Raw genomic sequence first — 54,901 nt, forward strand, 5'->3', positions numbered from 1 at the left:
GGGCACCTCGAAGGCGGGTGACGGTGCCCGGCCGGTCTTGTAGTCCACCACGCGCAGCCGCCCGTCCGGCGCCCGGTCGAGGCGGTCCACGTAGCCGCGGACGGTCAGCCCGGGCAGCGAGGCCTCGACGTAGAGCTCGCGCTCGGCCGGCTCCAGACGGCTCGGGTCCTCGAGGGTGAACCACCGCTCCACCAGGCGGGCGGCCGACCGGTGCCACCCGTCGAGGTCCGGGGCCGGCAGCGGTCCACCGCCCCCGGGCGGGGCCTGGGCCAGGACCTGCGCCAGCTCCGGGTCCTCGCCCACCAGCTCCTCCCACGTGCCGGGCACCAGGCTGACCACCTCCTCCACGGTGCGGCGGGAGGCGGGCAGGTCGAAGACGCGCTCGAGGACGGCGTGCACGAGCGTCCCCCGCGCCGCCGGGGCCGACGGCGGCTCGGGCAGGCGGTCCACCGTGCGGAACCGGTAGAGCAGCGGACAGGTCAGGAAGTCGGCCGCCCGGGAGGGGGACAGCGTGGGTTCCATGGCCCCGACCCTAGAGGGCCGCACCGACAGCCCAGCGCGCTGTCAGTCCGCACCCCTACTGCGGGATGGCAGCGACGGTCGGCGGGTGGCGCATCGGCTCGGTGTCCGGCGTGCCGGTCTACCTGGGCCGCAGCTGGGTGCTCATCGCCCTCGTCATGGTGGCCCTGTTCGGCCCCTCGGTGCAGCGCAGCCTCCCGGGGCTGGGAGCGCTGGCCTACCTGGTGGCCGCCTCCTACGCCCTGCTCCTGCTGGTCTCCGTGCTCGCCCACGAGGCGGCGCACGCGCTCGTGGCGCAGCGGGTCGGCTACCGCGTGCACCGGATCGTCGCGGACTTCTGGGGCGGGCACACCGCGCACGACGGCGCCGGCGGCACCCCGGGAGGAAGTGCCGCCGTGGCGGTCGTGGGCCCGTTGGCCAACGCGGTGCTGGCCGTCCTCGGGTGGGGGCTGCTGCAGGTGCTCGACGGCGGCGTGCCGCTGCTCCTGACCCTGGCCTTCACCTGGGCCAACGCGGTCGTCGCCGTCTTCAACCTCGTGCCCGCCCTGCCCCTGGACGGCGGGTTCCTGCTCGAGTCCCTGGTGTGGCGGGTCACCGGCGACCGGCACCTCGGGACGCTCGTGGCCGGCTGGGCGGGGCGTGGGGTGGTCGTCGTGGGCCTGCTCTGGGCGCTGTCGCCCCTCCTGCTGGAGGGCGAGCGGCCCAGCCTGTTCCGGCTCCTGTGGGTGCTGCTGCTGGCCGGCTTCATCTGGCAGGGCGCCAGCGTCGCCGTGGGCGCGGGCCGGCGCGGCATGACGGCCGCCCGGGTGCGCGTCGGGCAGGTGGCCCGACGCGTCGGGGTCGTGCGGCCGGACGTGCTGCTCGCCGAGCTCGACTGGCAGCGGGGCGGCCTGTGGCTGACCGAGGACCCTCGAGGGGGCGTCGACGGCATCGTCCACCCCGCCTCGGTCCGCCAGGTCCCCCAGGAGGCGTGGGCCTCCACCCCGGTCTCGGCGGTGGCCGTCCGGCTCCCCGACGGGTGGGCCGTGCGGATGGACCCGGACGCCCCGTTCGCGGACGTGCTCGCCGTGATGGGCAGCACGGGCTCGGGGGTGGTCGGGCTCCTGGCGGAGGACGGACGGCCCTGGGGGGCCGTGCTGGCCGGCGACCTGGACCGCACCGGGGCCCCGCGGCCGCGCTCGTAGACTGACCCGGTGAGCACCCCTGCGACCGGCGCCGACCTGCGCCGCGGCCCCTTCCGCCCCGGCGACCGCGTGCAGCTGACCGACCCCAAGGGGCGGCTGCACACCATCACCCTGGAACCGGGCAGGCAGTTCCACACCCACCGCGGGCACCTGCGGCACGACGACCTCATCGGCGCCCCCGACGGCAGCGTCGTGAGGCACAGCTCGGGCGCCGACTACCTCGCGCTGCGGCCCCTGCTGTCCGACTACGTGCTGTCCATGCCGCGCGGCGCCCAGGTCGTCTACCCCAAGGACGCGGGGATGATCGTCACCTACGCCGACATCTTCCCCGGGGCCACCGTCGTGGAGGCGGGGGTGGGTTCCGGCGCCCTGTCGCTGTCCCTGCTCCGCGCGGTGGGCGACTCCGGGCGCCTGCTGTCCATCGAGCGGCGGCAGGACTTCGCCGACATCGCCCGGGCCAACGCCCGTGCGTTCTTCGGCCAGGACCACCCGGCCTGGACCGTCACGGTCGGCGACCTCGTCGAGACGCTGCCGGACGCGGTCGAGCCGGGCACCGTGGACCGCGTCGTGCTGGACATGCTCGCCCCCTGGGAGTGCCTCGACGTCGTCGGCGACGCGCTGGCCCCCGGCGGCGTGCTCATCTGCTACGTCGCCACCGCCACCCAGCTCTCCCGCGTCGCCGAGGCCGCCCGCACGCACGGCGGCTGGACCGAGCCGCAGGCCTGGGAGTCGCTCGTGCGGGACTGGCACCTCGAGGGCCTGGCAGTCCGCCCGCAGCACCGGATGCACGGCCACACCGGCTTCCTGCTCACCGTCCGGCGGCTGGCCCCCGACACCGCGCCCCCGCTGCGCAAGCGCCGCCCGGCCAAGGGGGCCTACGGGGAGGACTACGAGGCCGCCGACCCGGGGGAGTGGACCCCCGAGGACCTCGGCGAGCGGCCCGTGTCCGACAAGCGCCTGCGACGGACCCGCCGGGACGCCGAGGCGACCGCGGACCGCCGCGACCCCGCACCCCCCACCGCAGAGGAGCCCGAGTGAGCGAGCAGCCCTTCCGCGAGCGGCACCTGCAGCAGCAGGTGCAGTCCCTGACCTCGCGCCTGACCGACCTCAAGGCGCACAACGACCAGCTGGTCTCGACCCTGCGCACCGCCCGGGAGCAGATCGGCGGACTGCGTGAGGACCTGGACGCGCTGGCCCGTCCGCCCCTGACCGTGGGGCAGGTGCTCCGGCTCGTCGGGGACGGCACCGTCGACGTGGCGGTCGCCGGCCGGAAGGTGCGCACGCACGTGACCGCGGACGTCTCCACCGAGGAGCTGCGCCCCGGCCGCGAGGTCCTGCTCAACGAGTCGCAGGCGGTGGTCGGCGTGGCCGGATACGAATGCGCGGGCGAGGTCGTCGTGTGCAAGGAGCTGCTCGGGGAGGACCGTGTCGTCGTGCTCGTGCGGGGCGAGGACGAGCGGGTATGCCGTCGCGCCGGTTCCCTGCGCGACGAGCCGGTCCGCGTCGGGGACGGGCTGCTGCTCGACCCGCGCAGCGGCTTCGTCACCGAACGGATCCCCCGGCCCGAGGTGGCCGAGCTGGTCCTGGAGGAGGTGCCGGACATCTCCTACGACGACATCGGCGGCCTGGCCGGCCAGATCGAGCAGATCCGGGACGCCGTCGAGCTGCCCTTCCTGCACGCCGACCTCTACGCCGCGCACCAGCTGCGTCCCCCCAAGGGGGTGCTGCTCTACGGCCCCCCGGGCTGCGGCAAGACCCTCATCGCCAAGGCGGTCGCCGCCTCCCTGGCCCGGCAGTCGGCGCAGCGCCGCGGACGGGCCGACGACTCCTCCCGTGCCTACTTCCTCAACATCAAAGGTCCGGAGCTGCTCAACAAGTACGTCGGCGAGACCGAGCGGCACATCCGGTCCATCTTCCAGCGGGCCCGGGAGAAGTCCGCCGACGGCGACCCCGTGGTGGTCTTCTTCGACGAGATGGAGTCGCTCTTCCGCACCCGCGGCTCCGGGGTGTCCTCGGACGTGGAGACCACGATCGTGCCCCAGCTCCTCGCCGAGATCGACGGGGTGGAACGGCTCGACAACGTCATCGTCATCGGGGCCTCCAACCGGGAGGACATGATCGACCCGGCCATCCTGCGTCCGGGACGGCTCGACGTGAAGATCAAGATCGAGCGGCCCGACGCCGACGGTGCCCGGGACATCTTCACCAAGTACCTCACCCCCGACGTGCCCCTCCACGCCGACGAGCTGGGCGCCCACGACGGGGACCGGCGGGCCACCGTGGACGCGCTCATCGAGGAGGTGGTGGGGCGGATGTACGCCGTGCGCCCGGAGAACGCCTTCCTGGAGGTCACCTACGCCGGTGGTGACAAGGAGGTCCTCTACTTCAAGGACTTCGCCTCGGGCGCGATGATCCACAACATCGTCGACCGGGCCAAGAAGCTGGCGATCAAGGACCTCCTGACCGACGGCCAGGAGGGACTGCGGGCGGACCACCTGGACCGGGCCTACCTCGACGAGTTCAAGGAGAACGAGGACCTGCCCAACACGACCAACCCCGACGACTGGGCCCGCATCTCGGGCAAGAAGGGGGAGCGGATCAGCTACATCCGCACGCTCGTGGGCAGCAGCACCGGCACCTCGCCCGGCCGGGCGGTCGACCCCGAGCCCCCGGCCCACTACCACTGAGGGGCCGGTGATGAGACGGTTCGCGTTCTGGCTCGACCTGGGCGTCGTCCTGGTCCTGGCCGCGGGCGGCCGGCGCAGCCACGACCTGGACGGTTCGGTCCTGGGCGTCCTGGAGACGGCCTGGCCCTTCCTCGTCGGGCTGGCCGTGGGCTGGGTCGCGGTGGCCCGGCAGCCGCGGACCCGCCGGGTGTGGTGGCTCGACGGCACGGTCGTGACCCTCTCCACCGTCGTGGTCGGCATGCTGCTGCGGCTGGCGAGCGGTCAGGGGGCGGCGGCGGCCTTCGTGCTCGTGGCGACCGCGGTGCTCGCCGCGGGGATGCTGGGCTGGCGGGCGGTCGACGCCGCGCTGGAGGTGCGACGGGGCCGGTAGCATGGTGAACATGCGTTCACCCGGTGGCACCGAGCAGACGCGGTCGGCCCCGTCCACCGGACTGGTCATCACCGTGCTGGCCCTCTGCGGGACGCTCGTCTCGCTGCAGCAGACGCTCGTCCTGCCGCTGCTGCCGGACTTCCCCGAGATCCTCGGCACCACCAGCGACAACGCGTCCTGGCTGGTGACGGTCACCCTGCTCACGGCCGCGGTGGGCACCCCGATCGTCTCCCGCCTGGCGGACATGTTCGGCAAGAAGCTCATGCTGGTCGTCTGCATGGGGGCGGTGATCCTGGGCTCGGTCGTGGCCGCGCTCAGCACCAGCCTGGCGGTGGTGGTCCTGGGCCGCGGGCTGGCCGGCCTGGGGGCCTGCCTGGTGCCGGTGGGGATCAGCATCATGCGCGACCACCTCCCGGCCGAGAGCGTCGGGTCGGGCGTGGCGCTGATGTCGGCGACCCTGGGCATCGGCGGAGCCGTGGGGATGCCGCTGGCCGGGGTGATCTACGACAACTTCGACTGGCACACGCTGTTCTACGTCTCCGGCGGCTTCGCCGTGGTCATGCTCGTGGCGGTCCTGCGCGTCGTGCCCGAGTCGACCGTGCGCACACGCGGCCGCTTCGACTACGTCGGGGCCCTGCTGCTGTCGGTGGCGCTGACCTGCTTCCTGCTCGCCGTCAGCAAGGCCGGCAGCTGGGGCTGGGGCTCGCCGCTGACGCTCAGCCTGCTGGCCGCGGCCGGTCTGGTGCTGGCCGCCTGGGTGCCCTGGGAGCTGCGGGTGGGCCAGCCGCTGGTGGACATCCGCACCTCGACCCGGCGGACGGTGCTGCTGACCAACTCGGCCTCGGTGCTCGTCGCTTCGCGATGTTCGCCAACTTCCTCACCTCCGTGCAGCAGGTGCAGATGCCCGCCAGCACCGGCTACGGCTTCGGCCTGTCGGTGGTGGAGACAGGTCTGTGGATGCTGCCCAGCGGCGTCCTCATGGTCGCGATGTCCCCCGTCTCGGCCCGGTTGATCCGCCTGTTCGGCCCGCGCCTGATCCTCATCGTCGGCGCGGTCGTCATGGCCGTCGGCTTCATCGGCCGGTCCCTGCTGCACGGCTCGGTGCTGGAGGTGATGGCCAGCGCGGCGGTGGCCTCGGTGGGCACGGCGATGGCCTTCGCCGCGATGCCGACCCTCATCATGCGGGCGGTCCCGCTCACCGAGACCGCCTCGGCCAACGGGCTGAACACCCTGCTGCGCTCCATCGGCACCTCCTCCGCCTCGGCCATGGTCGCGGCGGTCTTCGCCGCCGGGATGGTCGTCACCCCGTCGGGGGAGGCAGCGCCCACCTTCGGCGCATACCAGCTCGTCTTCTGGTCGGGCACCGCCGCGGCGCTCGGCGGGGCCCTCATCGCCGCCTTCATCCGGCGGCCGGCCCCGGTGGGCGAGCGGGCACCCAGCCGCACCGGCGTCCCGGCCCCGGCGGGGGAGCGCACCCACGTCAAGGTGGAGGGGGAGCTGCCCGAGGTGCTCGTGCGCGGCCGGGTGCTGTCCCCGCAGGGGCGGCCCCTGCGGCAGGCCGTGGCCACCGTCCTGCACACGGACGGGCGGCACGTCGACTGGGGCCGCACCGACAACGAGGGCCGGTTCGCGCTGGCCCTGCCCGAGGAGGGCCGCTACCTGCTCGTCGTGTCGGCCGACGGCTGGGCGCCGCAGTCGGGACTGGTGCACCTCGAGCCCGGGGAGACCGAGCCGGTCACGATGACGCGTCGGCTCCTGCTCTCGGGCCGGGTCACCGACGACGGGGTGCCCGTGGCCGGGGCGATGATCTCGCTCATCAAGCACTCGGGGGAGTACGTCGGGACGGCCTACGCCGAGGCCGACGGCGCCTACGAGATCGGGCTGCCGCCGCCGGGCCGCTACGTGCTGACGGCCGTCGACCACGCCAGCGGGCGGGCCCGCTCGCGCGCCCTGTCGGTGCTGTCGACGAGCACCACGCTCGACGTGGACCTGCGCACCGGCATCCCCAGGCCCTCCCAGCGGGTCCCCGCCGGTGCCCGCGGGGTCGGGACCGTGCTGCGGGGCAGCTCCGACGCCGGCCCCGCGTCGGCCCGTACGACGGACGCACCGACCATGCCCTCGGGGACCCCGTCGTGAGCCGCCCCGGGGACGCGGCCGGCACCCGGGAGGTCGTCCTGCAGGTCGCCCGGCGGCTCTTCGGCGAGCGGGGGTACGCCGCCGTGACCATCCGGGAGGTGGCGGCGCAGGCGGGGGTGTCGGCCTCGATGGTCATGAAGGTCGCCGGGAGCAAGCAGCGGCTCTACGCCCTGGCCACCCCCGCCGAGCCGACCCCGCTGCCGCCCGACGTGCCGCTGGAGGGGATGGGCGAGCTGCTCGTCTCGCGCCTGCTGCAGCGCCGGGACGACGAGGCCGCCGAGCCGTGGCTGCGGGCCATCTACCTGCTCATCGAGGCGCCCGACCCCGAGGCCGCCCGGGCGGAGTTCCGCGACCGTTTCCTGCGCCGGTTCCCGACCGAGGGGGACGGGCGCAGGCACGCCGACGAGGTGGCCTGCCTCATGCTGGGCCTGGCCGCCGGTGTCCGCGCCTTCCGGCTCCTCGACCCCGGGAGCACCGACAGGGAGGCGGTCGTGCGGGAGTATGGCGCACTCGTGCAGCAGGTGCTCGACCGGATCGACCTGGGTCGCACGGCGGGCGGGCAGGACGCCTAGGGTGGCGACGTGAGCGTGCTGCGGGTCGTCGGGATCGAGACCGAGCTGGGGATCACCAGCACCCAGGTCGACGGGCAGGGGCGCTCGCTGAGCCCCATGGTGCTCTCCGGCCAGGTCGTGCGTGCCTACGCGGCCGGTGCCGACCCCGGGGCGGCGCTGCCGCCGACGGCCGGGTGGGACTACGCCGACGAGACGCCGCTGCGGGACGCCCGTGGCTACGAGATGGCCCGTACGCTGGCCGACGTCTCCCAGCTGACCGACGTGGACGACCCGACGATCGCCACGACGGTCCTGTCCAACGGGGCCCGGCTCTACGTCGACCACGCCCATCCGGAGTACTCCTCGCCGGAGGTCACGTCCCCCCTGGAGGCGGTGCGCTACGACCGGGCGGGGGAGCTGGTCGCCCGGGGCGCCGTGCGCACCCTCGCCGAGCAGGGCGCCCAGGTGCGGCTCTACAAGAACAACGTCGACGGCAAGGGCGCCAGCTACGGCACCCACGAGAACTACCTCGTGCCGCGCAGCGTCCCCTTCGACCGGCTCGCCCGCCAGCTGCTCCCCTTCCTCGTCGCCCGGCCGGTGATCGCCGGGGCCGGACGGGTCGGTCTGGGCCAGGCCAGCGAGCGCCCCGGGTTCCAGCTGAGCCAGCGGGCGGACTACCTCGAGGCCCAGGTGGGCCTGGAGACCACGCTGCGCCGGCCTCTCGTCAACACCCGCGACGAGCCGCACGCCACCCCCGACCGTCACCGCCGGCTGCACGTCATCGTCGGCGACGCCACCATGGCCGACGTGACGACCTACCTGGCGGTGGGCTCCCTGTCGGCGGTGCTGCGTCTCGTCGAGACCTCTCCCGAGCTCGTGCCCGCGCTGGACCTGGGCGATCCGGTGCAGGCGGTCAAGGACATCTCGCACGACCCCACGTTGCGGACCACGGTCGAGACCGTCGACGGACGCCGGGTCACCGGCCCCGACCTGCTCGAGGCCTACCTGGAGGCGGTGCGTCAGGCGGCCGGCTCCGGCCACGAGGCGTGGGCCGGGCCGGACGGGGCGGCCGGACCCGACCCCGCCACCGCCGACGTCCTCGACCGGTGGCAGGAGGTCCTCGACGACCTGCGGGCCGACCCCGCCCGCTGTGCCGACCGCGTGGAGTGGGTCGCCAAGCTGACCCTCCTGGAGCGCTACCGCGAACGGGCCGGGGCCGGCTGGGACGACCCCCGGCTGGCGGCGATGGACATCCAGTGGCACGACCTGGACCCCGAGCGTGGCCTGGCCCAGCGGCTGCGTGCCGCGGGCCGGCTGGAGCGGCTGGTGCCGCAGGAGCTGGTCGAGGCCGCGGTCACCGAGCCGCCGGCCGACACGAGGGCCTGGTTCCGGGGCGAGTGCGTGCGCCGCTACGGCCCGTACGGTGACGTCCCGGCGGCCTCCTGGGACTCCGTCGTCATGCTGGACGAGGCAGGACGCCGCCACCGGGTCCGCACGCCCGAGCCGACCACCGCCACCCGGGAGCGGATCGGGCCGCTGCTGGAGCGGCATACCCGCACCGCCGGCCTGCTCACCGAGCTGGCCTCGGAGACCGTCTGAGAGGATCGGGACATGTCCGAGCAGCAGAAGTTCTCCCGTCGTCGCGACGACGACGCGCCCGAGCCGGAGACCCCGGCCCCCTCCGCCCCGCAGGTGCAGGACGCCCGGCGCGACGAGGAGCTGGACTCCCTCCTCGACGAGATCGACGGGGTCCTGGAGACCACGCCCAGGACTTCGTGCACGGGTTCATCCAGAAGGGCGGCCAGTAGCCCCCGTGGACGCCCGGGTGATGGGGATCGAGACCGAGTTCGGGGTCAATGCGACCTTCCGGGACGGTCCCCGCCTCGCGCCCGACGAGGTCGCCCGCTACCTCTTCCGCAAGGTCGTCGCCTGGGGGCGCTCCAGCAACGTCTTCCTCGTCAACGGCTCCCGGCTCTACCTCGACGTCGGGTCCCACCCTGAGTACGCCACCGCCGAGTGCACCGACCTGCTCGACCTGGTCGCCCACGACAAGGCCGGCGAGCTCATCGTCCAGGACCTCGCCGACGACGCCGAGCAGCGGCTGGCCGAGGAGGGGATGGACGCCACCGTCTACGTGCTGAAGAACAACGTGGACTCCCGCGGCAACTCCTACGGCTCGCACGAGAACTACCTCGTGCGCCGCACGCCCCGGCTGGAGCGGATCACCGACCCGCTCGTGCCCTTCCTCGTCACCCGGCAGCTGGTCAGCGGCACCGGCCGGCTGCACGTCGTGGGGGAGCGGGCCACCTTCCTGGTCTCCCAGCGCGCCGACCACGTGTGGGAGGGCCTGTCCTCGGCGACGACCCGGTCCAGACCGATCATCAACACCCGCGACGAGCCGCACGCCGACGCCGAGCGGTACCGCAGGCTCCACGTCATCGTCGGCGACTCCACGATGAGCCAGACCACGACGATGGTGCGCGTCGGCATGGTCGACCTGGTGCTGCGGATGGTCGAGGCCGGCACGATCGTGCCCGACATGGCCCTGGCCAACCCGGTGCAGGCCATCCGTGAGGTCAGCCGGGACCGGACCGGCCGGCGCCCGCTCGAGCTGGCCCGGGGCGGCACCATCAGCGCCCTCGACATGCAGACCGCCTTCCTGGCGCTCGTCCGCCGCTACGCCGAGGGCGCGGGCCTGGCGGACGTCAGCCCGCACCGGGAGGTCCTCGAGCTGTGGGAGCGCACCCTCCGGGCGGTGGAGACCGACGACCTGTCGCTGGTCGACACCGAGATCGAGTGGGTCATGAAGAAGACGCTCCTGGAGAGGTATGCCGCCCGGCACGGGCTCGAGCTGCACGACGACCGGCTCCAGCAGCTGGACCTCGCCTGGCACGACGTCCACCCCCGGCGGGGCGTTCTGTCGGTGCTCGAGCGGCAGGGCCGGGCGCGGACCGTCGTCACGCCGGACCGTGTCGCCCGCGCCATGCACGAGCCGCCGCGGACCAGGGCCTGGCTGCGGGGGGAGTTCGTGCGGGCGGCCCAGGAGCACCGGCGGGACTTCACCGTCGACTGGGTGCACCTGAAGCTCAACGACACCGCGCAGCGCACCGTGGTCTGCAAGGACCCGTTCTCCGCGGTCGACGCCCGGGTGGACGAGCTGATCGAGTCGATCCGCCGGGCCGGCCCGCCCCGGAACGCGCCCACCGTCCGCGGGGTGTAGCCGGGCCGCCCCAGGGTGCTCCCACCGGGCACCCAGGTTGGGATGGTTACGCTTGCCCGGTTGCACCGGTCGCGCGGCCCTCCCGCCGCGGGCCCCCCGACGAACCCGAGACTGTGAAGGAACGCGCGTGCGCTCTCCCCGACTGCGGATGGTGGCCCTGGCCGCCGCCCCGCTGCTGCTCCTGTCCGCCTGCTCCACGGACGGGGGGACCGACGACGCCGGGCAGAGCGACGACGCCGCTGCCACCTCGGCCGCCCCGACGGGCGACGTGTCCGAGCTGGCGGTCGACACCTCCGGCGACGCGCCCCAGATCACCCGGGACGGTGAGCCGATGGCCGAGGGCGAGCTGCCCTTCGGCGTCGCCGAGACCCAGGTCGAGGAGGTCGAGGCCGGCGACGGGGACGAGGTCTCCGAGGGCGACGAGGTGCGCGTGCGCTACCTCACGGTCAACGGGACCAGCGGCGAGGAGGTGCTGTCCACCTTCGAGCAGGAGGACCCGGTCACCCTCGACCTGTCCAACGAGATGCTCTTCCCGGCCTTCCTCGAGGAGCTGCCGGGCCGCCAGGCCGGTGACACCCTCCTCATGGCGCTGCCCCCGGCGGCCGCGTTCGGCAACCAGGGCAACAGCCAGCTGGGGATCGGTGCCGAGGACACCCTGGTGTTCTACATGGAGATCGTCGACAGCGCCGCCCCGCTGACCAAGGCCACGGGCGAGGAGGTCGAGCCCGAGGACGGGCTGCCCGAGGTCGAGGCCGACGGCGAGAGCGCCGCCACCATCACGATCCCCGACGACGCCGAGGCCCCCGACGAGCTGGTGGTGCAGCCGCTCATCGAGGGGGAGGGCGCGGAGGTCAAGGCCGGTCAGTCCATCAAGGTGCACTACACCGGCGTGAAGTTCTCCGACGGCGAGGGCTTCGACAACTCCTACGACCGCGGCGAGCCGGCCGAGTTCCCCATCGGTGTCGGCCAGGTCATCTCGGGCTGGGACGAGGGGCTGGTCGGTCAACCGGTCGCTCACGCGTCCTGCTCGTCATCCCGGCCGAGCAGCCTACGGCGAGGCGCCCGAGCAGGACGACGAGAGCCAGACCACCGCGCCCGCGCACGAGCTGTCCGGCGAGACGCTCGTCTTCGTCGTGGACATCCTCGGCGCCTACTGAGGGCCATCCCCGCAGACCAGCAGCACCCCTACCAACGTCAGGAGAGCACCGCATGTCCGAGTCCCCCTTCGGCCAGGTCCGCAAGGCCAAGCCCGAGATCGACTTCCCCGGCGACACCCCGCCGGCCGAGCTGGTCGTCGAGGACATCGAGGTCGGCAAGGGCGCCGAGGCGACCGCCGGCTCGCAGATCTCGGCGCACTACGTCGGCGTGGCCTGGTCCACGGGCGAGGAGTTCGACGCCTCCTGGAACCGTGGCCAGCCGCTCGACTTCACCGTCGGTGTCGGCCAGGTCATCCAGGGCTGGGACCAGGGCCTGCTGGGGATGAAGGTCGGCGGCCGCCGCAAGATCGTCATCCCCCCGCACCTGGCTACGGCGACCGCGGCGCCGGCGGCGCGATCAAGGGCGGCGAGACCCTCATCTTCGTCGTCGACCTCGTCGACGTGCGCTGAGACCCGTCCGCGCACGCGGCGCCCCGTCGGTCCGACCGGCGGGGCGCCGCTGCGTCCGCCCGGCCGGCGTGTCGCGCACCGGCTGACCTTCCCGCCCGGCGTGTCGCGCACTGTGCTGATGCCGTTGCGGCGTGTCGCGTGCCAGGGCGCGGATCGTGCACAGAGCCGCCGCGGGAGAACGCCCCGGCAGCGCCCACCACCAGCCCTTCAGATCTTGGCCAGCCCCGGCCGCAGCAGGTGCAGGTTGAGCTCGCCCGAGAGCTGCTCGAGGGCCAGGATGCCCCGGACCGAGCTGCCGTGCCGGTCGAGGCGGGGGGAGTAGGCCGCGATGCCGCAGCGGCCCGGGACCGCCGCGATGATGCCGCCGGCGATGCCGCTCTTGCCCGGGAGCCCGACGTCGGTGACCCACTCGCCGGCGTCGTCGTACATGCCGCAGGTCATCATCACCGACAGCACCTGCCGGGCCGCGAGGGGGCTGAGCACCCGCTCGTCGGTGCCGGGGACGAGCCCGTCGTGCGCCAGGGTGGCCGCCATCCGGGCGAACTCCACGGTCGTCGCCTCGATCGCGCACTGCCGGGTGTAGCCCTCCACGACGTCGTGCGGGTCGCCGGGCAGCACGCCGAGGGCCTTGAGCAGGTGGGCGATCCCGAGGTTGCGGTGCGCGGCGGCCAGCTCCTGCTCGACGAGGTGCTCGTTGACGGCCAGGTCCCGGCCGGCCATCCGGGACAGCAGGTCGTGCAGCGCGCGGAAGCGTTCCTCCCCCGAGTCCCCGGGCAGCAGGGCGTGCACGGCGAGGCGCCGGCGTTGATCATCGGGTTGTCCGGGCGGTCGCCGGCCTCCAGCGAGATCCGGTTGAAGGCGTCGCCGGAGGGCTCGACGTCGACGTGCTCGAAGACCTCCTCCAGACCGACGGTGTCGATGGCCAGCCCGTAGGCGAACGCCTTCGACATCGACTGGATCGGGAAGGGCACGTCCGCGTCGCCCGCCCCGACGCGCTGGTCGTCGCTGTCCACGAGGGCCAGGGCCGTCAAGGACAGGTCGGCCTCGCGGTGCACCGGCAGCTCGTTCGGCTCACCGTCGTCCACCTCCCGGACGCGCTCGACGATCCGGTCCAGCAGGGCCTGCAGCTCGGGGGTGTCCACCGCGCCAGACTAGGGCTCGGAGGCCGTCCCCTCCGACGGGGGCCTGGGCCCGGGCACCCCGGCCGTGAGGCGGAGGTCCTCGACGAGCTCGCGCCACACCTGCTCGCAGGAGTCCCGGTCGTCGGCGGCGATCCACGCCGGGTCCACGGCGGCCCGCCCCAGGGCGGCGCCGAACCGGGCCCGGTAGCCGAGCAGCCGCGTGATCCCGACCTCCCGGCACCAGTGCTCGAACGCCTCCAGGAGGGCCCCCGGCCCGCTCAGCTCCTGGAGCACCTCGGCGGGAGCAACGGGTGGGGCCGCACCCAGCCGGCCGAGCCGCCACCGCGCCAGGGCCGAGCTCACGGTCGCGTCGCAGGGGCGCAGGGCGTCCTCCATGTCCAGGACCTGTGCCCTGAGGTCGGGATCCTGCTCGGGGAGGGCGTCGAGCTCGGCGGCCAACGCCCCCTGCAGGACCGACCGGCCCGCCGGCGTGAGGCACCATCCGCGCTCGTCCCCCAGGACGAGCTGCTCGGCCCAGCCCTCCTCGGCCGCCAGCCCGAGGTGGGCGAGAACGTCCTGCCGGGGCTCCTCGGCCCGTCGCACGACCCGTCCGACCTCGGCGAAACGGAGGACCGCGAGGGCGTGCAGCACGCCCAGCACGCCGGTCACGCGGACCCCAGGACGGCCGCCCTCCGCCCGGCCACGGCGGCGGCCACGAACGAGGCGGTGTCCTCCTCCAGGCCACGGCCCATCGTGGCCAGCGGGACCGGCGAGCCGTGCAACGCCTCGACCACGCCCTCGACGGCGACGTCCACCGGCCGGAGGTGGGGCGCGGCGTGCACGAGCTCTCCCACGGCCGCCCGCACGTCCGCCAGGCAGCCGTCGGTGGCGGCGTGCCCGGTGGTGCCGTGGGGGAGGGGCACCTCGCCGGGTGCGCCAGGACCCGTCCGTATGCCGTCGCGCTGTGGTGGGACAGGCCGCGGTGGCGGGGCCGCGGGTCGGCCTGGGAGACGCGGAGGGAGGCGACCGGACGGCCGCCCAGCACGGCGGCGGCGTTGAGGGCCTCCCCGGCCGAGACCCCGGAGAAGCCCCATCGGGTGCCCGTCCCCAGGTTGCCCGGTCCCTGGGTCACGACCACGAGGTCGGCCCCGACGACGTGGTGGGCGGCCAGGAGGGCGCTGTGCACGGTGACCGCCTCGAGGTCGCCGCCGTAGGCCTGCCCGGCGGTGACGACCGCCTCGAGCCAGCCCCGCTCGCGCAGCACGGCCACGGCCCGGGAGTAGGCGGCGGGCAGGGCGCCGCCGTCGGTCATGACGTAGACCACCCGAAGACCCTCGTCCTCCAGCCGGACCCCGGCCAGCACCGCCGGCAGCGCCGAGTGCAGGTCCGCGGCGAGCACCGGCATACCCCCGAGGTCGTCGCGTCCGCGAGACCCCCGTGGTGCGCGCCCTCGGGGTCGTCGACCCCCAGCACCATCGTCTGCAGCGGCGTGTAGCGCGCCTTGACCAGGTGGCCCGGCTCCTCCGCCTCCCGGGCGGGCCAGGCGTCGGGGCGGTCGGGCACGGCGACCACGAGCGCGAGCCCGCCGGTGCCCAGGGACCGGTCCAGGGCCGTGGTGTTGAGCAGCACCCGGTCGCCGGTCCGGGGGGTGCCCACCACGTCGGGGTAGGCCAGCGCCCGCAGGCTCTCCCCGTCGGAGGTGTCCACGTCCAGGAGCAGCACGCCCGGCCACCCCGGGCCGGTCGCCCGCACCACGCCCTGCCGCCACCGGATCACGCAGGCAGCCTAGTGGGCGACACCCACGGACCCGGACGCGCCGACGGGGACGCAGAACGCCGCCCCGCGGTCCCGGTGGGTGTTCGTACAGGTGTCGAGTAGCGTGTCCGCCATGGCGTCCCGCAGCACCCCGGCGAAGAAGGGGCCCAGCCCCGCCGCGGCCAAGACCGAACGGCTCCTCAACCTCGTCATCGCCCTGCTGTCCACCCGCCAGCCGTTGTCGCGGGCCCGGATCCGCCAGGCCGTGCCGGACTACGCCGCCGGCAGCGACGAGGCCTTCGAGCGGATGTTCGAGCGGGACAAGGACGAGCTGCGCGCCCTGGGCATCCCGCTGCGGACCGAGCCGATCGACCCGTTCTTCGACGACGAGCCCGGCTACCGGATCGACCAGCGGGAGTACGCCCTGCCGCAGATCGAGCTGGAGCCGGACGAGGTGGCCGTCCTGGGGCTGGCCAGCCGGATGTGGTCGCAGGCGTCGCTGGCGGGCCCGGCGGCCCAGGCGCTGCGCAAGCTGGACGCCGCCGGTCTCATGCGCGACGAGGCGTCGGTGGCCGGGCTCGAGCCCCTGCTGCACACCACCGAGCCGGCCTTCGACCCCGTCCGGGACGCCGTGCTCACCCGCACCGCCCTGGCCTTCGACTACCGCCGGGCGGGGGAGGCCGAACCGGTGACCCGGCACGTGCAGCCGTGGGGCCTGACGAGCTGGCACGGCCGCTGGTACCTCACCGGCCACGACGTCGACCGGGGCGCCTCCCGCGTCTTCCGCCTCGACCGGATCGTCGGGGCCCCCCGGCGCACCGGCCGGGCGGGGGCCTTCGAGGTGCCCGACGGGCACGACCCCCGGGCGATGATCCGGACGGCGTACGGCGACGACGCCGGCGAGCGGACCGAGGTGGTGCTGCGGGTGCGCGGGGGCAGCGCCTCCTCGCTGCGCCGGCGCGGCGAGGTCGAGCCGGGCGACGACGGCTGGGACGAGCTGCGCGTCCGCGTCTCCGGCACCGCCTCCCTGGTCCAGGAGGTCGCGGCCGCGGGACCCGACGTACGGGTCCTCTCGCCCGCGGAGGTCCGCGACCAGGTCGTCGAGGCGCTGCAGGCGGTGGCCGCGGCCCACGAGGGGGAGGAGTCCTGATGGTCACCTACGAGAGCGCCACCAGCCGGCTGGGCCGGCTGCTGACGATGGTGCCGTGGCTGCTCAACCGGCAGGGCATCGACCTGGCCGAGGCCGCCGACCAGCTGGGCACGAGCGTGGACCAGGTGGTCGATGACCTGCAGCTGCTCTTCGTGTGCGGGCTGCCCGGCCACTACCCGGACGACCTCATCGAGGCCTCGTGGGAGGACGGCCGGGTCCACGTGGCCAACGCCGACACCATCGCCCGTCCGCTCCGGCTGGGGCGCGACGAGGCCCTGGCGCTCATCGTGGCCCTGCGGGCCCTGGCCGACACGCCGGGCCTGACCGACCGCGACGCCATCGACCGCGCCCTGGCCAAGCTGGAGTCGGCGGCGGGCGACGCGGCCGCCTCCGCCGACCAGGTCCAGGTCAGCCTCGAGCAGCCGCTGCCGCCGGAGCTGGCCGACCGGCTGCGCCGGGCGATCGGCGGACGGCGACGCGTCCATCTGCGCTACACGGTGGCCAGCCGGGACGAGACGACCGAGCGCGACGTGGACCCGGTCCGGGTCGCCGCCGTCGACGGCCGGTGGTACCTCGAGGGCTGGTGCCACCGCGCCGGCGGCGTCCGGCTGTTCCGGCTCGACCGGGTGGAGGACCTGCAGGTCCTCGACGTCGACGGCACCCCGCCGCCGGACCTGCCCCTGCGCGACCTGGGGTCCGGCGTCTACCGGGCCGCGCCGGACGACCTGCGCGTGCACCTGGAGGTGGACCCCCGGGCCGCGTGGATCACCGAGACCCTCCCGGTCGAGGAGGTGCGCCGGCGCGACGACGGCGTGCTGGAGGTGGTCCTGCCGGTCGCCGACCCGGTCTGGCTGCACCGGCTGGTCCGGCGCGAGGCGGGGGCCGTCCGGGTGACGGCGCCGGCCGACGTCGTCGCGGACGTCGCGCGGGAGGCCCGCGAGGCCGTGGCCGGGCACCGGGGGACCACCCGGATAGACTGAGCACGACCGCGCCCGGCGCCGTGACCGCTCCCGGAAGGGGAACCCACCATGCGCATCCAGATCTGGCACATCGTCGTCCTCGTCATCGCCTTCGTCCTGCTCTTCGGCTGGAAGAACCTGCCCAACGTCTCCCGGAGCCTGGGGGAGTCGATGCGGGTCTTCAAGTCCGAGGTCGACCAGATGAAGGACGAGAACGAGGCCCGCAAGGGCCGCGGCCAGGACACGGCGCTGCCGGGGGGCGACGACGCCGACCGCCCCGCCGCGGGCACGTCCCGCGACGAGCCCGTCGACGACCGCTACCGCGACACGGCGCGCGAGGAGTACCGCCAGGCCCGTGAGGCCGAGCCGGACGTCGACGGTCGCGACGGCCGCGACCCGCGCGTCTGACCTCCCGGACCGAGGCGTCCCACCCGAGCGTGGCCCGCGGACGGCGGTCGACCAACCCCGAGGGACGGATGTCCCTCGGGGAGCACTTCCGTGAGCTGCGCAACCGGCTGCTGATCTCGACCCTCGCTGTCGTGGCCCTCAGCGTGGTCGGCTGGTACTGGTACCAGGACATCATCGACGTGGTGGCCGCCCCCGTGCAGCGGGTCGCCGAGGAGCGCGGCGACGAGCTGGTCACCCTCCGCTTCCAGAACATCACCGAGCCGTTCGCCACCCAGCTCAAGGTCGCGATCTTCAGCGGCATCCTGCTGGGCAGCCCGGTCTGGCTGTGGCAGGCCTGGGCCTTCCTCCTGCCCGGGCTGACCCGCCCGGAGAAGCGGATCGCGCTGGTCTACTTCTTCGTCAGCATCCCGCTGTTCCTCGCCGGCGCGGGCCTGGCGGCCTTCACCTTCCCCCGGCTCGTGGCCATCCTGCTCAGCTTCACGCCCGAGGGCGTGGCCAACATCCAGGGGATGTCGGAGTTCCTCTCCCTCGTGCTCTACTTCATGCTCGCCTTCGGGCTGGCGTTCCTGCTGCCCGTCGTGCTGGTGGCGCTCAACCAGATGCGCATCCTGTCGGCCCGGGCGATGCTGCGCAGCTGGCGGGTCACCCTCTTCGCCATCCTGGTCTTCTCGGCCTTCATGACCCCCGACCCCTCCGCGTGGACGATGCTGGCGATGGCCGCCCCGGTGTTCTTCCTCTTCTGGTGCGCCGTCGCCGTGGCCTTCCTCCTGGAGCGGCGCCGCCGTCGCCGCGGGGACGACCCGGCCGACAGGTACGCCCGGCTCTCGCCCGGCGAGGCCACCCCGCTCTCATGAGGTATGCCGTCGCGCACGGGCGGCGCTCGGGGCGCGGCGGGGCGGCGGCACTGGGGGCCGAGGCGGTCCGGCGGCTGCGGTCCGGCGGGCACGACGTGGTCGAGATCGCGGCGGGCACGCGCGAGGAGGCCGCCGACCGGTGCCGTGCCCAGGTGGAGGCGGGGGTCGACGTGCTCGTCGTCGCCGGCGGGGACGGCATCGTCAGCCTGGCTGCAGACCTGTGCGCCGGCACCTCCACCGCGGTCGGGATCCTGCCGGCCGGCACCGGCAACGACAATGCCCGCTCGCTCGGCCTCCCGCTCGGGACGGGGAAGGCCCTCGACGTTCTCACGTCCGGCCACCGGCGCACCGTCGACGTGCTCCACGTGGCCGAGCTGGACCGGCACGTGCTGGGTTCGGTCAACGCCGGGCTGGACGCCCGGATCGCCCACCGGGCCACGCTGCTGCCGCGCCAGCTGGGGGCGCTCACCTACACCGTGGCCGCCCTCGTAGAGATCGCCCGCCTGCCGCGCACCCCGCCGCTGCGCTACCGGCTGACCCTCGGTCCGGAAGGAGCCGGGCAGCAGGTCGAGCAGCTGGACGCCCTCGTGGTCGTCCCGGCCAACATGCCGTTCGTCGGCGGGGGGCTGCAGGTGGCTCCGGACGCCGACCCGGCCGACGGCCTGCTCGACCTGGTCGTCATCCGTCCTGTGGCCCCGGCCCGGGCCCTGGCCCTGCTGCGCGCGGTCCGCGCGGGACGGCATACCCGGCTGCCGGAGGTGGAGGTGCACCGCACCGCGCAGGTGCGGATCGAGGGGCCGGCCGACGTGCTCGCCCACGGGGACGGGGAGGCCCTCGGTCCGCTGCCGCTGACCGTGCGGGTGGTGCCGTCGGCCCTGCAGGTCGTCGTCCCCGGCCTGACATAGCCTGGGGCCATGTCCAGCCCCGCAGAGCGATACGCCCAGGCCCGCGTCCGCGCCGCCCGGCAGGCGACCGCGGCCGGCCGGTTCGCCGACGGCCTGGGCTTCCAGCTCGACGACTTCCAGGTCCGGGCCCTCGACGCCGTCCAGGAGGGGGACGGGGTCCTGGTGGCCGCACCGACCGGGGCCGGCAAGACGGTCGTGGGGGAGTTCGCGGTCTTCCTGGCGCTGGAGACCGGGCGCAAGGCGTTCTACACCACACCGATCAAGGCGCTGTCCAACCAGAAGTACCACGACCTCGTCGCCCGCCACGGCGTGGAGAACGTCGGCCTGCTCACAGGCGACTCCTCGATCAACGGGGAGGCCCCGGTCGTCGTCATGACCACCGAGGTGCTGCGCAACATGATGTACAGCTCCTCGCCCACCCTCACCGGCCTCGGCTACGTCGTCATGGACGAGGTGCACTACCTGGCCGACCGGTTCCGGGGAGCGGTCTGGGAGGAGGTCATCATCCACCTGCCCGAGTCCGTGCAGGTGGTCTCCTTGTCGGCGACCGTGAGCAATGCCGAGGAGTTCGGCGACTGGCTGCGCACCGTGCGCGGCAACACCGAGGTCATCGTGGCCGAGCACCGGCCCGTCCCGCTCTGGCAGCACATGATGGTCGGCACCCAGATGTTCGACCTGTTCGTCACCGACGGTGGGGCGGAGGGCAGCACCCGGGTCAACCCTGCCCTGCTGCAGCGGATCGAGCAGGCCGAGCGGGCCACGGGGTGGACACGGGAGGACGCGGGCGGACCCCGCGGGCGGCGGGGGGCGGTCCGGGGCCGGTATGCCGACCACCGCGGGCGCGACGACCGGCGCGGGGGCAGGGGCGGGCGCGGGCGCGCCGACCGGTCCGACCGGGGCCGCCGCCCCGACGACGTCGTGCCGCTGGCCGACCGGGGGGCCCTGCCCGGCGGCGTGGCCAGCCGTGCCCAGGTGGTCGACCGGCTGGACCGGGAGGGCCTGCTGCCGGCGATCACTTTCATCTTCAGCCGGGCCGGGTGCGACGCCGCCGTCGGCCAGCTGCTGGGCCGCGGGATGCGCCTGGTCCCCGAGGAGGAGGGCCGGCGGATCCGCGAGCTGGTCGCCGAGCGGATCGCCGAGGTGGACCCCGCGGACCTGGGGGTGCTGGGCTACCACGACTTCGTCGAGGGCCTCGCCCGCGGGTTCGCCGCGCACCACGCGGGGATGCTGCCGCTGTTCCGGGAGATCGTCGAGGAGCTGTTCACCGCCGGACGGGTCCGGGCCGTCTTCGCCACCGAGACCCTGGCGCTGGGGATCAACATGCCGGCCCGCAGCGTCGTGCTGGAGAAGCTGGTCAAGTTCAACGGCGAGACGCACGCGCCGGTCACCCCGGCCGAGTACACCCAGCTCACCGGGCGCGCCGGCCGACGGGGCATCGACGTCGAGGGCCACGCCGTCGTGCTCTGGCGGCGGGGGGTGGACCCGGTCGAGGTGGCCGGCCTCGCCTCGACGCGCACCTACCCCCTGCGCAGCTCCTTCCGGCCCAGCTCCAACATGGCGGTCAACCTCGTGGCCCAGTACGGCCGCCCGGCCGCCCACGAGCTGCTCCAGAGCAGCTTCGCGCAGTTCCAGGCCGACCGGTCGGTCGTGGGGCTGACCCGGCGGCTGAAGGAGAACCAGGAGGCGCTCGACGGCTACGAGGAGGCGATGGCCTGCGAGCGCGGCGACTTCCGGGAGTACGGCCGGCTGCGGCACGAGCTCAGCGAGCTGGAGAAGAAGCAGGCCCGCCGCCGCCAGGCGTCCCGGCGGGCCGACATCGCCGTCGCGCTCGACGAGCTGGGCGTGGGGGACGTCGTCCGGCTGGAGGGTTCCCGCAAGGGCACCATGGCGGTCGTGCTGCCCACCTCGCGGGCCAAGGCACGGGCGAGCCGACCGCGCTGACCTCCAACGGCAGCCTGCACACCCTCACCGTGGCCGGCTTCCGCGACGTGCCCGACGTCATCGGCACGCTCAAGGTGCCGTCCTCTTTCACGCCCGCAGCCCGAAGGCACGCAAGGACCTGGCGTCCGCCCTGCGCGAGAAGGTCAGCGAGCCGCTGCCCGGGCGGAGCGGGCGGGGCGGCGGCTCCCGGGGCGACGGGGGCGACGACGGCGACGCACCGGCATACCGCTCCTCGCTGGAGACGCGCGTGGACGAGCTGCGGGCGCAGCTGCGGGCCCACCCCTCCCACACCTGCCCCGACCGGGAGGAGCACGCCCGGTGGGCCGCGCGGTGGTGGCAGCTGCGCCGCGAGACCGACGACCTGCAGCGCAGGGTGTCGGAGCGGACCAACACCGTCGCCAAGACCTTCGAGCGGATCTGCGACCTGCTCTCGACCCTGGGCTACCTGACGCCGGACGGGCTGGCGGTCACCGAGGAGGGCCAGCGCCTGCGGCGGATCTACACCGAGCTCGACCTGGTCGTCGCCGAGGCCCTGCGCCGCGGCAGCTGGCAGCGGCTGTCCGGGGCGGACCTGGCGGCGGTGGTCTCCGCGCTCGTGCACGAGGCGCGGGGCGACGACGTGGGCGAGGCCCGGATGCCGGGGGTCGAGGTCGAGGAGGCCCTGGGGGAGATCGGCGCTATCTGGCGCGAGGTGAGCACCCTCAAGGTGGAGCACCGGCTCGAGCCGGACCGCGAGCCCGACCCGGGCATCGCCTGGATGGTCCACCGGTGGGCCTCCGGCCGCGGTCTGGAGGAGGTGCTGCGCGACGGCACCCTGTCGGCCGGCGACTTCGTCCGCCGGTGCAAGCAGGTCGTCGACCTGCTCGGCCAGATCGCCCAGGCCGCCGACCCGCCCGTCGCCCGCACGGCCCGGCGCGCCTCCAGCGCGGTCCTGCGCGGCGTGGTCGCCGCCGACCGGCTCGACTGACCCCGACCACCCGACCCGAGGAGAACCCCGTGACCGAGATCGTCGTCTGCTCCCCGCTGCGCACCCCCGTCGGCGGCTTCCTGGGCTCGCTGGCCGATCTCTCCGCCGCCGACCTGGGCACCCAGCTGCTCACCGCCCTGCTCGAGCGCACCGGCCTGCAGGACGGCGACGTCGACGACGTGGTCGTCGGCAACGCCAACCCCTCCGGCGAGATCCCCGCCCTGGGCCGGATCCTGGCGCTGAACGCCGGGCTCGACTCCGCGCCCGGCATGCAGCTGGACCGCCGCTGCGGCTCCGGCCTGCAGGCGGTGCTCACCGCGGCCGCGCACGTCGCCTCGGGAGGGGCCCGGCTCATCGTCGCCGGGGGAGCGGAGTCGATGAGCCAGGTCGAGCACTACGCGCTGCTGCGCCAGGGGGTCAAGGGCGCCGGGGTCGAGCTGGCCGACCGGCTCGCCCGGGCACGCTCCACCGCCGGCGGCGAGCGGCACCCGATCCCCGGCGGCATGATCGAGACGGCGGAGAACCTGCGGCGCGAGTACGCCATCTCCCGGGAGGCCCAGGACGAGTACGCCGTGCGTTCCCAGCGGCTCGCCGCGGCGGCGCAGGCGGAGGGACGCTTCGCCGAGGAGATGGTCCCCGTCGAGGTGACCACCCGCAAGGGCACGACCGTGGTGGACGCGGACGAGCACATCCGCCCCGGCACCACCCTCGAGGTGCTCTCCGGGCTCCGGCCGATCATGGGCCGGCAGGACGACCAGGCCACCGTGACCGCCGGGAACGCCAGCGGCCAGAACGACGCCGCCGCCCTGTGCGTGGTCACCACCCGGGAGCACGCCGAGGCCACGGGCCTGACCCCGGTGCTGGCGCTGCGCTCCTGGGCCGTGGCCGGGGTCGCCCCCGAGACGATGGGCATCGGTCCGGTCCCCGCCTCGGCGGCCGCCCTGGAACGGGCCGGGCTGACCCTCGACGACATGGACCTCATCGAGCTCAACGAGGCCTTCGCCGCGCAGGTGCTCGCCGTGCTCACGGAGTGGGGGATGAGCGACCCCTCGGCCTGGGACCGGCTCAACCCCAACGGGTCGGGCATCTCCCTGGGCCACCCGGTGGGGGCCACCGGTGCCCGCATCCTGGCGACCCTGGCCCAGGAGCTGCACCGGCGCGACGGCCGCTACGCCCTGGAGACCATGTGCATCGGCGGTGGTCAGGGGCTGGCCGCGGTGTTCGAACGGGTGGTGTGAACGGCCGGCCGGCTCAGGAGGGCCGCAGCTCCAGCGCCTTGAGCAGCCGACCCACGGGGCTGCCGAGGTCGTAGGCCTCGACCAGCTGCTGCAGGGTCTCCGGGTCGGCCAGCTCGCGGGGCACGGTGAGCGGGACGTCCGGCAGCGGCGCGTCGGGCGCGACGGTGACGACGAGGGGTGCGGCGTCGAGGTAGTCCGAGGCGGCCTCCAGGTTGGCCCGGCGGGCGCCCTTCAGCGCCGGGTCGCCGTCGGCCACCGCCTGCCGCAGGGCGGCCAACGAGCCGTAGGTGCGGATGAGCTGGGCGGCCGTCTTGTCGCCGATCCCCTTCACGCCCGGGAGCCCGTCGCTGGTGTCCCCGCGCAGCATCGCCATCTCGGCGTAGGCCGTGCCGGTGGGCACCCCGTAGCGCTCCTGCAGGTCGGCCTGGCGCACCACCTCCGCGTCGCGGACCCCGCCGCGGGCGGTGTAGACGACGCTGACGTCGGCCTCGTCGTCGACCAGCTGGAACAGGTCCCGGTCGCCGGTGACGACCGAGACCGGCATCCGGCCCCGGTGTCGCGCGGTGAGGGTGCCGATGACGTCGTCGGCCTCGTAGCCGGGGGAGCCCAGCACCGGGATGCCGAACGACTCCAGGGCGCGCCGCAGGACCGGCACCTGGACCTCCAGCTCAGGTGGAGCCTCCTCCTTCTCCTGCGAACCCTCGACCAGCCGGTGAGCCTTGTAGGTGGGGATGGCCTCGACCCGGAACGCCGGCCGCCAGTCGTCGTCCCAGCAGGCCACCAGGTGGGTCGGTCGGAACCGGGTGACGAGCGTGGCGACCATGTCGAGCAGCCCACGGGTGGCGTTGGTCGGCGTCCCGTCCGGGGCGGACCGCAGGTCCTTGACCCCGAAGAAGGCGCGGAAGTAGAGGCTCGCGGTGTCGAGAAGCAGAAGCCGGCCCGGGGCGCTGTCGTCCATGAGGCCCAACCCTAGGGCTGCTAGCGTGCCGACGTGCCGCGCCCCGTCCCCCTCCTGCTGCCCTGGGCCGCCGTGGTGGTCACCCTGGCCACGGCCGGGCTGCTGCTGCTCGGTCCGCTGTGGGACACCGCCGAAGGGGAGAACCCGCTGACCCGGCCCGACCCCGCCCTGGCCGACGTGCTCCGGCTGGCGCTGCCGACGGTGCTGGTCGCCCTTGCCGTCGCCGTCGCGCTGCTCCTGCCTCGTCGCCGGGCGGGGGCGGGCGTCGTGCTCCTGGTGCTGGCCGTCGCGGTGCTGCTCGCCCCGTCGCCGCTGCCGGTGTGGTTCGCTCCCGCGCTGCTGCTGACCGCCGTGGGGTATGCGGTGTCCCTCCGGGCGGGTGCGCCTGCCCACTAGGGTGGCGCCATGGAAGCCCTCGACCGGAACATCGTCCAGGTCCTCGCCCTGGACGGCCGGATCTCCTTCGCCGACCTGGGCCGGCAGGTGGGGCTGTCGACCTCCGCGGTGCACCAGCGGGTCAAGCGGCTCGAGGAGCGGGGGATCATCAAGGGCTACCGGGCCGTGGTCGACTACACCGCGGTGGGCCTGCCCCTGACGGCCCTGATGTCGGTCACCCCGTTCGACCCGGCGGCCGACGACGACATCCCCGAGCGGCTCGCGGACATCGACGAGATCGTGGCCTGCTGGTCGGTGGCCGGGGACGAGAACTACATCCTGCTGATCCGGGTGCAGCGGCCGCAGGAGCTGGAGGAGCTGCTCGCGCGGATCCGTCAGCAGGGGTCGTGCTCGACGAACACCACGATCGTGCTCTCCACCCCGTGGGAGGACCGGCTGGGGCGGCTTCCTGAGAACCCGGTCGGCTGAGCCCCTCGTCGCGGATGGACCACGTCCCGGCCGGTGCCCGGCCCCGCTCCCTGGCCGCCGCCTGGACCCTCGCCCTGACGCTCGGCCTGCTGGCCCTGGCCGCCACCCTCCTGGGCAACCAGCTGATCGTCACGCGGTTCGCCGACGCGGTGCGCCCCGACGACCTGCTCTTCGAGCTGCTGCCCTACGTCCGACCGGCCCGGTGGCTCACGCTGGCCACCCTCGTGGTGGGGTTCGGTGCCTTCCTGGGGGACCTGGTGCGCTCCGGCCGCACCGCCCTGCTGCCCGCGGTCGGGGCGGTGTTCGCCGTGATGTACCTGCTGCGGGCCGGGATCATGGTGCTCACGCCGTTGGCCCCGGCGCAGGGGGAGGGCCCGTTCCTGTTCTCCCCCCAGCAGTACGGCATGTTCCCCTCCGGGCACGTGGCCGCCCTGACGCTGCTGGCCATGCTCACCCCGGCCGACCGGCCGCGCCTGCGCACCCTGCAGCGCGTGCTGGTGGCCGTCATGGCGGCCGCGCTCGTGCTGGCCCACGGCCACTACTCCATCGACGTCGTCGGCGGCCTGCTGCTGGCCTTCTTCGTCGTCCGCGCGTGGGGGTCGGGCCCCGTCCTGGGGCCGGTCGCGCGCGTCACCGGCCCCGGGACCGTCGCGCACCGTAGGCTCGGGACGGGCCGGGCACCGGACGGGTGCGACGGCCCCTAGGAGGCACGATGTTCCTGCGCGGACGCCGACTCGTCCCGGGCCGACGGGACGCCCGTCCGGTGCCCGCGCTGCCGGCCCTGCGGCGGGTGGTGCCCCACTTGATGCCGACCCGCCTGGAGTCGACCGTCTACTACCGCCAGCACCTGGACGTCGACCGCCTGACGGCCTGGCTGGAGGAGGTCAACGCCGGGCGGGCACCGGAGGACCGGATCCGCTTCTTCCACGTCTTCCTCACCGCGTGGGCCCGGCTGTTCCGGCTCCGGCCCGAGCTCAACCGGTTCGTCTCCGCCCGCCGGACCTACGAGCACCGGGACATCACCTTCGCCTTCACGGTCAAGCAGGAGATGAACGACGAGGCCGAGGAGGTGCAGGCCCTCATCCCGTTCACCGGCACCGAGACGGTCGAGGAGGTGCGCGCCCGCGTCGACGAGGTCCTGCACCGCGCCCGCACCGGCGGGCGCACCGGCAACGACCGCCTCGTGGAGACCCTCGTCCGCCTGCCCCGACCGGTGGTCGCCGGGGTGGCCAGGACCATCTGGGCCCTGGACGCGGTCAACCTGCTGCCACGCGCCCTCGAGGACGCGCTCCCGGTCTACGCCAGCTCCTACCTGGTCAACCTCGGGTCGCTGCACGCGGAGGCGCCGTTCCACCACCTCTACCAGCGGGGGACCGCCAGCATCTTCGTCTCCATCGGCACGATCCGGCCCGAGCCGGTCGTCGACGACGCCGGGGCGGTCGTGGCGCGCCGCCGGGTGGACGTGGTCTACACCATCGACGAACGCGCCACCGACGGGTTCTACCTGGTGCACAGCTCCCAGGTCCTGCAGGCGATGGTCGACGACCCGGACTCCCTGACGCGGCCGCCCGACGACGGGCCGGCGGGCACGCCGGGCGCGACCTGAGCGCACGCGGCATACCCTGGGCGTCGTGGGACGCAGGAGGACGAGGGCGGGCACGCCCGCGACGGTGGCCCTGGAACGGGCGGGCGTGGCCTTCGAGGTGCGCGCCTACGAGCACGACCCGGGGGCGGAGAGCTACGGCCTCGAGGCGGCCGCTGCGCTGGGGGTGGATCCGGCACGGGTGCTCAAGACGCTGCTCGTGGAGGCCGACGGCGGGTTGGCGGTCGGGATCGTGCCGGTCGACACCCTGCTGGACCTCAAGGCGCTGGCCGCGGCGCTGGGGGTCAAGCGGGCCGTCATGGCCCAGCCGGCCGACGCGGAGCGGGCGACCGGCTACGTGGTCGGGGGGATCAGCCCCATCGGCCAGCGGCGCCGGCTGCCGACCGTGCTGGACTCCTCGGCCCTGGAGCACCCCACCGTCCTGGTCAGCGGCGGCCGGCGCGGCCTGGACCTGGAGCTCTCGCCCCAGGACCTGCTGGCCCTCGTCGACGGCAGCACCGCCCCGGTCGCCCGCCGGGGCTGACCGGCCTCGGCGTCGGTCGCTCAGACCAGCTGGTCCACCGACGCCTGCCGGGACGCCGCCGCCTGCCGGGCCGGCGCGTCGGCGTCCGCCGCGGCGGTCTCCGCGGAGTGCTGGCGCCACCACTCCTGGCCGCTGGGCGGCAGGGTGTCGATCGGGTCGTAGTAGACGTACTCGGCGCTGGTGACGTCGACGTCCTCGCCCTCGATCGAGGTGCGGTAGTTCTTGCGCCAGTAGGAGATGCCGCGCTCGGTGTCGTAGGTGTCGACCTGGTGGACCCAACGCTTGCCGACGAACGGCACGTCGCAGACGATCCGGGGGGTGGCGAACCCGGGCAGGTAGCCCAGGATCGAGTGCTGCAGGTGCTGGGCCTGGGCGAGCGAGACCCGCCAGTGCTCGGCGTGGGGGATCATGTCGCACATGTAGAAGTAGTACGGCGTGATGTTGGCGTCGTCGGACAGCGCGAAGCACAGGTCGAGGAGCTGCTCGCTGGTGTCGTTGACCCCGCGCATGAGCACGCCCTGGTTGCGCACGTCGCGCACCCCCGCGTCGAGCATCGTCCGGGACGCCTGCGCCACCGCCGGCGTGACCGACTGGGCGGCGTTGACGTGGGTGTGGATGGCCAGGCCGACCCCGCGCTCCCGGGCCTTGTGGGCGACGCGGCCCACGCCCTCGACGACGTCGGGGGCCAGCCAGTGCTGCGGCATCCCCATGAGGGCCTTGGTCGCCAGCCGGATGTCGCGGATGCTGTCGATCTCGAGCAGCTGGTCGAGCCAGGCCTCCAGGTTCTTCCATGGCATGTTGGCCACGTCGCCGCCGGAGACGACGACGTCCCGGACCCCGGGGTTGGTGCGCAGGTAGTCGAGCATGGCGGTGTGCCGGTCGACCGGCTTGCCGGCGAGCTTGAGCTTGGTGACGGTCGGGGTGGAGTTGCCCACGAGGTCCATCCGCGTGCAGTGGCCGCAGTACTGGGGGCAGGTCGGCAGCATCTCGGCCAGCACCTTGGTGGGGTAGCGGTGGGTGAGCCCCTCGGCCACCCACATGTCGTGCTCGTGCAGCGAGTCGCGGGCCGCGTGCGGGTGGGAGGGCCAGTCGGTGCGGCGGTCGGAGAAGACCGGCAGCATGTAGCGGCGCACGGAGTCGGCGTAGAACGCGGCCGTGTACTCCTCGCCGGCCGACGGCATCCGCCCGTCCGCCCACGTCTGCTCGCTGACCATCGTGTTGAGCATCTGGGGCGTGACCAGCATCGACATGGTGGCACGCTCGGCCTGGTCGCGCTCCAGGTCGGCGTAGAAGTCGTCGGTCAGCAGGTCGCTCATGACGGCGCGCAGCTGCCGGATGTTCTTCACGCAGCTGACCCGCTGCCACTGCACGTCCGCCCACTGCTCGGGGGTGATGTCCTTCCACCCCGGCAGGCGGGTCCAGTCGGGCTCGACCAGCTCACGGCGCCGGTAGGAGTACGGCTGCTCGATCTCGATGCTCATGCCGTGGCATGCTACGGGAGAACGTCCTGCCGATGGAAGAAGACGCGGGAAGATTTCTTGTCAGATGGTGATTTGGGAGGACAGATGACGGTCACGACCGGGTACTCGCCGTTCGGGCTGCACCGGGTGCTCGAGCCCTCGGGGGACGCGGTGACCCTCCCGCAGGCGGCCTACCGGCTCGACGCCTCCCCGCAGCTGGCCCCCGACGAGGTGCGGGTGGACGTGGAGGTCCTCAACCTCGACGCGGCCTCCTACCGCCAGCTGCGGGAGAAGCACACCGGCCCGACGGGGCACGTGCACGGGCACGGCATCCGCAGCGACGTCCTGGAGATCGTCGAGGACCGCGGCAAGATGCAGAACCCGGTCACCGGGTCCGGCGGCATGCTGATCGGGACCGTCGCCGAGGTCGGGCCCGAGAGCCCCCTGGGCCTGGCCGTGGGCGACCGGATCGCCACGCTGGTCTCGCTGTCCCTCACGCCGCTCGTCATCACCGACCGGCTGACCCGCTGGGACGGGATGTCGGAGCGCGTGCCCACCTCCGGGCACGCCATCCTCTTCGGCCGCTCGATCGCGGCCCGGCTGCCCGAGGACCTCGAGCCGGACCTCGCGCTCATGGTGATGGACGTCTGCGGCGCCCCCGCCCTCGTGCAGAAGGTCGTGCGGGGGTATGCCGAGCGGGGGGCGGCCCCCACCGTCGCCGTGCTCGGCGGCGCGGGCAAGTCCGGCTCCCTGTCCCTCGCGGCCGCCCGGGAGGCAGGCGCCGGCCGCCGCATCGCCGTGGTGCCGACGGAGGCCGAGGCCGGGCTGCTGCGGGGGACCGACCTGGCCGACGAGGTCGTCGTCGCCGACGCCGCTCGCCGATCGCCCTGGAGCGCGGGGTGCGGGCGGCGGGCGGCCCGGCCGACGTGACGGTCGTGTGCGTCGACGTCCCCGGGTGCGAGCAGCCGGCGATCATGGCCACCGCCCAGGGCGGCACGGTCGTCTACTTCTCCATGGCCACGTCCTTCGCCGCGGCGGCCCTGGGGGCCGAGGGCCTGGCGGCCGACGTGACGATGCTCGTCGGCAACGGCTACACGCCCGGGCACGCCGAGCTGGCCCTGTCCCTGCTCCGCGGCGACGACACGGTGCGTCGCCTGTTCGAGTCCAGGCTCGGACCGGACCACACTGGCAGGTGTGAGCACCCTCCAGCAGCCCCCGGCCCACCTCGCCCCCCTGCCCGGCGGGAGGGTCCTGCTCCGCGGGGGTGTCCTCGCGGGCGCGACGGCCGACGACGGCGGCACCGGGGGAGTGCCGAGCGCCCTCGTCCTCGACGGGTCGACGGTCGCGTGGGTCGGGGACGAGGAGGGCGCCACCGCCTGGGCCGACCGGGTGGACCGGGTCGTGGACCTGGGCGGGCTGCTGGTCACGCCGGGCTTCGCGGACGCCCACGTCCACCTCACCATGACCGGCCAGGGCCTGGACGGGGTGGACCTGTCCGGCACGCGGTCGGTGGGGGAGGCTCTCGACCTGGTCGAGCAGGCGGTCCGCCGGCGACGCGGGCGCCCCGTCTACGCCCACTCCTGGGACGAGACCCGCTGGGCCGAGGGCCGGCCGGTCACCTCCGCCGAGCTGGACCGCGCCTCCTACGGCGGGGTCGTCTACATGCCGCGCGTGGACGCCCACTCGGCCAGCGTGTCCACGGCCATGGCCACGATCGCCCGGGTCCGCGACATCGACGGGTGGGACGGCACCGGCGTGGTGCGCCGGGACGCGTTCGCGGCGGCCACCAACGCGTTCACCACCACCCTGACCCCGGCCGACCGGGAGCACCACGTCTCGCTGGCCCTGGACGCCGCCGCGGCCGTCGGGGTCACGCTGCTCCACGAGATGGGGGCCTCCCACCTGACCAGCCACGACGACATCCGTGACGTGCTGGCCCACGGGGAGGGGGCCGGGGTGCCGGACGTCGTCGCCTACTGGGGCGAGCTCGCGGTGGACGCCGAGGCCGCCGCCGAGCTGGCCGGCTTCCTCGGCGTGCTGGGCCTCGCGGGCGACCTGTGCGCGGACGGCTCCTTCGGGTCCTTCACCGCCCACGTGGAGCAGCCCTACCTGGGATCGCCCTCCGGCGGTCGTGACGACGGCCACCACGTCGGCTTCGGCTACCTGGGGGTCGACGAGGTGCGCGACCACGTCCTGGCCTGCACCCGGGCCGGGCTGCAGGCCGGCGGTCACGTCATCGGCGACGCCGCCCTGCGGACCATGGCCACCGGCTTCCGCGCCGCCGCCGACGAGCTGGGGGTCGAGGCGGTGCGCGGCGCCCGGCACCGCTGGGAGCACGTCGAGCTGCCCTCCCCCCAGGTGCTGGCCACGATGGCCGAGCTGGGCGTCTGGGCCAGCGTCCAGCCCGTCTTCGACGCCCTCTGGGGCGGTTCCGAGGGCATGTATGCCGCCCGCCTGGGCCCGGAGCGCGCGCTGGCCGCCCTCCCGCTGCGCGACATGGTCGACGCCGGGATCCGGGTGGCGCTCGGGTCCGACAGCCCGGTCACCCCGCTGGGTCCGTGGGCGGCCGTGCGGGCCGCGGTGCTGCACCACAACCCCGACCAGCGGCTCACCGCGGCCGAGGCCTTCGCCGCCCACACCGTCGCCGGCCACGAGCTGGCCGGGCGCCCCGGCGGCCACCTGCGCGCCGGTGCCCCGGCACGTACGTGGTCTGCGACGACGGGCACGGGCAGCCGGCGCCCACCGGCCCCTCGACCGGGCTGCCGGTCCTCGACGACCCCGACCTCCCCCTGCCCGTCGCACGGCTCACCGTCGTGTCCGGCCAGGTCGCCCACGACCGAGAAGGAGCCTGAGTGAGCCCCCGCCCCGGCACGAAGACCCCGCCCCGCACCCCGGCACGCGTGGTGGCCCCGCCGCCACCCCTCGAGCTGGACCCGAAGGTGGTGCGCCGCGCGCGCACCCTGGCCCGGCGCCTGGGGGAGCCCGTGGTGGAGATGACCCGCAACCGCACCACGGTCTCCGTCGAGCGGGCGACCCTGCGCCTGGCCGGCCTGGCCGGTGCCGACCACGAGCGGGTGCCCTGGGTCAACCACCTGGTCGACGCGGTCCGCGACCAGGTGGGGCTGGAGCACGGCGTCACCACCCCCGTCTGGGACGCGCTGCGCCGCGAGGAGGCGCCCGACCTGCTCACCCTGGCCCAGAAGGCCTCCGCGGGAGCGGTGAGCTTCCGCATACCCGACCGGCGCCGGGAGCTCACCGCCGCCCGCCGGGCCGCCCGCGCGGCCGTCCGCCCGGGCCTGCGCCGCATCGACCGGCAGCGGGCCACGAGGGAGCGGCTGATCACCCGGCTGGGCGACCCGCCGCAGCGTCCCTGGGTCTACCTCATCGTGGCCACCGGGGACATCCACGAGGACATCCCCCAGGCCCAGTCCGCGGCCCGGGCCGGTGCCGACGTCATCGCCGTCATCCGGTCCACCGGCCAGTCGCTGCTCGACTACGTGCCCGAGGGGGCCACCCGGGAGGGCTTCGCCGGGACCTACGCCACCCAGGAGAACTTCCGGCTCATGCGCGAGGCACTCGACGAGGTGAGCAAGGAGCTGGGCCGCTACGTCCGGCTGACCAACTACGCCTCCGGCCTGTGCATGCCCGAGATCGCCACGCTCGCGGGTCTGGAGCGCCTCGACATGATGCTCAACGACTCGATGTACGGCATCCTCTTCCGCGACATCAACCCGGTGCGCACCTTCGTCGACCAGCGGTTCTCGCGCCAGATCCACGCCCGCGCCGGCATCATCATCAACACCGGCGAGGACAACTACCTCACCACCGCCGACGCCGTCGAGGCGGCGCACACGGTCACCGTCTCGCAGCTGATGAACGAGTACTTCGGCACCGAGGCGGGGCTGGCGGACTGGCAGCTGGGCCTGGGCCATGCTTTCGAGATCGACCCCGACCTGCCCGACTCCTTCCGGATGGAGCTGGCGCACGCCCTGCTGGCCCGCCAGCTCTTCCCGGACGCCCCGCTGAAGTGGATGCCGCCCACCAAGCACATGACCGGCGACGTCTTCCGGGGTCACCTGCTCGACGGGTTCTTCAACCTCGCCGGGGTGATGACCGGCCAGTCGATCCTGCTCGTGGGGATGATGACCGAGGCCGTCGTCACGCCCTGGCTGTCGGACCGCGACCTGGCCCTGCAGAACGTGCGCTACGTCCTGGGCGCGGCCGGCGGCCTGACCGAGGACTTCCGGCCACCGCCCGACGGGTTCATCCAGACCCGGGCCCGCCAGGTGCTCTCCGAGGCCGTGGACCTGCTGGAGACGATTACCCGCGACCGGGGCGCGAAAGGCTCCGGGTCGATCCCCCTGCTGGAGGCCATCGGCGACGGCACCTTCGGCCTGATGAAGCGTCCCGCGGACCGCGGCAAGGGCCTGGACGGCGTGGTGGTGCGGGCCGACGACTACGACAACCCGGCCATCACGATGCTTGAGGAGGGGTCCCGGTGAGCCAGCCGACCGTCGTCCGACCCTACGGGGACACCACCGGGGACGGCATGGTGCAGGTCTCCTTCACCCTGCCGGTCCCGCACGACAAGCGTGCCGAGGGGGCGGCGCTGCAGCTGGCCGGCAAGATGGGCCTGGCCCCCGCGCTGCTCGTGCACGCCAGGGCGGTCGGACCGGCGCACACCTTCTTCATCGTCTACGGCAGCGTGTCCCACCTGGTCGACCTGGCCCAGGTGCAGGTCGTCGAGCGGGACCACCCCCTGCTGACGCCCAAGGAGGTCAACGCCGCCATCCGCGAGCGCCTGCGCCGTCCCCTCGTGGTCGTCGGCGCCTGCATCGGCACCGACGCCCACACGGTGGGGATCGACGCGATCCTCAACATCAAGGGCTTCGCGGGGGAGAAGGGGCTGGAGTACTACTCCGAGGTCCGGGTCGTCAACCTCGGCGCCCAGGTGCTCGTGCCCGAGCTCGTGGAACGGGCCCGCGAGGAGCAGGCCGATGCCGTCCTGGTGTCCCAGGTCGTCACGCAGCGGGACGCGCACATCTCCAACACCACCCAGATGGCTGCCGCCTTCCGGGAGGCCTACCCGGCCGGGCAGGTGCCGCTCCTCGTCGTCGGGGGACCCCGCTTCGAGGAGGGGTCGGCCGGTCAGCTGGGGGTCGACCGCATCTTCGGCCGGGGGACCACCCCCGGGGAGGTCGCCTCCTACCTCGTGCACGCCCTCGTCGAGAACGGAAGGTCCAGCGCATGACCACGCAGCAACCCGCCGCCCGCCCCGCCACCGTGGGGATGGGTGTCACGCACGCCCGTTACGTCCCCTACTCGCACGCCCACTACGCGGGCAACCTGGTGGACGGCGCCTACAGCCTGGCGCTGTTCGGCGACGTGGCCACCGAGCTGTGCATCCGCACCGACGGCGACGAGGGGCTGTTCGCCTCCTACAGCGACGTCCAGTTCCTCGCCCCCGTCCGGGCCGGCGACTGCGTGGAGGTCAGCGCGACGCTGGTCCGGGTCGCAGCCGCAGCCGGGAGATGGAGTTCGAGGTCCGGGTCGTCGCCCGCGGGGACGCCGCGCGGGGAGGGTCGGCCGCCGAGGTGCTCGACCCGGTCGTGGTGGCCACGAAGGCCCGGGGCACCGTCGTCGTCCCCCCGCAGGGCTGACCGGACGGCCGCAGGGCAGCACCCCGGCGTGTCCAGCGCGACACGCCGGAAGGAGACCGTTCGAGGTGCGGATCACGTTGTCCGGATCGGTGCGCATGACCTGCACGTTTGCCTCGTCCTCGCAGGTCAAGGGGCTGTTGACAGGGGAGCGGACGGCCGCCTACGTTCTTCAGGTCCCCACGAACGCGACGCAAGTCGTCGGGGAGCCACGGCCCCGCGCACCGAGTAGACAACGGTCGGGGGACGGCCACCAGCCGTCTCACGACCGGCCCCAAAGGTGCCGGGGCCGGGCCGCGTCCTGGGCGGCCTCGGAAAGTTTCCGCGACGGCCCCAGGGACACCTACCCTGGGCTCGTGCTCCTCCCGGTCCGCCTCCTCCTCTCCGTGCTGGGGGGAGTGGCGCTGTGGCTGGCCTTCCCGGGCTTCGACCTCTGGCCCCTGGCGTTCGTGGGCACGGCAGCCCTCACGCTGGCCACCGTCGGCACGCGCTGGTGGGTCGGCGGTCTGGCCGGTCTCGGGCTCGGACTGACCTGGTTCACCCCGATGTTCACCTGGGCCAGCACCTACGCCGGCCTGGCCCCCTGGATCGCCATGAGCGTGGCGTCCGCCCTCTACCCCGCGGCGCTCGGCGTGGTGCTGGCCCTGCTGCAGCGGGGCGGTCGGGTCCGGCCGTTCGTCGGCGCAGCCGCCTGGGCGGTCATGGAGCAGGCCCGGGCCGTCACCCCGTTCGGCGGCTTCCCCTGGGCACGGCTGGGGTTCAGCCAGGCGGACTCGACCCTCCTGGGGGCGGTGTCCGTCGTCGGCGTCGAGGGCCTCGGGCTGCTCGTCGCCCTGGTCGGAGGGCTGCTCGCACTCGGCGCCCACCGTCTTCTCGTCCACCGGACGGCGGCCGCCGGGGAGGCGCACCGGCCCCCGGCCCGGGCAGGCCGGCCCCTCGGCCCGGCCTGGCTCCCGCTGGTCGGCGCGACCGCGCTCGTGCTGGTCCCCGTGCTCGTCCCCCGGCCGACCGCGGGGGAGCCGGTCACGGTCGCGGCCGTGCAGGGGGACATCCCGGAGGGGTTCACCCGGACCCTGACGGCCGAGCGTGGGACCATGCTGCAGCGGTACACCGAGCAGACCACCGACCTGGCGCAGGACGTGGAGGCGGGTCGCCGGCCGGCCCCCGACCTGGTGGTCTGGCCGGAGGGAGCCACCGACCTGGACCCGTTGCACCCCGAGGGGGGCGAGGGCACGACGGCCCGCATCATGGACGCCGTGGAGGCCGTCGACGCCCCGGTCGTCCTCGGCGGCATCTCGCGGCAGGGCGGCGAGGACCCCTACAACATGGTGTTCAGCTACCTGCCCGGGGAGGGGCTGGACCGCACCTACAGCAAGGTCTACCTGGCCCCGTTCGGGGAGTTCATGCCGTTGCGTCCGCTGCTGCGCCACCTGAGCCCGTGGGTGGACCGGATCAGCGACCTGTCCGCCGGCACCGAGCCGGGCACCATGCCGGTCCCGCTGGCGGACGGTCGCACGGTCGACCTTGGCCTGGGGATCTGCTTCGAGGTGGTCGTCGACCCTGCCGTGCGGGACGTGGTCCGCGGCGGGGCCGACCTCCTGGTCGTCCCCACGAGCAACGCGTGGTTCGGGGAGGGGCACCAGTCCGTCCAGCACATCGCCGCCTCCCGGGTGCGGGCGGTGGAGCACGGCCGGTCGGTCGTGCACATCAGCAACGTCGGGGTGTCCGGCCTCATCACCCCCGACGGCCGCGTGCACGAGCGGACCGACCTCTACACCCGGGCCACGCTCCTGGGGGAGCTGCCGCTGCGCTCGGGGACCACCCCGGCCCTCCACGTCGGTCCGTGGGTGCCCCCCGTCGCCGCGGCCGTGGTGGTGGTGGCCCTCCTCCTGGGGCTGCGCCGCGGGCCGGCCCGGACGCGCGCGGTCGGGGCGGGCAGCCGGCCCGCAGCTAGGCTGCCCCGGTGACCACGACCCCCAGGCCGGCGATCCGGCGCGTCTGCGTGTGCGTGCCCACCTACAACGAGGCCGGCAACATCGAGGCCATCGTCCGACGGATCCGCACAGCCGTGCCGTCCGCCGACGTCGTGGTGCTCGACGACGACAGCCCGGACGGGACGGGGCGGATCGCCGACCGGCTCGCCGCCCAGGACCCGCAGGTGCACGTGCTGCACCGGCCGGGCAAGCAGGGCCTGGGGCCGGCCTACCTGGCCGGCTTCGCCTGGGCCCTGGCGCGCGGCTACGACGCGGTGGTGGAGATCGACGCCGACGGCTCCCACCAGCCCGAGCAGCTGCCCGACCTGCTGGCGGCGGCCGCGGACGCGACGTGGTCGTGGGTTCGCGCTACGTGCCCGGTGGCACCGTGCGCAACTGGCCCGTGCACCGACGGGCGCTGTCGGTCGGAGCCAACACCTACGCCCGGCTCCTCCTGGGCATCCCCGTGCACGACGCGACGGCCGGCTTCCGGGTCTACCGGGCCGACGCGCTGCGCGCCATGGACACCGCCGCGGTCGCCTCGCAGGGTTACTGCTTCCAGGTCGACCTCACCCTCCGTGCGCTCGACCAGGGTCTGCGGGTGGTGGAGGTGCCGGTCACCTTCGTCGAGCGCGAGGTGGGGACCTCCAAGATGGACGACGCCATCGTGCGGGAGGCCGCCGTGCGCGTGGGGGTCTGGGGCGCGCGACGCCGCTGGCGTCAGGTCCGCCGGATCCTGGGTGGCACGGGGGCCGGGGAACGTCGGGGCGGTCCGCGGCGTTCACCCAGGTGGCACCACCTCGAGGAGGACCACCTGTGACCACCCGTCCCACCCCGCCCCGTCGCCGCGGCGCCCTGCGTTGGCTGCTGATCGGAATGCTCGCGCTGCCCCTGGTGGAACTCGTCGTGCTCGTCCTCGTGGGCCAGCAGATCGGGTTCTGGTGGACCCTGGCGCTGGTCGTGGGCGTGGGCCTCGTCGGGGCCTGGCTGGGCCGTCGCGAGTCCGGCCGGACCTACCGGGCCCTGCAGGAGGCGGTGCGCTCGGGCAGGCCGCCGGCCGACGAGGTGACCGACGCCATCCTCGTGATGATCGGCGCCTTCCTCCTGGTGCTGCCCGGATTCGTCAGCGACCTGCTGGGCCTGGCCGCGGTGCTGCCCTTCACCCGACCCACGGCCCGGCGGCTGTTCCAGGCTGCCGTCGCCCGCCAGGCCGACAGGGTCACCGCCGGCATGGTCGGCGGCCCCGGGGCCGCGGACACGTCGTGGGGTTCCCCGACGCGGACGCGTCGGGGCGGGGGAGAGGTCATCGAGGGCGAGGTGGTCGAGGAGACCCCGCCACCGGGAACCACCGCCCCGGGACGCCCACGCCTGGAGGAATAGGCCTCCGACCAGCACGACTGGCCCCGCGGCAGGGGCGCCGCTATGATGAAATGTCCCCCTGCAGCCGACCCGGACGTCCCGGGCGCACCTTCATGCGGGCAGCCGAGGGGAACACCGTGACCGTGGCAGGCGTTGTCACCCACAGAGTCACACGACCGACCCGATCCTAATCACGTGTCCCGGACACGAGGGGAGTGCACATGGCTGAGAGGTCCCTGCGCGGAACCAACCTGAGCTGGTTGTCGTTCGAGAGCGACGAGGGCGTCACCTTCAGTGAGCGCCAGATCACCCGTTACGTCTGCCCCGACGGGCACATCAGCGAGCTGCCGTTCTCGGTGGAGGCGGAGATCCCGCCGCTGTGGGAGTGCCGCTGCGGCCTGGACGCCAAGCTCGTCGACGGCCCCGAGCCGGAGGCCAAGGCCACCAAGCACCAGCGCACCCACTGGGACATGCTGCTGGAACGGCGCTCGATCCCCGAGCTGGAGGAGCTGCTGGAGGAGCGCCTGGACCTCCTGCGCACCCAGCGGGGCGAGAAGCCCCGGCGCCGCAGCGCCTGAGCCAGCCCCACCGCATACCCCCACGGCCCCGGACCGTCAGGTCCGGGCGTCGTGGTTCCCGGTGGCACGGCTGCGCTCGTCTCAGGTTGCGCACCGCCCAGGATGGGGCAGGGTAGGAGGGTACGTTCAGCCCACCTGAGAGGAATGAACCATGGGACTGGGAGACAAGATCTCGAACGCCGCCGAGGACGCCAAGGGCAAGGTCAAGGAGGGCGTCGGCGACGCCACCGACAACGAGCGCATGGAGGCCGAGGGCAAGGGGGACCAGATGTCCGCCAGCGCCAAGAAGGCCGGTGAGAACGTCAAGGACGGCTTCAACGACGCCACCCGCTGACGCCACGACGACGTCCGGCCCGGCCGGACGCACGGCCCGCCAGGGTCGCAGGAGGACCCACCGCCCGTCAGGGCCGGTGGGTCCTCCTGCGTCCGGGGCCGCCCCGGACGCAGGTCAACGGGCGGGGGAGTCCTGCTCGTCGTCGGTGGAAGGCCGCTCGCCCGAGGTCCCCGCACCGGTGGCCCGGGTCGCCCCGCGCCGCCGCAGCCCCGGGAGGCGGATGCGCCGCCGCTCCTCGGTGGTGGCCTCCTGGATGGTGCGCTCCTCCTGCTCCTGCTCCCGGGCGGCCTTCGCCCGGTAGAGCGGTGCAGCATGCTCGGCGCGGGCGGCGGCCACCGCACCCTCGGGGGTGGTGACCGCGAGGTCCTCGGTGTGCAGGTCTCCGGTGCGCAGGTCGACCTGCTCGCTGAGGTAGCGCAGGAGCACCACGACCGAGGCGGCGACCGGCACGGCCAGGAACGCGCCGACGATGCCGAACAGCGTCCCACCGCCGGCGACCGCCAGCAGGATCACTCCGGGGTGCATCTGCATGCTGCGACCCTGCAGCATCGGCTGGAGCACGTTGCCCTCGATCTGCTGCACGGCCAGGACGAGCAGCAGCACCCAGACGGCGGTCGTGAAGCCCTGGGTCACGAGCGCGACGAGGATCGCCAACCCGCCCGCGATGAAGGCCCCGACGATGGGGATGAACCCGCCGAAGAAGGTCAGGACGGCCAGCGCGAGCGCCAGCGGGACCTGCAGGATCAGCAGGCCGATGCCGATCAGCACGGCGTCGGCGGCACTGACGATGGCCTGCGTACGGATGAACCCGCCCAGGGTGTTCCAGACCCGGGTGAGCGCCTCGGTGAGGTGACGGCCCGCCGTGCGGCCTGCGGTCCGGCGTAGCCACGGCAGGAAGTCCGGCCCGTCCTTGAGGAAGAAGAAGGTCAGCACGAGGACCATCGCCAGGGTCACGAGCGCGGAGCCCACGGCGCCCACCCCCGAGGCCACGTAGCCGGCCGCCTGGGTGCTCTGCTCCCGCAGCCAGTCGATGCCCTGGTCGACGTAGCTCTCGACCTGGGCGGCCTCGAGGTTGAGCGGAGGGCCGTCCAGCCAGTCCTGGACCTGCCCGATGCCCTCGGAGGCCTGGTCGAAGATCTCCTGCGACTGGCTGGCCACCGACGGCGCCAGCGCGGAGATCACGCCGCCGACCAGCCCGAAGGCGAACAGCACGGTGATCACCGTGGCAAGCGCGGCCGGGACGCGCTTGCGGCGCAGGAAGGCGACGACGGGCCACAGGACGGTGGAGACGATGAGCGCCAGGATGATCGGCAGGACCCCCACCCAGACCTTGCCGAGGATCCACCAGAGGACCCATAGGGCCGCCGCCACGAAGAGGAAACGCAGGCTCCAGTCGGCGACGGCCTTCATCCCCACGCCGATGACCTGACCCCGGTCCACGCCGACGTTGGTCGTCTCCTCGGGCCGGCCCAGCGGCGGCTGCTGGCTTCCCGGAACGGTCGGCGGGCGGTGGCCGGCCTCCTCGGCCGGTCGTTCCACGCGCACGCTGGCCGAGGAGACCTCCTGGGTCTCCTTGTGCAGGTCCGAATCGGGCATCCCCACTCCTGATCGCTCTCGGGCCGGCGGTCGCCGACGCCCCAGTGTCCCATCCGGACCGCGGCCGGGCTGCCGGGACAGGTCCGGATGTGGACGATGTCTGCGGCTCAGCCGCCCTCGGTGCCGGTCGGGGTGGGGGCGACGCGGGTGCCCACCTCCACGCTCTCACCGGGGGCCAGCCGCAGCGAGCGTTCGCCCCGGGCCGCGGTCTCCACGCACACGAACCGCAGCCACTCCTCGTCGCCCAGGTCCTCGAGCTGCGCCGCCTTGTCGGCCCAGGGGTTCCACAGCACGGTCTGGGCCGCGCCCCTCGGCACGACGTGCAGGGCCCGCAGGGTGGTGCGGTCCTCGACCACCACCGGTCCGCTGCGGTCGTAGACCCGGTCCGTCTCTCCCTGCAGGCGTACCGGACCGTCCTGCGTCTCCTCCCGGCCGGTCACCTTGTCCAGGTAGGTGGCCTCCTCCAGCCCGAGGACGGTGATCTCGCGGACGTCCCCCACGTGGAGGTAGGTGTGCAGGGCCACCTCCACGGACAGCTCGTCGTCGCCGGGGTTGTGCACCCGCAGCGCGAGGTCCAGGACCGGTTCCTGAGCGCTGCCGCCGAGCGCGACGGCATACCGCAGCTCGAAGTCCCCTGGCACGTGCTCGGACCCGGGGGAGCCGGCGACGTCCTCCCGCGCGATCCGCCAGGCCCGGACCTCGTCGTCCTGGGGCTCGACGGCGGTCCAGGAGGTGCTCCGCACCAGCCCGTGGCTGGGGCGAAGGCCCCCCTCGGGCCCGTCCGCGAACCACGGGAAGCAGATCGGCACCCCGCCGCGGATCGGCCGCGAGCCGTCCAGGCGGGCGTGCCCGCTCAGCCAGACGACGGGCAGCCCGTCAACGGTCCACTCCGCGAGGTGGGCGCCGAAGTCGTAGGCCACGAGCCGGGAGGGGCCCTCGACGTGGAGGTGCGGGGTCAGCGTCATGGGCTCCACCCTAGGCCTCGCCCGCACGGACCCGACGGACCGCGAGCGCCTCCACCTCGTAGCGCGACGCCCGTCCGCCGGCGGTGCCGAAGAAGCGGCGGCGCAGGCTGCCCCGGACCTCCACCTGCTGACCGTCCGGCAGACGGAGGGCGGTGCGCCGGGTCCGGGCGGACCAGCAGGCGACGTCGATGGTGTCCACCTGCCGTCGTGCGCGGTCCCCGTCCCGGCCTGGCCGCGGCACCACCAGCCGGAACTGCACGAGCTGGTCCCCGCTGGGCAGCTCCCGCGGGACCGGGGCGCCGCTGACGCGCCCCATGAGGTGGACATCGTTGACCCCCTCCGACCCGCTCGCGGTCGTCGCCGCCGTGCTCCCGGACCTCGTCGTGCGCGTCATGGGTCCAGCGTGCGTGGCCGGGTGCGGGTCGGGAAGGCGCAGGACCGCGGATGTGGACGGCCGGCGGCGGTCAGGCGGGGCTGTGGACGTGGGTCGGCTACGGTGGCGCAGATGGAGGGTCAGCCGGTGGGGAGGAGGACGTGGCCGGCGCCACTGCCGTACGACGACGTCCTGCGCGACCGGGTGACCGGCCACCTGGCCGGACACCGGCGGCGGGTGGCCTCCCTCGGCGACCGTCGCCACGCGGCCGTGGCGCTGGTCCTGGTGGACTCGGTCCCCGGCGGCGCGCGGACGGAGGCACGGGACGCCGGGGGACGTCCGGTGCACGACCCGGCGCTGCTGGGGGACCGGCTGGACCGGGCGGACGGGGGAGCGGCGTTCCTGCTGTGCCGGCGACCGCCCCGGCTGCGCCGCCACGGCGGCCAGTACGCGCTTCCCGGTGGACGGCTGGACCCTGGCGAGGACGTCGTCACGGCAGCCTTGCGGGAGACCGAGGAGGAGGTCGGTCTGCGGCTGGGGGAGGAGGACGTGCTGGGGCTCCTGGACGACTACGAGACCCGGTCCGGCTTCGTGATGACGCCGGTGGTGCTGTGGGCCGGGGGAGCGGGGGAGCTGCGCCCCGACCCCGGTGAGGTCCAGGCGGTCTTCCGGGTCGGCCTGCACCACCTGCTGCGCGAGGACTCGCCCCGCTTCACCCGCATCCCGCAGAGCGAGCGGCCCCTCGTGGAGCTCGTCCTCGGGGACGAGGTCGGGCACGCCCCGACCGCGGCGGTGGTGCTGCAGCTGGGGTGGCTGGGCCTGCAGGGGCGCCCCGACCCGGTCCACCACTTCGAGCAGCCCGTCTTCGCCTGGCGCTAGACGCCCGGCCGGTGCCTCGGAGGCGCCGGTAGTGTCCAGACCCATGGGCGTCCAGCACCGTCTCGACGAGGCCATCCGAGAGTTCTACACCGGGACGTTCGACGAGGACGCCAGGACGGGCTCGTCCGTCGACGGACGGGTCGAGGTCGAGCGCACCCGGCGGCTCGTGCGACGCGTCCTCGCCCCGGGCTCACGGGTGCTGGACGTCGGTGGTGCGACCGGGGTGCACAGCCGGTGGTTGGCCGACGACGGGCACGAGGTCACCCTCCTGGACCCCGTCCCGGCCCAGGTGGCCAGGGCCGCCGAGGTGGACACCTTCAGCGCCCTCGTCGGGGATGCCCGCGACCTGCCCTCGGCGGACGCCTCCTTCGACGCGGTCCTGCTGCTGGGTCCGCTCTACCACCTCGTCTCCGCCGCCGACCGGGCTACCGCCCTGGCCGAGGCCCGCCGGGTCCTGCGGCCCGGCGGGGCGCTGTTCGCCCAGGGGATCGGTCGGCTCACGGCGTTCACCGAGGCCGTGACCACCCGGGGCTTCCCCGACCTGGGTCAGGCCGACCTGGAGATTCTTAGAACAGGTGTCTGGTTCAGCACGCACGGCGGATTCCCCGGGGGACACCTGCACTCGGTCGCCCAGCTGCGTCAGGAGGTGACGGCCGCGGGGTTCACGGACGTGGTCGTGCACGGTCTCGAGGGTCCGGGAACCGGGGCGCTGGAGCTCGTCGCCGAGGACGCCCGGCTCGTGGAGCTCGCCGTGGAATTGGTCGAGCGCCTGGAGGAGCAGCTCGTCGGACGTCCGACGGTGCTCGACGCGCTGGCGGAGCGCAGCCCGCACCTGCTGGCGGTCGGCCGTCGACCACCGTGACCGGGCGGGCGGCCGCCTACGCCGAGGACCCCGCCGGAGAACGTCGGGCCCAGTGCTTCAGGGCCAGCACCACCGTGGTCAGCCCGGCGAGCCACGCCGCCTCGGCCGCCCAGGGCTGCTGCGTGGTGGTGCCGGCGACGGTCAGCAGGAGCAGCAGACCAGTGCCGCCCAGCTCCTGGAGGCCGGACGCCGACCGGCTCAGCACCGCCCAGCCCCCGGACATCCAGGCCGTCAGGAACGCCAGTCCGAGGACGTCGTCGGAGGGCCAGCCGGTCGACAGCACGAGGACCGCGGCCACGGTCACCAGCCCCGCGGCGAGCAGCCCGTCGATGCCCACGGGCTGCTCTCGATGCTGAGGGTCGGGCGGCACGGCACCCACCGTAGCGCCCACGTGCGCGTCGGGTCCGGCCGGAAAAGGTCAGGATCTTGCGAGGGCCACTCCCGCGGTGCCACGGTGCAGCATGACCGTGCGACCCTGCCTCGTGTCCGACCTGCCCGTCGACGGTGCGCCGTGGATGGAGCCCGACGCCGACCTCGGCGAGAGCCGTAGTCTCGTCGAGGAGGTCGACGGCGAGGTGGTCGCCGCCGGGCTGCGACGGCGCGGCGCTCCGGACGACGACGTGGACCTGGTCGAGCTGGCCTGCCGGCCGGGACGGGGCGCCGACCTGCTGAAGGCACTGGTCGCCGAGGACGATCGACCGGTGATGCTGCGCGTCGTGCCGGGCACGCCCAAGGCGGAGGCGGTCGCCGTGGTCGGCCACGTCGAGGTGATGCAGAGCCTGCCCCCGGGGGCGATCCCCACCGACCACCCGGACGTGCTCGCCTGGTCCCACGAGCGTCTGTCCGCGGCGGAACTGGAGCGGCTGACGCTGACCCCTGCCACGGACTTCACGGTGGAGCAGCTGCTCGACCTGTGGATGGTCGCCTACGTGCCGGCGCACGAGGGCTTCCTGCCCGTCAAGGACGCGGACGCGACGCGCGAGAAGTTCCGCCGGTGGTTCGCGGAGAGGCTCGACCGGGAGTCCAGCTTCGTCGCTCGTGACGGCGACGGCCACGTGGTCGCCGCCACCATGATGACCGCCGAGATCGACGGCGTCCTCGTGCCGAACCTGGTCGAGGTCTGGCCAGGACACCCGGTGGCCGAGACCGCCGCGTCCGCGTGCGTGGCCGCGACGGTCCTGGCCGTCAGCCCGCGCCCGGTGGAGTTCGAGGGCCACGTCGACCAGGCCCTCTACATGAGCGTCATGGAGATGGTCCCGCACCGCTCCGCCGGCGTGCTGACGCCGATGGACATGGTCCGCATCCAGGGCGTGGAGGGCGCCTCGGTGCCACGCTCCGGTCAGACTGAGTAAACGCCGATAAGCGACATTATGTAAAGTAAGTCGCGGAAGGCCGATCTGCGGTGCCTGCCCCTGCGGGCGACCTGCGGACCGTTCGACGCTCCCCTGGACCATCTCGGCCACGCGTCGCGGCCACGACTTCTATGCTGCTCCCATGACGGATCTCGACATGGTCGAGGAACGGATCTGGGCGCTGCTCGATCCGTATCGGGAGGAGCTCGAGGACGCCACGATCTGCGGCATGCCGTCGTTGAGGTGGCCCGGCTCCGGCGGGCACGACTACTTCGTCGCGGTCGGGCGCAGCGCAGGCAAGGTCAGCCTCTACGCGGTCGCCGTCGAGACCTGGCCGGAGGCCCTCGAGGAGTCGTCGCCGACGTCAGGAAACGCCGCACTGGTAAGGCGACCTTCTCCTTCCCCACCATGGACGACGATCTGGCGGCCGAGCTCGAGGCCTTCCTGGCCCGCCTCTACCGCTCCTACCGGGCGCACCACTCGGACTCCGCGTCGACCTAGCACGGGGACGACGGGCGACGGACGCGCCCGGCGGTTCGTGCCGCGCCGGGGCATGTCGGGTGCTCCGCGGAGCAGCCCTGCGTCCGGTGCTCCGCGGAGCAGTCCTGCTCGACCTACGGCGGAAACCTGTTCCTGCAGCGGGTAGGAACCCGCCGTAGGAGCCGGAGGTCGCTGCAGGTGCGGATCGCCGCGGCGACGTGGACGGCCGAAGCCGCCGGTGAGCCGTGGGTCAGCCGTGCTGCAGGCAGGTCGTCGCCCACGGGCGCGCCTCCAGCCGACCCTGCGGGATCGGCTCACCGCACACCGCGCAGCGGCCGTAGCTGCCCTCGTCCAGCCGGGTCCGGGCCAGCCGTACCTCCTCGAGCAGCCGGCCGAGGCTCTCGTGGGCCGTCACCGCGGTGGACCGGTCGACGACCAGAGGCTCGCTCTCCCCCAGGCACCGCGCCAACGCAGCCCTGGCGTGCCCCTCCTGGGCCCCGGTCAGCTCCTCCAGCCGGGTCCTCACCTCGGCCTCCTTGGCCGCCAGTCGCTCCCCCACCGTCATGGGACCAGCTGCCTCACCCCGCCGGTGGCAGGTCGTGGGCGACCTCGTGGCTGGGCTGGTAGAGCATCATGTCGTCGGCACCCGGGACCCGCAGCCACACCTCGGTCCCGAAGCGGCGCTCGACCGGCTCGGTGGCGAACTCGGCGCCGCGGGCGGCCAGCTCGGCCATCGTGGCCGCCAGGTCGTCGCACAGGAGCGAGATCGCGTGGTGGCGCGGCACCTCGAACCCTCCGGGGCCAGTGGTGGGATGGACGCCCAGCTCGCTGGGGCCGGTGCGGAAGATCAGCCACTCGGGCTGACCCTCGGGCACGTCGTCGGCCACGTGCGGCAGCCGCAGCACGTCGCGGAAGAAGGCCCGGGTGGCGACGGGGTCGTCGGAGTAGACCAGGGTGTGGAGCGCGGCGATCATGACTCGACCGTAGCCCCGGACGGCCCGGGCTGGTAGGGGGTGCCTCGGCAGGGGTCCCACCTGCGCCGTGGGACGATGGTCCGCCCGACCGGAAGGCCCCATGTCAGCCCCGCTCCCCCGTCCGCGCCGCGTCTACGGCACCCTCGCCGCCGCCGAGATGGTCACCTGGACCCTCCTTCTCGTCGGCATGGTCGCGACCTACCTGCTGGACGCCGGGCACCTGCCGGTCCGGGTGGGCGGCGGTGTGCACGGCTTCGTCTTCCTCGCCTACGTCCTCGTCACCCTGGTCGTGGCGGTCGACCAGCGCTGGTCGGTGCGGGACCTGGCCCTGGGACTGGCCTCGGCGGTGGTCCCCTACGCCACCGTGCCGTTCGAGCGCAGCGCCGAGCGGCGTGGCCTGCTCGGCGACCGGTGGCGTCTGCTCCAGGCCGGCGCCCCCGCCGGGCCGGCCGGGCGTCTGGTCGCGGCCGGGCTGCGGCGCCCCGTGCTCGCCGTGCTGGTGGGCCTCGTCGCCGTGGTGGGGGTGTTCGTGCTCCTGCTGGCCCTGGGGCCGCCGACGCAGTGGTTCGCCGGTCCGGAACCGCTCCGCCCGCCCGCCGCAGTTTGAGACCCATATACCCCAGGGGGTATGATGTGGGGCATGGCGACCACTGACCTCACCGTGTCCTCGTTCGAGTCCACCATCACCGCGGACGGCATCGTCCTCGTCGACTTCTGGGCCGACTGGTGCGGCCCGTGCAAGCAGTTCGCGCCCGTCTACGAGGCCGCGTCCGAGCAGCACCCAGACATCACCTTCGGCAAGGTCGACACCGAGGCGGAGCGTGAGCTGGCCGCGGCGGCGGGCATCAGCTCCATCCCGACCCTCATGGCCTTCCGCGACGGTATCCCCGTCTTCGCCCAGGCCGGCGCCCTGCCCCCGGCGGCCCTCGAGCAGGTCGTCCAGGCCGTGCGCGGCCTGGACATGGACGACGTGCGCGCCCAGGTGGCGGCGCAGCAGGCCCTGCAGGACAAGCCGCTGGAGATCTCGGCCGAGGACTTCGCCCGGATCTACGAGGAGGGCGAGGTGACCCTCGTCGACGTGCGCGAGCCGGCCGAGTACCGCGCGGGCCACCTGTCCGGGGCCCAGCTGGTGCCGATGCGCACGGTGGCCGAGAAGGCCGACGAGCTGCCCAAGGACGAGCCGGTCTACGTCATCTGCGCCACGGGCAACCGCAGCCAGTCGAGCAGCCAGCTGCTCCGCCGCGCGGGCGTGGAGGCCTACTCCGTGGCCGGCGGGACCCAGGGCTGGGCGATGGCGCCCCCGGGCGTGAGCTCGTGCCCGGGCCCCACGCCACCGCGCAGGCCTGACCGGACCCGTACCACCGGCGTCCCCGGGGCGCCGACGTGCACGAGACGCCGGCGGGCGACCCCGAGATGCGGGGGTCGCCCGCCGCCCCTACCGTCGGTGCCATGGACGACATCCTCAGCACCCACCCGGCCAAGGACACCTTCGACCTGCCCCAGCTGCGGGCCGCCATCGACGCGGCGAGTCGGTGCGCGTCCACCTGCGGGACCTGCGCGGACTCCTGCCTGCACGGCGACCACGTCGAGGGCATGGTCCGCTGCATCGACCTGTGCACCCAGTGCGCCGCCATCTGTCGCACGACCGCCGAGATCCTCTCCCGGCCCGGTCCCAACGGCGACTCCTGGCGGTCCGTGGTCGAGGCCTGCATCGCCGTCTGCCGCGAGTGCGCGGAGGAGTGCTCGAGCCACGAGCACGACCACTGCCAGCAGTGCGCCCAGGCGTGCCGCGACTGCGCCGACGCCTGCCAGACCCTCCTCGGCGTCGCCGACTGACAGGCCGGGGGTCGTTCTTCACCGGACCCTCACCTCCCGTACCCCCGGCCCTCACGGTCCGCGGGCTAGCGTCGGACCATGACCGGCTCCTCCCGCGCCGGCCTCGTCGTGGCGGCGACGACCACCCTCCTGCTCATCCTCGGCGCTGGGGCCCTCGGCATTGTCGGGCCCGGTGGGCCCGTCGACCTGCTGTACGTGGGGGCAGCGGTGGTCGCGCTCGTGGGTGCGGTCTCCGTCCGCCTGCGACCGAGGGGTATGACGTACGCGTTCGCCGCGGCCGCCGGGACTGTCCTCGCGGCCACCGCGGTCGTGCTCGCCCTGGGGCTGCACCGCTCCCCCGGCGTCTCCCTCGGCGACCTCCTCGGCCTGACCGTGCTGTTCGCGGGCGGATACGCCCTGGCCGCCTGGTTCTGCTCCCGCGGCCCGTCGCTGCCCGCCGCCGGCGAGGGGGCGCACTAGGGTGCGTGGATGGCCACGCTCTTCACGAAGATCATCGACGGTGAGATCCCCGCCCAGCTGGTCTGGCGCGACGAGGTCTGCGCGGCGTTCCTCGACATCGAGCCGCTGACGCCCGGTCACGCCCTGGTGGTCCCCCGGGTCGAGGTCGACCACTGGGTCGACCTGCCGGGTGAGGTCCTGGCCCACCTCACCGACGTGGCCGCCCGGATCGGGCGGGCCCAGCAGGTCGCCTTCGACGCCCCCCGCGTCGGGGTCATCGTCCAGGGCTTCGAGGTCCCGCACGCGCACGTGCACGTCTTCCCCGCCCGGACCGCGGACGACTTCGACCTGGCCCGCAAGCGACCCCGCCCGGCCGACGACCTCGCGCAGGACGCGCAGGCCCTGCGCCGGACGCTGCGGGGGCAGGGCTGGTCCGACGAGGTCCCGGGGCAGGACTGAGGCCCACGACATGCAGGCCGAGCCCCGTGAGGACCCCGGGCCCGAGGACTACCACCACGACGTGCACGACGACTGGGCCGACCTGGACGGGTTCCCCGTCCCGGAGGTGCACGCCCGCAGCCTGGACCTGGGACTGCTCCTGCTGCGGCTGGGCACCCTGCTGCTGGTCACCCGCGGCCTCGACAAGGCCGTCGACCTGCCGGCGTGGGTCCGCGACGTCGACGACCACGTCCTCGGCGCGCAGGCCCCCGAGCTGGTCGCCTGGATGGTCCTGCTGGGCCAGGTGGCCCTGCCCGTCCTGCTGGCGCTGGGCCTGTTCACCCGCCCGGCGGCGTTCCTGCTCGCGGCCATGATGGCGGCCACGTGGGTGCTCACCGTCTACCCGCGGCTGGACTACACGGTCCTCGGCGAGGGCGGTGCCCCGACCGGCGAGGACTCCCTGCTCTACCTGGCGCTCGCCCTCCCGCTGGTCTTCACCGGGGCGGGCCGCTGGTCGCTGGACGCCATGCGTGCGACCGGCAGGCCATGAACCGCCTGCCCTGACCCCGCCGAGGGTCCCCCGTCCCGTGGGGCCGCTCTACCCTGGGTCGGTGCAGTGCGACTACTACGACGCCGGGGCCTGTCGCTCGTGCACCCTTATGGGCACCCCGTACGCCGGGCAGCTGGCGGACAAGCAGACCCGGGCAGCGCGCAGCCTGGAGGCGCACGTCCCGGCGTCCGCCTGGCACGCGCCGCAGGCGAACCGCGAGGCGGGGTTCCGCAACAAGGCCAAGCTGGCCGTGGGCGGCCGGCGCGGTGCTCCCACCGTCGGCATCCTCGACGGCGACGGCCGGGGCGTGGACCTGCGCAGGTGCGGCCTCTACGAACCGGGCCTGGCCGAGGCGGTCCTGGCGCTGCCCGACCTCCTGGGCGAGGCCGGTCTGACGCCCTACGACGTACCGGGCCGTCAGGGCGAGCTCAAGCACGTGCTGATGACCCGCTCCCCCGACGGTGAGCTCATGGTCCGCCTCGTCCTGCGCTCGCCCGGGCAACGTCGCCGCGTGCTGGAGCTGCTGCCCGAGCTGCGTTCCCGGCTGCCGGGCACCCGGGTCGTCAGCGTCAACCTCCAGCCCGAGCACAAGGCCGTGCTCGAGGGGCCGGACGAGGAGGTGCTGACGGCGGAGTCCACGCTGCCCATGAGGATCGACGACCTCACCCTGCACCTGCGGCCGCGCAGCTTCTTCCAGACGAGCACACCGATGGCCGCCGCCCTCTACCGGCAGGCGCGCACCTGGATCGAGGAGGCCTCGCCCGAGGTGCTGTGGGACCTGTTCTGCGGCGTCGGGGGGTTCGCCCTGCACGCGGCCGGCCCCGGCCGGGAGGTGCTCGGGGTCGAGGCGTCCGCGGACGCCGTGGCCAGCGCCCGCGTCGGCGCGGCCGCCCTGGCAGGTCGCGGACCGGTGCGGTTCGAGGTCGGGGACGCGACGGCATACCTCTCCCCCGGTCGCCGGCCCACGGGCGAGGCCCCGCCCGACCTGGTCGTGGTCAACCCTCCCCGGCGGGGCATCGGTGCGCTGGCCGCCGACCTGGAGGCCGCGCGGGTGCCGCGGGTGCTCTACTCCTCCTGCAACCCGGTCAGCCTCGCGCGCGACCTGGCCCTCATGCCCGGCTACCGGGTGGGGCGCGCCCGGCTGTTCGACATGTTTCCCCAGACCGCCCACGCCGAGGTGCTCGTCGAGCTGGAACGGCGTTGACCCCCGGAGTCGACCTCCCCGGCGGGGCCGGTGCCCCTCGGGCGGGGGCTGGTGCGAGAATGACGGTCCTGGACCTGGACGACAAGGAAGTTGGTGCCACCGATGCCGAACACGTTCGACGCCGTCCCCGAGGGCGCGCACGAGCGCAGTACCGCGTTCCTCGCGGTCGATGCGCCGCAGGAACGCCTGGAGCAGGTGATGGACGAGGCCGGGCTGCACCGGGGCTCCCTGCGCGAGCAGGACGGCTACACGATCCCCTTCCGCGAGGGCGGCGTGCTGCGCATCCGGGTCGTCGAGGGCGACGACCAGGGCCGCACCGGGCTGGAGTTCACCGCCGACGGTCCGACCGTCGAGCGCCTCGAGCACATCAAGCAGGTCGCCGGCGAGGAGGTCGGGGCCAGCCTGGGGCGGAGCGAGTCGTTGACCTGGCAGCCCGTGGACTGACCGCACCGACGACGAGGCGCCGGCACCCCCGACCGGGGGGCTGGCGCCTCGCGCGTGACGCGGGGGTCGGCGTCAGGACGCGGCCGAGCCCTCCAGCGGCAGCCCGACCTTGCCCGCCTGCTCGTCGAAGTCGTCGTCCAGGGCGACCACCTGGCGGCCGTGGGCGGCCAGGAAGGAGGCCCCGATCGAGGAGCGGTAGCCGCTGGCGCAGTGCACCCAGACCTCGCCCTGCGGCGCCTCGTCGAGGCGCTGGGGCAGCTGACCCAGGGGGATGTTGACCGCGCCCGCCACGTGCGACTCCTCGTGCTCCTTGGGGTTGCGGACGTCGAGGACGCTCACCTCGCGGTGGTGCCGGACCTGCGCCAGGTCGGCGAAGGTGGCGCTGGTGATCGTGCCCAGCTCGCCGTCGGTCCAGTCGCGCGGCTCGCCGGTGGCCTGGCCGGCCAGCTCGTCGATGCCGATGCGCACCAGCTCGCGCTGGGCCTCGGCGACCTGCTCCTCGCTCTCGCCCAGGAGGGTGACCGGAGTGCCCCAGGGGATCATCCAGCCGAGCCAGGTGGAGAACTGCCCGTCCAGGCCGAAGTTGTAGGTGCCCGGGACGTGGCCCGCCGAGAAGGCCTGGCGGGTGCGCAGGTCCACGACCCACTCCCCCGCCGTCAGCCGCTCGCGCAGCACCTCCTTGTCCGCCCGCGACGGCAGCTCCAGGTCCGGCTCCGACGGGCCGGCGGCGTTGGCCGGTCCCATATGTGCGTAGTAGGCCGGGTAGAGGTCCAGCCCGTCGAGCGTCTCGCGGACGAACTCCTCGACGTCCTTCAGCAGCGCCGGGTTGGTCTCCTGCTCCTTGGCCAGCGTCGACTCGTCACCCTCGGTCTGGGTGGCCGAGCAGAACGAGCCGAAGCCGTGGGTCGGCATGACCTCGGTGCTCCCGTCCAGCTCCTTGACCAGCCGGTGGGCCGAGCCGTGCTGCAGCCGGGCGAGCTCCTCGGCGTGGTCCTGCCCGAGCAGGTCGGGACGGCCGGTGGAGCCGAAGAGCAGCGACCCGCCGGTGAAGACGTAGGGGTGCTCGCCCTCGAGGGCGTAGGACAGGTGGGTGAAGGTGTGGCCGGGCGTGGAGATGGCGCGCACCCGCAGGCTCTCGGACACCTCGACCACCTCGCCGTCGCGGATCGCGTCCCGCTCGAAGGAGACGTCGTCCTCGGCGTTGACGTGGTAGGCGGCCCCGGTCCGCTGCGCCAGCGCGTAGCCCCCGGTGACGTAGTCGTTGTGGATGTGCGTCTCGAACACGTGGGTGACGCGCACCCCCTCGCTCTCGGCGAGCGAGAGCACCCGGTCGACGTCACGCTGGGGGTCGACGACGAAGGCGACCTGGCCGTCGTGGACCAGGTAGCTGCGGTCGCCCAACGACGTGGTCTCGATGGTCAGCACGGTGGGAGCGGTCATGGGTCCTCCTGGGGGGTGGTGGGTGGCCACTTGGCGTTCGTGATGGAACAGGATACCCTAGGGGGTATGGAGAACACGATCGCCCGGGTAGGTAGTCTGGGGTGCGTGGAACTGTCGCCCGAGTCCGTCAAGCCCGCCACCACCCGACTGCGCCGTGCCCACGGGCAGCTGGCGGCGGTCATCCGCATGCTCGAGGAGGGCCGGGACTGCGACGACGTCGTCACCCAGCTCGCCGCCGTGGGCAAGGCGATCGACCGGGCGGGGTACGCGATCATCGCCGAGGGGCTGCGCCAGTGCATGGCCAGCGAGGACGGCGACGTGGACGTCAAGAAGATGGAGAAGCTCTTCCTCAGCCTGGCCTGAGCCCCGGCCGGTGCCCTGCTCACCGGAACGGTGCCGGGTCCCCGGCTCCCTCCCGCACGATCTCGGCGTAGCCCTGGGACAGGTCCACCACCGTCGTCGGCTCGCAGCCCGTGACGTCCCCGTCGACGACGACGTCGAGCGCGTGGTCCAGCCGTTCCTTGACCTCCCAGCCGAAGGTCATCGGCTCCTCCTCCCCCGGCAGCAGCAGCGTGCTCGTGAGCAGGGGCTCCCCCATCTGCGCCAGCAGAGCCTGGCAGATGCGGTGGTCGGGCATGCGTACCCCCACCGTGCGCTTCTTCGGGTGGAGCAGCCGGCGGGGGACCTCGGGCGTGGCCGGCAGGATGAAGGTGTAGCAGCCCGGCGTGGCCGCCTTCACGGCCCGGAACACCGCGTTGTCGAGGTGGACGACGTGCCCCAGCTGGGCGAAGTCGGCGCACAGCAGGGTGAAGTGGTGCCGCTCGTCCAGGTGCCGGATCTCGATGATGCGGCGCCGGGCCTCCGGGTCGCCCAGCCGCGCCGCCAGGGTGTAGCAGGCGTCCGTCGGCAGGGCGGCCAGCCCGCCGTCCCGGAGGATGTCCGCCACCTGTGCCACCAGCCGCGGCTGGGGATCCACCGGGTGGATGTCCACGAAGCGGGCCATGCGGCCCACTGTAGGACAGCTCCCGGGCCGCTGCAGGTCAGGTGGCGAGGAAGCGCCGCACGGCCGCGGTGAAGACCTCCGGCTTCTGCGAGTGCACCCAGTGGGTGGCGTCCTTGACGGTGACCCGGCGGGTCTGGGGGAACAGCTCGCGCATCCCGGGCACGTTCTCGTCCTGGATGTAGTCCGAGTCCGAGCCGCCCACCCACAGCACGGGGCCCTCGAAGGTCCGGCCGCCGTGGGGGATGTCGGAGGTGATCCTGGCCAGGTCCCGGCGCAGCATGGTCAGGTTGGGCTGCCACGCGAGGCGTCCGCCGGCGGGGTCCTGGCGCAGGTTCTGCAGGAGGAAGCCTCGCAGGCTCTTCTGCGGGACGTCCTGGGCCAGCTGCGCGTCGGCGTCGCCCAGGCTCTCGACGCTGTCCAGGTCGATCCGGGCCAGGGAGTCCAGCAGGTGCTCGAACTCGCCCACGGCCCCCGACCCGACCGGGCTGACGTCGACGACGACGAGGTGGTCGACCAGGTCGGGGTGGGCCAGCGCCATGGTCATCGCGATCTTGCCGCCCATGCTGTGCCCGACCACGTGCACGGGACCGTCCGCGGCGACCGTCCCCCGCAGGTGCTCGGCCACGAGCTCGGCGGCGCCGGCGTAGTCGAAGGCGTCGGTCCACCGGGAGCGGCCGTGGTCGGGCATGTCGACCAGCAGGCTGCGGTAGTCCGGCTCCAGGGCCCTGGCGATGGCCCCGAAGTTGCGGCCCCGGCCGAACAGGCCGTGGCAGAAGGCCACCACGGGCCCCTGCTCGCCGACGAGCGTGCTGTGCAGACCGGCCGGACCGGCGGGACCGGCGGCGGAGGATGGGCTGCTCACCCGGTCGAGCCTACTGGCCCCTCACAGCGGCAGCGCACGGCGCATCGCCACCGTCTGCAGCGTGCGACGGAAGCCCAGCCGCTCGTAGAGCCGCGTCGCCCCGGTGGGGCTGTCGGAGTCGACGTCCAGCTCGACCACGTCGTAGCTGCCCGCGTCAACGGACTGCCGGATGGTGCGGACCAGGCAGGTCGCCGCCAGGCCCCGGCCCCGCCAGGCCGGCACGGTCCCGACGAGGTTGACGTAGGCGTGCCGCTCGACCCACTCGCCGACGAGGACGTAGCTGAGCACCCGGCCCTCCTCGTCCACGGCCAGGGTCGACAGGGA

57 protein-coding genes and 7 pseudogenes (2 of these 64 running past the window's edge) are annotated in these 54,901 nt (G+C 74.0%); 47 read left to right on the plus strand and 17 right to left on the minus strand.

Going from position 1 to position 54,901, the window contains the following annotated elements:
- On the minus strand, positions 1 to 522 hold the 5' portion of the coding sequence (locus BJF81_RS06005; RefSeq protein WP_075957521.1) for a RecB family exonuclease. It extends 354 nt beyond the left edge of the window; only the first 522 of its 876 coding nucleotides appear in the window; its start codon is at positions 520 to 522; its stop codon lies beyond the left edge, outside the window.
- A gap of 65 nt (positions 523 to 587) precedes the next feature.
- On the opposite strand from BJF81_RS06005, the gene BJF81_RS06010 reads away from it, so the two are divergent.
- From BJF81_RS06010 to BJF81_RS06065, 12 genes and pseudogenes are all read left to right on the plus strand, one after another.
- Positions 588 to 1,703: a site-2 protease family protein gene (locus BJF81_RS06010; RefSeq protein WP_075957522.1), complete on the plus strand. Its 1,116-nt coding sequence runs from the start codon at positions 588 to 590 to the stop codon at positions 1,701 to 1,703.
- Between the two features lie 9 nt (positions 1,704 to 1,712).
- Positions 1,713 to 2,741, plus strand: coding sequence for a tRNA (adenine-N1)-methyltransferase (locus BJF81_RS06015; RefSeq protein WP_237770053.1), 1,029 nt, complete (start codon positions 1,713 to 1,715; stop codon positions 2,739 to 2,741).
- Complete coding sequence (arc, locus tag BJF81_RS06020) at positions 2,738 to 4,390, plus strand: proteasome ATPase (protein ID WP_075957523.1); 1,653 nt, start codon at positions 2,738 to 2,740, stop codon at positions 4,388 to 4,390. Before BJF81_RS06015 ends, arc begins: the two co-directional genes overlap by 4 nt.
- Before the next feature lie 10 nt (positions 4,391 to 4,400).
- Entirely contained in the window at positions 4,401 to 4,760 is a 360-nt protein-coding gene (locus BJF81_RS06025) for a DUF3054 domain-containing protein (protein ID WP_075957524.1), read from the plus strand.
- A gap of 10 nt (positions 4,761 to 4,770) precedes the next feature.
- Positions 4,771 to 5,772 (plus strand): MFS transporter, encoded by a 1,002-nt coding sequence (locus BJF81_RS19250; protein WP_237770054.1) that lies wholly within the window; start codon positions 4,771 to 4,773, stop codon positions 5,770 to 5,772.
- The gene (locus tag BJF81_RS19255; protein WP_075957526.1) at positions 5,661 to 6,896 is read left to right on the plus strand and encodes an MFS transporter; all 1,236 of its coding nucleotides are present in this window, start codon (positions 5,661 to 5,663) and stop codon (positions 6,894 to 6,896) included. Before BJF81_RS19250 ends, BJF81_RS19255 begins: the two co-directional genes overlap by 112 nt.
- Positions 6,893 to 7,468, plus strand: a complete 576-nt coding sequence (locus BJF81_RS06040; protein ID WP_075957527.1) for a TetR/AcrR family transcriptional regulator — start codon at positions 6,893 to 6,895, stop codon at positions 7,466 to 7,468. Before BJF81_RS19255 ends, BJF81_RS06040 begins: the two co-directional genes overlap by 4 nt.
- Before the next feature lie 9 nt (positions 7,469 to 7,477).
- Positions 7,478 to 9,046, plus strand: a complete 1,569-nt coding sequence (dop, locus tag BJF81_RS06045; RefSeq protein WP_075957528.1) for a depupylase/deamidase Dop — start codon at positions 7,478 to 7,480, stop codon at positions 9,044 to 9,046.
- A gap of 12 nt (positions 9,047 to 9,058) precedes the next feature.
- Positions 9,059 to 9,148, plus strand: a pseudogene (locus BJF81_RS21390) (ubiquitin-like protein Pup); the annotation flags it as partial.
- A 112-nt stretch (positions 9,149 to 9,260) separates the two neighbouring features.
- A complete protein-coding gene (gene pafA / locus BJF81_RS06055) occupies positions 9,261 to 10,667 on the plus strand; it encodes a Pup--protein ligase (protein ID WP_075957529.1) in 1,407 nt (468 codons plus the stop codon).
- 331 nt (positions 10,668 to 10,998) lie between these two features.
- Positions 10,999 to 11,613: pseudogene (locus BJF81_RS20545) on the plus strand (FKBP-type peptidyl-prolyl cis-trans isomerase); the annotation flags it as partial.
- A 263-nt stretch (positions 11,614 to 11,876) separates the two neighbouring features.
- Positions 11,877 to 12,274, plus strand: a pseudogene (locus BJF81_RS06065) (FKBP-type peptidyl-prolyl cis-trans isomerase).
- Between the two features lie 207 nt (positions 12,275 to 12,481).
- Here the strand turns inward: BJF81_RS06065 and glsA are convergent.
- The 4 genes and pseudogenes from glsA to BJF81_RS21400 form a co-directional block, all read right to left on the minus strand.
- Positions 12,482 to 13,416, minus strand: a pseudogene (glsA, locus tag BJF81_RS21395) (glutaminase A).
- A 9-nt stretch (positions 13,417 to 13,425) separates the two neighbouring features.
- Entirely contained in the window at positions 13,426 to 14,064 is a 639-nt protein-coding gene (locus tag BJF81_RS06080) for a hypothetical protein (RefSeq protein ID WP_075957532.1), read from the minus strand.
- Positions 14,061 to 14,318 (minus strand): hypothetical protein, encoded by a 258-nt coding sequence (locus BJF81_RS20875; RefSeq protein WP_342447082.1) that lies wholly within the window; start codon positions 14,316 to 14,318, stop codon positions 14,061 to 14,063. Before BJF81_RS20875 ends, BJF81_RS06080 begins: the two co-directional genes overlap by 4 nt.
- A gap of 44 nt (positions 14,319 to 14,362) precedes the next feature.
- Positions 14,363 to 15,171 (minus strand): annotated as a pseudogene (locus tag BJF81_RS21400) (DUF3866 family protein); the annotation flags it as partial.
- 112 nt (positions 15,172 to 15,283) lie between these two features.
- Between BJF81_RS21400 and BJF81_RS06090 the strand changes: the two are divergent.
- The 8 genes from BJF81_RS06090 to BJF81_RS06120 all read left to right on the plus strand — a co-directional run bounded on the left by BJF81_RS06090 (position 15,284) and on the right by BJF81_RS06120 (position 23,572).
- On the plus strand, positions 15,284 to 16,300 hold the full coding sequence (locus BJF81_RS06090) for a helix-turn-helix transcriptional regulator (protein ID WP_075957533.1): 1,017 nt from the start codon (positions 15,284 to 15,286) through the stop codon (positions 16,298 to 16,300).
- Entirely contained in the window at positions 16,300 to 17,280 is a 981-nt protein-coding gene (locus BJF81_RS06095; protein ID WP_075957534.1) for a helix-turn-helix transcriptional regulator, read from the plus strand. The genes BJF81_RS06090 and BJF81_RS06095 overlap by 1 nt, the downstream gene beginning before the upstream one ends.
- Positions 17,281 to 17,328: 48 nt before the next feature.
- On the plus strand, positions 17,329 to 17,667 hold the full coding sequence (locus tag BJF81_RS06100; RefSeq protein WP_075957535.1) for a Sec-independent protein translocase subunit TatA: 339 nt from the start codon (positions 17,329 to 17,331) through the stop codon (positions 17,665 to 17,667).
- Between the two features lie 29 nt (positions 17,668 to 17,696).
- Positions 17,697 to 18,521: a twin-arginine translocase subunit TatC gene (gene tatC, locus BJF81_RS06105; protein WP_237770055.1), complete on the plus strand. Its 825-nt coding sequence runs from the start codon at positions 17,697 to 17,699 to the stop codon at positions 18,519 to 18,521.
- The gene (locus BJF81_RS06110) at positions 18,518 to 19,426 is read left to right on the plus strand and encodes a diacylglycerol/lipid kinase family protein (protein ID WP_075957537.1); all 909 of its coding nucleotides are present in this window, start codon (positions 18,518 to 18,520) and stop codon (positions 19,424 to 19,426) included. Before tatC ends, BJF81_RS06110 begins: the two co-directional genes overlap by 4 nt.
- A gap of 9 nt (positions 19,427 to 19,435) precedes the next feature.
- Positions 19,436 to 21,367, plus strand: coding sequence for a DEAD/DEAH box helicase (locus tag BJF81_RS06115; RefSeq protein WP_143780690.1), 1,932 nt, complete (start codon positions 19,436 to 19,438; stop codon positions 21,365 to 21,367).
- A gap of 247 nt (positions 21,368 to 21,614) precedes the next feature.
- Complete coding sequence (locus BJF81_RS21405) at positions 21,615 to 22,334, plus strand: hypothetical protein (RefSeq protein ID WP_158068621.1); 720 nt, start codon at positions 21,615 to 21,617, stop codon at positions 22,332 to 22,334.
- Between the two features lie 29 nt (positions 22,335 to 22,363).
- Positions 22,364 to 23,572 carry an acetyl-CoA C-acetyltransferase gene (locus BJF81_RS06120; RefSeq protein WP_075957538.1) on the plus strand — a complete coding sequence of 403 codons (1,209 nt, stop codon included), beginning with the start codon at positions 22,364 to 22,366 and terminating at the stop codon, positions 23,570 to 23,572.
- A gap of 13 nt (positions 23,573 to 23,585) precedes the next feature.
- Here BJF81_RS06120 and BJF81_RS06125 read toward each other — a convergent pair whose 3' ends face one another.
- A complete protein-coding gene (locus tag BJF81_RS06125) occupies positions 23,586 to 24,530 on the minus strand; it encodes a 5'-3' exonuclease (protein WP_075957539.1) in 945 nt (314 codons plus the stop codon).
- A gap of 33 nt (positions 24,531 to 24,563) precedes the next feature.
- On the opposite strand from BJF81_RS06125, the gene BJF81_RS06130 reads away from it, so the two are divergent.
- The 5 genes from BJF81_RS06130 to ybaK are packed head-to-tail and all read left to right on the plus strand — an operon-like array spanning position 24,564 to position 27,520.
- Positions 24,564 to 24,926: a hypothetical protein gene (locus BJF81_RS06130; RefSeq protein WP_075957540.1), complete on the plus strand. Its 363-nt coding sequence runs from the start codon at positions 24,564 to 24,566 to the stop codon at positions 24,924 to 24,926.
- A 9-nt stretch (positions 24,927 to 24,935) separates the two neighbouring features.
- Complete coding sequence (locus BJF81_RS06135) at positions 24,936 to 25,394, plus strand: Lrp/AsnC family transcriptional regulator (RefSeq protein ID WP_075957541.1); 459 nt, start codon at positions 24,936 to 24,938, stop codon at positions 25,392 to 25,394.
- Positions 25,395 to 25,408: 14 nt separating this feature from the next.
- Positions 25,409 to 26,098, plus strand: a complete 690-nt coding sequence (locus BJF81_RS06140) for a phosphatase PAP2-related protein (protein ID WP_075957542.1) — start codon at positions 25,409 to 25,411, stop codon at positions 26,096 to 26,098.
- Between the two features lie 8 nt (positions 26,099 to 26,106).
- Positions 26,107 to 27,000 carry a hypothetical protein gene (locus tag BJF81_RS06145; protein WP_075957543.1) on the plus strand — a complete coding sequence of 298 codons (894 nt, stop codon included), beginning with the start codon at positions 26,107 to 26,109 and terminating at the stop codon, positions 26,998 to 27,000.
- A 25-nt stretch (positions 27,001 to 27,025) separates the two neighbouring features.
- Complete coding sequence (ybaK, locus tag BJF81_RS06150; protein WP_075957544.1) at positions 27,026 to 27,520, plus strand: Cys-tRNA(Pro) deacylase; 495 nt, start codon at positions 27,026 to 27,028, stop codon at positions 27,518 to 27,520.
- Between the two features lie 20 nt (positions 27,521 to 27,540).
- Here the strand turns inward: ybaK and BJF81_RS06155 are convergent, their stop codons facing one another.
- A complete protein-coding gene (locus tag BJF81_RS06155) occupies positions 27,541 to 29,001 on the minus strand; it encodes a KamA family radical SAM protein (protein WP_075957545.1) in 1,461 nt (486 codons plus the stop codon).
- 84 nt (positions 29,002 to 29,085) lie between these two features.
- Between BJF81_RS06155 and kdd the strand changes: the two genes are divergently transcribed.
- The 10 genes and pseudogenes from kdd to BJF81_RS06205 all read left to right on the plus strand — a co-directional run bounded on the left by kdd (position 29,086) and on the right by BJF81_RS06205 (position 38,881).
- Positions 29,086 to 29,910, plus strand: coding sequence for an L-erythro-3,5-diaminohexanoate dehydrogenase (gene kdd, locus BJF81_RS06160; protein WP_237770056.1), 825 nt, complete (start codon positions 29,086 to 29,088; stop codon positions 29,908 to 29,910).
- A 264-nt stretch (positions 29,911 to 30,174) separates the two neighbouring features.
- Positions 30,175 to 31,836 carry an amidohydrolase gene (locus tag BJF81_RS06165; RefSeq protein WP_158068622.1) on the plus strand — a complete coding sequence of 554 codons (1,662 nt, stop codon included), beginning with the start codon at positions 30,175 to 30,177 and terminating at the stop codon, positions 31,834 to 31,836.
- Complete coding sequence (kamD, locus tag BJF81_RS06170) at positions 31,833 to 33,482, plus strand: lysine 5,6-aminomutase subunit alpha (RefSeq protein ID WP_237770057.1); 1,650 nt, start codon at positions 31,833 to 31,835, stop codon at positions 33,480 to 33,482. Before BJF81_RS06165 ends, kamD begins: the two co-directional genes overlap by 4 nt.
- Positions 33,479 to 34,231 (plus strand): lysine 5,6-aminomutase subunit beta, encoded by a 753-nt coding sequence (gene kamE / locus BJF81_RS06175; RefSeq protein WP_075957546.1) that lies wholly within the window; start codon positions 33,479 to 33,481, stop codon positions 34,229 to 34,231. Before kamD ends, kamE begins: the two co-directional genes overlap by 4 nt.
- Before the next feature lie 280 nt (positions 34,232 to 34,511).
- Complete coding sequence (locus BJF81_RS20280) at positions 34,512 to 34,640, plus strand: hypothetical protein (protein WP_269087311.1); 129 nt, start codon at positions 34,512 to 34,514, stop codon at positions 34,638 to 34,640.
- Positions 34,641 to 34,993: 353 nt separating this feature from the next.
- Positions 34,994 to 36,604, plus strand: a complete 1,611-nt coding sequence (gene lnt / locus BJF81_RS06185; RefSeq protein ID WP_075957547.1) for an apolipoprotein N-acyltransferase — start codon at positions 34,994 to 34,996, stop codon at positions 36,602 to 36,604.
- Positions 36,601 to 37,430 (plus strand): annotated as a pseudogene (locus BJF81_RS06190) (polyprenol monophosphomannose synthase). Before lnt ends, BJF81_RS06190 begins: the two are co-directional and overlap by 4 nt.
- Positions 37,427 to 37,990 (plus strand): FxsA family protein, encoded by a 564-nt coding sequence (locus tag BJF81_RS06195; protein WP_237770058.1) that lies wholly within the window; start codon positions 37,427 to 37,429, stop codon positions 37,988 to 37,990. Before BJF81_RS06190 ends, BJF81_RS06195 begins: the two are co-directional and overlap by 4 nt.
- Positions 37,991 to 38,190: 200 nt before the next feature.
- Positions 38,191 to 38,547, plus strand: a complete 357-nt coding sequence (locus tag BJF81_RS06200) for an RNA polymerase-binding protein RbpA (RefSeq protein WP_075957548.1) — start codon at positions 38,191 to 38,193, stop codon at positions 38,545 to 38,547.
- A 151-nt stretch (positions 38,548 to 38,698) separates the two neighbouring features.
- A complete protein-coding gene (locus tag BJF81_RS06205) occupies positions 38,699 to 38,881 on the plus strand; it encodes a CsbD family protein (RefSeq protein WP_075957549.1) in 183 nt (60 codons plus the stop codon).
- 114 nt (positions 38,882 to 38,995) lie between these two features.
- On the opposite strand, the gene BJF81_RS06210 is transcribed toward BJF81_RS06205, so the two are convergent.
- From BJF81_RS06210 to BJF81_RS06220, 3 genes are all read right to left on the minus strand, one after another.
- Positions 38,996 to 40,477 carry an AI-2E family transporter gene (locus tag BJF81_RS06210; RefSeq protein WP_075957550.1) on the minus strand — a complete coding sequence of 494 codons (1,482 nt, stop codon included), beginning with the start codon at positions 40,475 to 40,477 and terminating at the stop codon, positions 38,996 to 38,998.
- A gap of 107 nt (positions 40,478 to 40,584) precedes the next feature.
- Positions 40,585 to 41,442 (minus strand): D-hexose-6-phosphate mutarotase, encoded by an 858-nt coding sequence (locus BJF81_RS06215; protein WP_075957551.1) that lies wholly within the window; start codon positions 41,440 to 41,442, stop codon positions 40,585 to 40,587.
- Between the two features lie 10 nt (positions 41,443 to 41,452).
- Positions 41,453 to 41,836 (minus strand): single-stranded DNA-binding protein, encoded by a 384-nt coding sequence (locus tag BJF81_RS06220; protein WP_075957552.1) that lies wholly within the window; start codon positions 41,834 to 41,836, stop codon positions 41,453 to 41,455.
- 111 nt (positions 41,837 to 41,947) lie between these two features.
- On the opposite strand from BJF81_RS06220, the gene BJF81_RS06225 reads away from it, so the two are divergent.
- The gene (locus BJF81_RS06225; protein ID WP_075957553.1) at positions 41,948 to 42,694 is read left to right on the plus strand and encodes an NUDIX hydrolase; all 747 of its coding nucleotides are present in this window, start codon (positions 41,948 to 41,950) and stop codon (positions 42,692 to 42,694) included.
- A 43-nt stretch (positions 42,695 to 42,737) separates the two neighbouring features.
- Positions 42,738 to 43,556, plus strand: coding sequence for a class I SAM-dependent methyltransferase (locus BJF81_RS06230; protein WP_075957554.1), 819 nt, complete (start codon positions 42,738 to 42,740; stop codon positions 43,554 to 43,556).
- A 16-nt stretch (positions 43,557 to 43,572) separates the two neighbouring features.
- Here the strand turns inward: BJF81_RS06230 and BJF81_RS06235 are convergent, their stop codons facing one another.
- Positions 43,573 to 43,926 carry a hypothetical protein gene (locus BJF81_RS06235; RefSeq protein WP_143780692.1) on the minus strand — a complete coding sequence of 118 codons (354 nt, stop codon included), beginning with the start codon at positions 43,924 to 43,926 and terminating at the stop codon, positions 43,573 to 43,575.
- 91 nt (positions 43,927 to 44,017) lie between these two features.
- Here BJF81_RS06235 and BJF81_RS06240 point away from each other — a divergent pair, with 91 nt between their 5' ends.
- Entirely contained in the window at positions 44,018 to 44,908 is an 891-nt protein-coding gene (locus tag BJF81_RS06240; RefSeq protein WP_075957556.1) for a hypothetical protein, read from the plus strand.
- Positions 44,909 to 45,638: 730 nt separating this feature from the next.
- On the opposite strand, the gene BJF81_RS19270 is transcribed toward BJF81_RS06240, so the two are convergent.
- Positions 45,639 to 45,953 (minus strand): TraR/DksA family transcriptional regulator, encoded by a 315-nt coding sequence (locus tag BJF81_RS19270; protein WP_075957557.1) that lies wholly within the window; start codon positions 45,951 to 45,953, stop codon positions 45,639 to 45,641.
- 13 nt (positions 45,954 to 45,966) lie between these two features.
- Entirely contained in the window at positions 45,967 to 46,362 is a 396-nt protein-coding gene (locus BJF81_RS06250; RefSeq protein ID WP_075957558.1) for a VOC family protein, read from the minus strand.
- Positions 46,363 to 46,462: 100 nt separating this feature from the next.
- On the opposite strand from BJF81_RS06250, the gene BJF81_RS06255 reads away from it, so the two are divergent.
- The 8 genes and pseudogenes from BJF81_RS06255 to BJF81_RS06295 all read left to right on the plus strand — a co-directional run bounded on the left by BJF81_RS06255 (position 46,463) and on the right by BJF81_RS06295 (position 51,272).
- Positions 46,463 to 46,969, plus strand: coding sequence for a DUF3817 domain-containing protein (locus BJF81_RS06255; RefSeq protein WP_075957559.1), 507 nt, complete (start codon positions 46,463 to 46,465; stop codon positions 46,967 to 46,969).
- Between the two features lie 33 nt (positions 46,970 to 47,002).
- Positions 47,003 to 47,596, plus strand: a pseudogene (gene trxA / locus BJF81_RS21410) (thioredoxin); the annotation flags it as partial.
- Positions 47,597 to 47,811: 215 nt separating this feature from the next.
- Positions 47,812 to 48,198, plus strand: coding sequence for a four-helix bundle copper-binding protein (locus BJF81_RS06270; RefSeq protein WP_075957658.1), 387 nt, complete (start codon positions 47,812 to 47,814; stop codon positions 48,196 to 48,198).
- Positions 48,199 to 48,276: 78 nt separating this feature from the next.
- Complete coding sequence (locus BJF81_RS06275) at positions 48,277 to 48,657, plus strand: hypothetical protein (RefSeq protein ID WP_075957560.1); 381 nt, start codon at positions 48,277 to 48,279, stop codon at positions 48,655 to 48,657.
- Positions 48,658 to 48,666: 9 nt separating this feature from the next.
- The gene (locus BJF81_RS06280) at positions 48,667 to 49,095 is read left to right on the plus strand and encodes an HIT family protein (RefSeq protein ID WP_075957561.1); all 429 of its coding nucleotides are present in this window, start codon (positions 48,667 to 48,669) and stop codon (positions 49,093 to 49,095) included.
- Between the two features lie 10 nt (positions 49,096 to 49,105).
- A complete protein-coding gene (locus tag BJF81_RS06285) occupies positions 49,106 to 49,624 on the plus strand; it encodes a DoxX family protein (RefSeq protein WP_083664024.1) in 519 nt (172 codons plus the stop codon).
- 61 nt (positions 49,625 to 49,685) lie between these two features.
- Complete coding sequence (locus BJF81_RS06290) at positions 49,686 to 50,828, plus strand: methyltransferase domain-containing protein (RefSeq protein ID WP_075957660.1); 1,143 nt, start codon at positions 49,686 to 49,688, stop codon at positions 50,826 to 50,828.
- A 102-nt stretch (positions 50,829 to 50,930) separates the two neighbouring features.
- A complete protein-coding gene (locus BJF81_RS06295) occupies positions 50,931 to 51,272 on the plus strand; it encodes a hypothetical protein (RefSeq protein WP_075957562.1) in 342 nt (113 codons plus the stop codon).
- Between the two features lie 72 nt (positions 51,273 to 51,344).
- Here BJF81_RS06295 and BJF81_RS06300 read toward each other — a convergent pair whose 3' ends face one another.
- Positions 51,345 to 52,712, minus strand: coding sequence for an MBL fold metallo-hydrolase (locus tag BJF81_RS06300; protein ID WP_075957563.1), 1,368 nt, complete (start codon positions 52,710 to 52,712; stop codon positions 51,345 to 51,347).
- Positions 52,713 to 52,817: 105 nt separating this feature from the next.
- Between BJF81_RS06300 and BJF81_RS06305 the strand changes: the two genes are divergently transcribed.
- On the plus strand, positions 52,818 to 53,075 hold the full coding sequence (locus BJF81_RS06305; RefSeq protein ID WP_075957564.1) for a metal-sensitive transcriptional regulator: 258 nt from the start codon (positions 52,818 to 52,820) through the stop codon (positions 53,073 to 53,075).
- A gap of 19 nt (positions 53,076 to 53,094) precedes the next feature.
- On the opposite strand, the gene BJF81_RS06310 is transcribed toward BJF81_RS06305, so the two are convergent.
- The 3 genes in view from BJF81_RS06310 to BJF81_RS06320 are tightly spaced (at most 37 nt apart) and all read right to left on the minus strand, a layout consistent with a single transcriptional unit that may run on beyond the window.
- A complete protein-coding gene (locus BJF81_RS06310; protein WP_075957661.1) occupies positions 53,095 to 53,715 on the minus strand; it encodes an L-threonylcarbamoyladenylate synthase in 621 nt (206 codons plus the stop codon).
- A 37-nt stretch (positions 53,716 to 53,752) separates the two neighbouring features.
- Positions 53,753 to 54,577, minus strand: a complete 825-nt coding sequence (locus tag BJF81_RS06315; RefSeq protein ID WP_075957565.1) for an alpha/beta fold hydrolase — start codon at positions 54,575 to 54,577, stop codon at positions 53,753 to 53,755.
- A gap of 21 nt (positions 54,578 to 54,598) precedes the next feature.
- Positions 54,599 to 54,901, minus strand: partial view of a GNAT family N-acetyltransferase gene (locus BJF81_RS06320; RefSeq protein WP_075957566.1) — the end only. It continues 705 nt past the right edge of the window; the window shows 303 of its 1,008 coding nt (coding positions 706–1,008); its start codon lies beyond the right edge, outside the window; the stop codon is at positions 54,599 to 54,601.

This window comes from Ornithinimicrobium sp. CNJ-824, assembly GCF_001942405.1.
Lineage (GTDB): Bacteria > Actinomycetota > Actinomycetes > Actinomycetales > Dermatophilaceae > Ornithinicoccus > Ornithinicoccus kibberensis.

Bases quoted from the DNA above. Each gene is read 5' to 3' on its own strand.
- BJF81_RS06010 (WP_075957522.1), top strand. From the start codon at position 588: ATGGCAGCGACGGTCGGCGGGTGGCGCATCGGCTCGGTGTCCGGCGTG.
- BJF81_RS06025 (WP_075957524.1), top strand. From the start codon at position 4,401: ATGAGACGGTTCGCGTTCTGGCTCGACCTGGGCGTCGTCCTGGTCCTG.
- BJF81_RS19250 (WP_237770054.1), top strand. From the start codon at position 4,771: ATGCGTTCACCCGGTGGCACCGAGCAGACGCGGTCGGCCCCGTCCACC.
- BJF81_RS19255 (WP_075957526.1), top strand. From the start codon at position 5,661: ATGCCCGCCAGCACCGGCTACGGCTTCGGCCTGTCGGTGGTGGAGACA.
- BJF81_RS06090 (WP_075957533.1), top strand. From the start codon at position 15,284: ATGGCGTCCCGCAGCACCCCGGCGAAGAAGGGGCCCAGCCCCGCCGCG.
- BJF81_RS06095 (WP_075957534.1), top strand. From the start codon at position 16,300: ATGGTCACCTACGAGAGCGCCACCAGCCGGCTGGGCCGGCTGCTGACG.
- BJF81_RS06100 (WP_075957535.1), top strand. From the start codon at position 17,329: ATGCGCATCCAGATCTGGCACATCGTCGTCCTCGTCATCGCCTTCGTC.
- BJF81_RS06110 (WP_075957537.1), top strand. From the start codon at position 18,518: ATGAGGTATGCCGTCGCGCACGGGCGGCGCTCGGGGCGCGGCGGGGCG.
- BJF81_RS06115 (WP_143780690.1), top strand. From the start codon at position 19,436: ATGTCCAGCCCCGCAGAGCGATACGCCCAGGCCCGCGTCCGCGCCGCC.
- BJF81_RS06125 (WP_075957539.1), bottom strand. From the start codon at position 24,530: ATGGACGACAGCGCCCCGGGCCGGCTTCTGCTTCTCGACACCGCGAGC.
- BJF81_RS06135 (WP_075957541.1), top strand. From the start codon at position 24,936: ATGGAAGCCCTCGACCGGAACATCGTCCAGGTCCTCGCCCTGGACGGC.
- BJF81_RS06140 (WP_075957542.1), top strand. From the start codon at position 25,409: ATGGACCACGTCCCGGCCGGTGCCCGGCCCCGCTCCCTGGCCGCCGCC.
- BJF81_RS06145 (WP_075957543.1), top strand. From the start codon at position 26,107: ATGTTCCTGCGCGGACGCCGACTCGTCCCGGGCCGACGGGACGCCCGT.
- BJF81_RS06155 (WP_075957545.1), bottom strand. From the start codon at position 29,001: ATGAGCATCGAGATCGAGCAGCCGTACTCCTACCGGCGCCGTGAGCTG.
- kdd (WP_237770056.1), top strand. From the start codon at position 29,086: ATGACGGTCACGACCGGGTACTCGCCGTTCGGGCTGCACCGGGTGCTC.
- BJF81_RS20280 (WP_269087311.1), top strand. From the start codon at position 34,512: ATGGAGTTCGAGGTCCGGGTCGTCGCCCGCGGGGACGCCGCGCGGGGA.
- BJF81_RS06200 (WP_075957548.1), top strand. From the start codon at position 38,191: ATGGCTGAGAGGTCCCTGCGCGGAACCAACCTGAGCTGGTTGTCGTTC.
- BJF81_RS06205 (WP_075957549.1), top strand. From the start codon at position 38,699: ATGGGACTGGGAGACAAGATCTCGAACGCCGCCGAGGACGCCAAGGGC.
- BJF81_RS06210 (WP_075957550.1), bottom strand. From the start codon at position 40,477: ATGCCCGATTCGGACCTGCACAAGGAGACCCAGGAGGTCTCCTCGGCC.
- BJF81_RS06215 (WP_075957551.1), bottom strand. From the start codon at position 41,442: ATGACGCTGACCCCGCACCTCCACGTCGAGGGCCCCTCCCGGCTCGTG.
- BJF81_RS06220 (WP_075957552.1), bottom strand. From the start codon at position 41,836: ATGACGCGCACGACGAGGTCCGGGAGCACGGCGGCGACGACCGCGAGC.
- BJF81_RS06225 (WP_075957553.1), top strand. From the start codon at position 41,948: ATGGAGGGTCAGCCGGTGGGGAGGAGGACGTGGCCGGCGCCACTGCCG.
- BJF81_RS06230 (WP_075957554.1), top strand. From the start codon at position 42,738: ATGGGCGTCCAGCACCGTCTCGACGAGGCCATCCGAGAGTTCTACACC.
- BJF81_RS06240 (WP_075957556.1), top strand. From the start codon at position 44,018: ATGACCGTGCGACCCTGCCTCGTGTCCGACCTGCCCGTCGACGGTGCG.
- BJF81_RS19270 (WP_075957557.1), bottom strand. From the start codon at position 45,953: ATGACGGTGGGGGAGCGACTGGCGGCCAAGGAGGCCGAGGTGAGGACC.
- BJF81_RS06250 (WP_075957558.1), bottom strand. From the start codon at position 46,362: ATGATCGCCGCGCTCCACACCCTGGTCTACTCCGACGACCCCGTCGCC.
- BJF81_RS06255 (WP_075957559.1), top strand. From the start codon at position 46,463: ATGTCAGCCCCGCTCCCCCGTCCGCGCCGCGTCTACGGCACCCTCGCC.
- BJF81_RS06270 (WP_075957658.1), top strand. From the start codon at position 47,812: ATGGACGACATCCTCAGCACCCACCCGGCCAAGGACACCTTCGACCTG.
- BJF81_RS06275 (WP_075957560.1), top strand. From the start codon at position 48,277: ATGACCGGCTCCTCCCGCGCCGGCCTCGTCGTGGCGGCGACGACCACC.
- BJF81_RS06280 (WP_075957561.1), top strand. From the start codon at position 48,667: ATGGCCACGCTCTTCACGAAGATCATCGACGGTGAGATCCCCGCCCAG.
- BJF81_RS06285 (WP_083664024.1), top strand. From the start codon at position 49,106: ATGCAGGCCGAGCCCCGTGAGGACCCCGGGCCCGAGGACTACCACCAC.
- BJF81_RS06295 (WP_075957562.1), top strand. From the start codon at position 50,931: ATGCCGAACACGTTCGACGCCGTCCCCGAGGGCGCGCACGAGCGCAGT.
- BJF81_RS06300 (WP_075957563.1), bottom strand. From the start codon at position 52,712: ATGACCGCTCCCACCGTGCTGACCATCGAGACCACGTCGTTGGGCGAC.
- BJF81_RS06310 (WP_075957661.1), bottom strand. From the start codon at position 53,715: ATGGCCCGCTTCGTGGACATCCACCCGGTGGATCCCCAGCCGCGGCTG.